The organism is Actinopolyspora biskrensis (genome assembly GCF_013408175.1).
Lineage (GTDB): Bacteria > Actinomycetota > Actinomycetes > Mycobacteriales > Pseudonocardiaceae > Actinopolyspora > Actinopolyspora biskrensis.
In genome coordinates, this window is record NZ_JACBYW010000004.1 from 1 (window position 1) to 57,671 (window position 57,671).

The following is a 57,671-nucleotide window of genomic DNA, read 5'->3' on the forward strand; positions in this document are numbered from 1 at the left end:
GCGCCCAAGGTACTGCACCCCCACGGGTGTGGGAGACTCGGACACCGCCGACCCAACCCCCCCAAGCCCGGCCCCCACCACAAGGGGGCCGGGCCTATTACTCACACCACCACCCCCACGGATTCCGCGGTCCTTCCCGAAACGCTGGTAATCCACTACGGTTCCCCGCAATTCGCAGTGACGACCTCACCATCGTTGTCGGTGAGAACGATACGTCGATCGGGGTGGCGGAAGCATTGGTCGCTGACAATGACGAGGAGCACGGTTCGACGGAGACGCCGGAAATAGGTGAAACCGTGGAACCGGCCAGGGTTTCCCGCAGAGCCTGGATCGGTAGGTTCCTCGGACCGGTACTGGCCGTAGCCGTCTACTTCCTGCTGCCCGGTGGCGAGGACGGAGTCACTCACGCGGGGCGCGGAGTCGCGGCGGTCGGTGTGCTGATGGCGGTCTGGTGGGTCACCGAGGCTCTGCCACTGGCGGCCACCGCGTTGCTGCCGATCGTGTTGTTCCCGCTGCTCGGGGTCGGCGACGTCGAGGAAGCGACCTCCCCGTACGCCAACGACATCGTCTTCCTGTTCATGGGTGGTTTCATGCTGGCCCTGGCGATGCAGCGCTGGGGTCTGCATCGCCGGATCGCGCTGCGGACCGTGCTCGCGGTCGGCACCCGTCCGGTACGGATCGTCGGTGGTTTCATGCTGGCCACCGCGTTCCTGTCGATGTGGGTCAGCAACACCGCCACGACGGTGGTCATGCTGCCGATCGGCATGTCGGTGCTGACCCTCGTCTTCGAACGCCTGCGTGGCGACTCCGACGAGGAAACCGTGGAACACGTCATGCGGGATCGGGAGGACACCGGAGCGGGCCGTTTCGCCGTCTGCCTGATGCTGGCCATCGCCTATGCCGCCAGCATCGGCTCCCTGGCCACGCTGATCGGGACCCCGCCGAACCTCTTCATGGCGGGTTTCCTGTCGGAGACCTACGGCATCCAAATAGGGTTCGGGCAGTGGATGTTGTTCGGCCTGCCGCTGGCGGCAGTGCTGCTGCTGATCGCGTGGGTGCTGTTGACCAGGGTGATCTACCCGACGAGCATCACCGACATTCCCGGCGGGCGTGAGCTCTTCAAGGGCGAGCTGGCCAAGCTCGGCCCCATGAACAGGGGGGAGCGGGTCGTGCTCGTCGTGTTCACGTTGACCGCTCTGCTGTGGATCCTGCGTGAACCGCTCTCGAACCTGCTGCCGGGACTCAACCTTTCCGACGCGGGAATAGCGATCGCCGCGGCTCTGGTGCTGTTCGCGATTCCGGTCCGTGCGGGGGAAGGGATTTTCACGCTCGATTGGTCGGCCGCCGCGAAGCTGCCGTGGGGCGTGCTGCTGCTTTTCGGGGGTGGACTCTCACTGGCCTCGGCCGTCGGGTCCAGCGGGCTCGACACGTTCATCGGCAACAAGGTCGGCACGCTCGGTGGGGTACCGGTGCTGCTGCTGATCGTGGTGGCCGTGGCCGCGGTGATCTTCCTCACCGAGATGACCAGCAACACCGCCACGGCGGCCACCTTCCTGCCGATCCTCGCCGGTGTGGCGCTCGGACTGGACATGGATCTGCTGCTGCTGGTGGTTCCCGCGGCCGTGGCGGCCAGCTGCGCCTTCATGCTGCCGGTGGCGACTCCGCCGAACGCGATCGTCTTCGGCTCCGGCTACGTGACCATCCCGCAGATGGTGAAAGCGGGTTGGTGGCTCAACCTCACCGCGCTCGTGCTGATCCCCGCCGCGCTGTACGGGCTGGGGAGCTGGGCCCTGGGACTCGCGCTCTGAGCGAGCTTTTCTGTTCGGGGGTGCGTGGGTTCGCTGGAGCGGAACCTCCCCGCGGGTTCTCGGGAGCGGGGGATCCGAATTACGTTCTGTTTCCCGGTCGATCACTTCGTCGGGTGGGTAGGAGCCGGGATCGCCGGACTGCGGAGAACTTCGATGAAAGGCTGCTCGGGGCCACCATGTCGGTGGGCCCCGAGCAGCCTCGAGTGGCCGTCACCGGTGGGTCAGCTCGGTGAGCAGTAGGCGCTGTCGCCGAAGTTCCAGCAATCGAGCGCCCGTGTGGTGGAATCCGAATTGTCCTTGCTGTCGGTCACGGTGAGTTCGACGGTGTAGCTGCCCTGCTTCGCAGGATAGGAGTGGTTTACCGTCACCCCGTTGCCCGTCTTGCCGTCCCCGAAGTCCCAGTGGTACTGGGAGATGTCGCCGTCAGGGTCGGTGCTGTCACCTGCATCGAAGGCGCATCCGTCGAATCCGCAACTCGAGGTGAACGAGGCGGACGGGTCGTGATTGCCCGGGTCCGGATCCGGGTTTCCGCCACCGTCACCCAAATAGGAGACGTTGAGCAGCTTGTTCGGCGATCCCCGCTTGATGCCGGTGAGCTCGTCACTGGAAGCGTTGTTCACCAGCGCGTCGTGAACCCGCTGTGGGCCGGCGTTCGGGTTCTCCGCGAGATGCAGCGCCGCGGCACCGGCCACGTGCGGCGAGGCCATCGACGTGCCGTTCTTCGATACCGACGCCGAATCACTCGAATCGGACGCCGAGGTCACGTTGGTGCCCGGTGCGAAGACATCCAGGCAGCGACCGTAGTTGGATTCGGACCCCGGGATGCTCGGCCAGGTCGAACGCTCGTCACTCGCGTTGGAAGCGCCGACGGTGATCGCGTTCTCGACGCTCGCGGGGCTGCTGTTGCAGGCGTTCTCCCCCGAGTTTCCCGCCGCCACGGCGAACGTGACGCCGGACTCGATGGCGCCCTTCACCGCGTCGTTCACCGAGGTGTTGGTGCTACCGCCGATACTCATATTGGCCACGGCGGGGCCCTGAGCGTTCTCGGCCACCCAGTCCACACCGGAAATGATCTGCGACCACGCTCCCGTGCCGTCACAGCCGAGCACGCGGACACCGACCAGTGTGGTTTCCTTGGCCATCCCGTAGGTCTTGCCACCGATGGTGCCCGCGACGTGCGTGCCGTGTCCTTGGCAATCGCTCGCGTCGGGGTCGTCGTCGACGAAGTCGTACCCGCTTTCGGCTCGTCCTTCGAACTCGTTGTGGCTCATCCGGACGCCGGTATCGATGACATAGCTGGTCACCCCGCTGCCCGCGCTGTCCGGGTAGGAATAGGTGTCGTCCAGCGGGAGCTCCGGCTGGTCACTGCGATCGAGTCCCCACGTGGGGGAATTCTGCGTGTCCAGCTCGTGTGCCATCGCGTCCTGCTCCACGTAGGCAATACCGGGCTCGGTGGCGAGCTCACGTGCCTGTTGCTCGCTCATTCGCGCCGAGAACCCGCGTAACGCCGTGTCGTAGGTGGACCGGATACTCGCGTCGTACTGCGCCGCCAAGGACCGCGCCGTCGTGCCGACGGACTGTGCGCTTACCGCGCTGTCCTCGAATACGACGACATAGCTGTCCGAAATCGCTCCCGGCCCGCCGAATCCGCGGATCTTACCGGTATCGGACTGCTGCCCGACCGCGGTACCCCCCATGGCGAACGTGGCCAAGGCGGTGGCCCCGGCCAACGTACACGCCCCGACGACACGTCGCCGGGACCGCTGATGTCCCTGCATCGGAGACTCCAATCGCAACCGATCTGGTGAGAGAAACGACGTGGCATTCGAGCAACGATCACTCATTGCCACGCGATGATTCACTCTCGGAGGCGACCGGAACGGGAGCAATCCGTGAATCGCTACGTAGCGATACCCATATATCCGTGGTTCCTTTCTCGATCTTCAGCCTTAAGTGGGTTAACGTCCTTCTTCCGTGGTTCTATAGTTGATCGAGAACTGCGACACCGTTCGGGCGTTGGCGGAGGCCGTATGGGGCACGAAAGTCGTTCCGCTTCGGAACCCGCCGCGAGCCGTGCGCCGATGCGCACGAGCTCGCCTGTGCTGATCGGGAGAGACCAGGAGCTGCGCACCCTCGTCGAGTGCGCCGAGCGCCCCCCTTCCACGATCTTCGTGGCGGGTGAGGCGGGGATCGGAAAGACCCGCATCGTGCACGAGGTGATCGAACGACCCCGGCTGTCGGGCAAACGTATTCTGCTCGCCCACTGCCAGGCCATGCGCGAACCTTTTCCGTACGGTGCCATTCTGGACGCGCTTCGTGAGGTGGGTGCGAGCCTGCCGCACACTCGCGAGCTGAGTCCTGTTGCCGGAGCGCTGCGCGCGCACCTGCCGGAGCTGACGAACCTGCTTCCGCCGCCTCCTGAACGTCTCGACGATGCGCACGCGGAACGCCACCGGCTGTTCCGCGCCGTCCGTGAGCTGCTCGACGCGCTCGGGCACACCGTGCTGATCGTCGAGGATCTGCATTGTGCAGACGAAGGATCTCGTGACCTGCTGCGCTTTCTGATGTCCGATATGCCCCGCGACCTCACGCTGCTGGTCACCTACCGGCGGGAAGAGACCCCGGGGGGAATCCCCCTCGGCTCGGCGTATCGCCCCCCGTTCAACGACAACGGTGTCACCGTCGAAGTCGGCCCGCTCGACGTTACCGGTGTACAACAGCTGACCGGTGCCATCCTCGGCGATCGCTTCGTCGCCCCGGATTTCGCCGCCCGGCTGCACGAACGCACCGGAGGCATTCCCTTCGTGCTGGAAGAAACCCTGCGCGCGCTGCGCAATTCGGCGGGAGTCGTGCAGACCGACGGTCTCCAGGCCCGCCGCCTGCTGGACGAGGTCGAGGTCCCGGCCCTGCTGCGGGAGGCCTGTCTGGACCGGCTATCCAGGTTGTCGAATACCGCCAGGAGCGTTACCCGGGCCGCCGCCGTCCTGGGAGCACCGGCTTCGACCAAGCTGCTCGGCGAGCTGACCGAGCTGTCCACCCCGGATGCGCGTGCCGCGTTGTCCGAGGCACTGGAGGCAGGTGTCCTGCTGGAGACCGGCGAATCCCGGTACGGTTTCCGACACGCCCTCGCGCGCCAAGCCGTGTACTGGACACTGTCGGGGCCGGATCGCGAGCGGCTCCATGCGCGCACGGCGAGCGAGCTGGCCCGCGTCGAACCACAGCCCTTGGTGCGGTTGGCCGAGCACAGCCGTAAAGCGGGAGCACATGACGACTGGCTGCGCTACGCGGAAGCGGCTTCGGATCGTGCGGCCGAGCTGGGCGATGCCAATACGGCAACATCCACCTTGCAAGAACTGCTCAAAGAGGCGGAACTGGCTCCGACGGACGTGGGCAGACTGGCCGTCAAGTTGAGCCGAGTGGCGTACACCGGGCTCAACCAGCATGAAGTTACGGCGGCGCTGGAACGCCTGCTGGCGGACCAGCGTCTGCCCGACTCGGTACGCGGTGAGGTGAGACTGGCTCTCGGTCTGTTGCTCAACAGGCAGACGGGCGGGGTCGAATCCGGTCGTGCCGCGCTCATCACCGCGATCGACGAACTCGACGAACGTCCGCAATTGCGGATCAAGGCGATGTCGGTGCTCGCGCTGCCCTATATCGGCGACGTCTCGCTCGTTGAGCATCGATCCTGGATGAGCAAGGTGGACGAGGCGGTCGGCAACACCACCGATGCCGCGTTTCGGGTAAGCATGCTCGCCAACAACGCTCCCGCACAGCTCATGATCGGTGTGCCCACAGCATGGCGGGTGATCGAACGGCTTCCGTCGGGAGCGGACACCCACCCGGAACAACGGGACCTCACCAGAGCGCACTGCAACATCGCCGATTCCTGTTCGTGGATCGGTTACTACGAGACGGCCCGCGATTATTTGAGCAGAGGAATTCGGCTGGCCGACGACTGCGGTGCGCCCTTCATCGTCAGTACGGCGCGCGCGACACGAGCACACCTCGACTGGATCACCGGACATTGGCAGGGTCTCGCCGAACGTGTGCGGAGACTCCGCGACGAGTACCGGGATCTGCTGCCGGTCGCGAGTGAACTGTCGTTGATCCTGGGTTGCCTGGCGGTGGCGGGTGGGCAATGGCAGCGAGCCGCCCAGTACCTCGATGACACCGGTATGGCGGAGCCGAACAACGCCTATGCCCCGGTGGTGGTCAACGCCCACGCGGCCAAGGTGAGAATGCTGATGGCCCAGGGGGAGCACTACAGGGCCACGGAGGTCGCCGAACGCGGCATGCGGTTGGTCCGGCGCAAGGAAGCCTGGGTGTGGGCGGCCGAATTGATGCCCGCGGCGGTCGCGGCCCACCTCCGCGTGGGCGGAGAGTCGGACGCGGTCGAGCTCACCGAGACGTTCGGTACGGCCATCGCCGAGCTCGACGTTCCCGCAGCCGCGGCAGCTCTGCCGATGTGCTACGGTCTGCTCGCGGCCCGGCGGGGGGACGATCGGGCGGAGGAGCACTTCGACCGAGCGAGGTCACGCGCCGCTGCACTGCCCGCACCGTACTTCGCCGCCCTGGCGGCGGAACGACTGACCCGCTGGCGGTTGGAGCACGCCCGGGCGGGTTGTGACGGAGCGGACCCCGCGAGTACGTTCGGCGAGCTCGCCGAGGAGTTCGACGCGCTCGGTGCTACTCACGACGCTGCCCGCTGCCGGTACGTGCTTCGTGAGCACGGTTTAGCGCGTGCCACCCGATGCGGCCGGCACGGGTACGGTGAGAAGCTCTCGCCGCGCGAACACGAGGTGTGTCGTCTCGTGGCCGACGGGCACCGCAACCGCGAGATCGCGCGCATCCTGTTCCTGTCGTCGCGAACCGTTGAGCAGCACGTCGCCAACGTGCTGCGCAAGCTCAAACTCGACTCCCGTGAGCAGATCCGGAAACACACCCTCGACGGCTGATCGTAGTTCCCGGCAGGGCTGGTCAGCGGGCTTCCGAGTCTCGCTGGGGACCGGGGCCGCCTCCACCACGCCACCGACGATGTCACGCGGCCGCGGGGAGCATCCTGCGATCCAGCGGTGGAAGTCGTCGGTCTCGTCACCGCTGGTGGCCGCGGGTAGGCACTCCACGCGGTGCACGTGGCCGCTGTGCTCGGTCCCTCAGGGGGGCGACACACCATCGGCAGGAACGATCCGGCATAGTTCGAGCACTAAATGTATCTGATGTGCTGACCACCAGTCCCCTGTCCGCGGACGTGAGGTGCGGGCGCTGCCGTGTTCACACGGAGATCACCGCTCGATGTGACGTCGTCGCGCCGAGAGTATGGAAACGGACGGTCCAGTATCCATCGGGCGGTGCGCTGGATCGGTTCGTCGAGCTGGTCTGGATGGTCGGTGGCCTGGTGCCAGTCGTCGTAGCTGCGTCTCGCCCGGTGCCTCGCTTCGGGGCCGGTGTGTAGGTGAGCCAGGATGGCGGCCACCTGCCCTTCACCGCAGCTGCCAGTTTCTCGGCGCGGTCGTAGTTGGTGACGATCGTGACCGCGCACTCCTGCTCCGGTGTCCGCGCCACGGCCGCCACCTGCGTAGCCCGAGATATAAAACCACCTCACCGTGCGGGGAATACGATTCCCCGCACGGTGAGGTGGGAGCAACGTACGGTAAGTCACTTACAACCTGTGGATAACATTCCGCACCGCACAGGTACGGCGTCTCTGTCCACGAGTCAGCGGCGGGTCGTGTCCGGGCCAGTGTGAGTGACGGAAACGAACAGGGTCTGTTCGATGCCGGTGGCGGTGGCCGCGTGGGTGGCCACCTCGGTGGCGAAAGCGGCCATGTCCACCGACCACTCCGGTCCCCGACAGCGCAGGTGCAGCGCGGAGAGGTTCTGCCCCAACAGCCAGCTTCCCTCCAACTCCCCGGGGGCGAGCACCCCGACGGGGGGTCGGTCGAGCAGCTCCACATCCAGCACGTGCGCCGCACGAGCCCGAACGGCGGTCAGCAACGCGGCCGGGTCCAGCACCTCCTGCCCGTCGGAGATGTGCAGCGAGAGCACGAACTCCCACCGGGGGTCGAGCCCTTCGTCCATCTGGAACCACTCGCAGGAGCCGGGAAGCTCGGGAACACGCGCAACATCCAGGTGCAACGGCAGCACCATGTGGGTGCCAGCCGGTTCGACCGTGCCGACCTTGGCCAGCCCATCACCCAAACACGTGAGCACCGGCCGCACCGGTAGCCGCTGGTGGTCCAGGTTCAGAGGGGCGGCCTGCATCCAGCCCAGCTGGTGCACCCGTCCGTCCTGGGCCCAGTCCCCGCCGGTCTCTTCCAGACGCCACCGGGCCAACGGGTTCACCGACGGAAGGACGTCATCGAGACCCAACACCTGGGCACGCCAGTACATCAGTGCCGCGACGCCCTCTTCCTCGTCGTCGACAGCGAACGTGCCCCGACGCCGCGCCTCCAGCACCCACGGGTGCAACCACAGCACCCCGTGCATCCCGGCGACGAACGACGGCGGAGCACTCGGACCAGTCACCGCGGGTATCACGGAGTGCAGGATACATATTGAGGATCTTGGACCAGTTTGCGCGAGTCATCAACCACCCAGTGAACATCCACATCGACCACAGCGCGCCACTGGCCTAGCGTTCGTGACGAGCACGGCGTACGCGCGTTAGCGCGCTTACCAGTTTTGCCTTCTTTCAGAGCTCGCTGCCCAGCATTCTTTGTTTCCCACCCATTCGGGGTTAAGTACTGAAGTTCCACGGTCACCGTGGCCTTATGCGTCGCCAGCTCGGGGTCTTGTGTGCTCCACCAGACGTGGACACTGGCCTCACCTCTAGTGACATGGACACCGTCGGCATGCGCGTAAAAGACCTTCGCCTTTTTGGTCGAGTTCTCCGTCTCCGCGGCAAGGCCGAGCGCTCCTCCCACGTCCCGCCCAGCGAGTGGGCCTGCCGCGTGACCTTCGACAGCTCCCCGGAACAGACGCAGGGCCCTACCGGCCTATCCGCACCACTACAACCACCACAGAACCCACGGCTCCCTCAACCGAGCAGCCGGATCCCGGCTCAAACCCTGCTGCGGTAGGCCCAGAGCGCCAGCGGGAAGAACACCGCGACCAGCGCGACCATCCAGACCAGCGTGGCCGACAGCGGTCCGGCCACCGGCCCGCCGATCATCAGCCCCCTGGCGGTGTCGGCCAGCTTGCTCACCGGGTTCACGCTCACCCACGCCTGCAGCCAGCCGGGCATCGTCTCCGTCGGGGCGAACACGTTGCTGCCCATGGTCAGCGGGAACATGAACGACATCGCCACCCCCGGCAGCGCCTGCTGGCTCTTGACCAGCATCCCCAGCATCACCGAGATCCAGCACACGCACAGCGCGAACGCGATGACCAGCACGATCGCCGCTGCCGCCGAGACCACGTCGGTCTCGATGCGGAAGCCCATCAGCGTGGCCACGATCAGCAGCACCGCTATGGAGACCGCGTAGCGGACCACGTCGCCGAGCACGGCCCCGATCAGCGGCGCCGACCGCGCCACCGGCAGGCTCCGGAACCGGTCGAACACCCCCTTGGTGATGTCGTTGTTGAGCTGCATCCCGGTGCCGAGGCTGCCGAAGACCATGTTCATGGCCATCACGCCCGGCAGGGTCTGCTGTAAGTACGCCCCGGTGTCCCCCGCGATGGCGCCACCGAGCAGGTAGACGAACATCGCCAGGAAGAGGATCGGCTGCAGGGTGACGTCCAGCAGCCCCTCCGGCGACTTGCGGATCTTGAGGACGCTGCGTCCCGCCAGCGTCAAGCCGTGCTTGAGCGTGCGCAGCGGCCCGACACGACGCGGCGCGCCGCGCGACTGCTGGTCGGAGTGCTCGGGCCGCTCGACGGTCGTCGTGCTCATGCCGCGTCGTCCTCCTCTTCGTTGTCCCGTGCCGGCTCCGCGGCATCGGCCGGTTGCCCGGTGATCGACAGGAACGCCTCGTCGAGGCTGGGCAGCCGCAGCGACAGTTCGTCGGCGGTGATCCCCGCCTCGTCCAGCCCGCGCACCAGCGCCGACATCAGCACCGGATCGTTCGCGGGGGTGGTGAGCAGCCCCGTCTCGTGGTTCGCGGTGGGGGGCCGGCCGGTGAGTTCCCGCAGGATGGTCTCGGTGGCGGCGACGTCGTCGGGGTCGCTGAGCCGCACCTGCAGGGTCTGGCCCCCGCTGTGGCGTTTCAGCTCGTCGGCGCGACCCTCGGCGACCACCCTGCCGTGGTCGATCACGCTGATGCGGTCGGCCAGCTGGTCGGCCTCCTCCAGGTACTGCGTGGTCAGCAGCACCGTCACTCCCTCCGAGGTCAGCGCGCCGATCATGTCCCAGACCTGGTTGCGGCTGCGCGGGTCCAACCCGGTCGTCGGCTCGTCCAGGTACAGCACCTCCGGGCGTCCCACCAGGCTCGCTGCCAGGTCCAGCCGCCTGCGCATCCCGCCCGAGTAGGTCTTGACCGCCCGGTTGCCCGCTTCGGTGAGCCCGAAGCGTTCCAGCAGTTCCTTCGCCCGCGCCTTGGCGCTCGAACGCGGCATCTCCAGCAGCCGCCCGATCAGCACCAGGTTCTCGGTCCCGGTGAGCTCCTCGTCCACCGAGGCGTACTGCCCGGTCAGCCCGATCCTGCCCCGCACCCCCACCGGATCCCGCAGCACGTCGTGTCCGGCCACGGTGGCGTGACCACCGTCCGGGCGTAACAGGGTCGCCAGGATGCGTACGCTGGTCGTTTTCCCCGCGCCGTTGGGCCCCAGCACCCCCAGGATCGAACCGGCCGGGGCGGCGAGGTCCACCCCGTCCAGTGCCTTGGTCGTTCCGAATCGCTTGACCAGGCCCTCGGCCCGGACCGCCAGTGTCATGCGCCCTCCTGATCCTTCTGCTTCCCCAGCACGAGTCGGCTCCCCGACAAAGACGCACAATCGTCGCACAACTCCGGTGAGGTGCGACACAGGTTTAGTCGAGGTTGGATGTTTTCCGGTAGGTGTGGCCGTATGGGGCGTGAGGCGGCGGATATGCACAGTGATGACCTGGTCGAGGACGACACGATGGCCGAACAGCGGAAGCCGCCGCGTGATCGCCGCCGCGCTCCCGGCGGTCGTGTCGTCACCCTGCTGTTGTTGCTGCTCGCGGCGTTCCTCTGCGCGGTGGCCCTGGGGCGCTTCGGCGGACTGGAGCGCGGCCAGATCTCCTCGGCGCTGATCGCGCTCACCCCGTACGTCACGGCGGGCGGCGGGGTGCTGCTACTGCTCGCGCTGTCGTTGCGGCGCTGGCTGACCGCGCTGGTCGTGGCCATGGTGACCGCCGTGCTCGCCGTCAGCGTCGTCCCTCGCGTGCTCGCCGACGAGCCGAGCGGGGTGCAGGGGCGCTCGCTGAACGTGCTCAGCGCGAACGTGTACTTCGGCGAGGCCGATGCGGACCGGCTGGTTCGGCTGGTGCGGCGCAACGATGTGGACGTGCTGAGCATGCCGGAGCTGAACTCCGGGATGGTGGGTGAGCTGCGCGAGGCCGGCTTGTTCGACACCTTGCCGTACAGCGTGCTCGCGCCGGAGGCCAACGGGGACGGCTCGGGGATCGTCTCGCGCTATCCGCTGCGCGAACTCTCGCTGGCTTCGAACACCACCATGCAACAGCCCTCCGCGCGGATCGACCTGCCCGGTGAGCGGGACGTCCAGTACGTCGCGGCGCATCCCGTGGTGCCGGTCGGGGGAGACACCACGGCCGGGTGGAAGCGCGAGATAACCTCGCTGCCCGCGCCGGCCACCGACCGTTCCCAACCGGCGCGGATACTGGCCGGGGATTTCAACGCGACGCTGGACCACGCCCCGCTCCGGAAGCTGCTGGGACGCGGCTACTCGGACGCGGCCGAGGTGACCGGTGACGGGCTGACCCCGACCTGGCCCGAGCTGGGGCGTCCCTGGGCGCCTCCGGTCACCCTCGATCACGTGCTGGTCAGCGGGGGCACCGCCGTCCGCGACTACCGCACGTTCAAGGTGGACGGCACCGATCACCGGGCCGTGCTGGCCAAGCTCGTCGTGCCGTCGTGACCACGCGGCTCAGCGGGGCGACGGCCCGGTCCGCTCGGCGGCGCGGGCGGGGAGGGACTCGGCAGCCGCTCCGTTCCGTGCGGGGATCCGGTCACCGCTCGGGGTGCGACTCGGTGACCAGTTCGAACTCGAGCAGGCTGGCACCAGTGGCCACGGGCTCCTCGCTGTCGGCGGCGTGGGCTCGTTTCGCGGGGCCTTCCGCCCAGTTCCGGAAGTCCTGCTCCGATTCCCACTTGGTGCACACGAAGTAGCGGTTGTCGCCCTTGACGGGGCGCAGCAGCTCGAACCCGAGGAACCCGGGCGCCTGGTCCACCTCGCCCTGGCGCTGGGCGAAGCGCCGTTCGAGTTCGGGGCCCTTGCCTTCGGGCACTTCCAGAGCGTTGATCTTCACCACTGTCATGTCGTCAGCCTAGGTGGTTCGCGCGTCCCGCCGCACTTCGTCGGTGCGGTGGGCGTGGCGCCGCGCGACGTCCTGCGGGAGCGGGACCGGCCTCACAGCTCGATCCGGGGGTGCAGCCGCCCGATGGTCCACACCCGCTGTCTGGCGATCACGAGCGTGGTCAGCACCAGCGAGGCGACCAGGAAACCTCCGAGCACGATCAGGTCGCGGACCAGGTGCTCGGTGAGACCGCCGGAGATGGTCACCCGGAGCCCGTCCACCAAGTAGGTCATCGGCAGGTAGGGGTGGATCGCCTGGAAGGGGGCGGGGGTGGTTTCCATCGGGTACAGACCGCCCGATGCGGTGAGCTGCACGATCAGCAGCACGAGGGACACCGCGTCTCCGATGGCGCCGAACGCGGTGCGCAGCAGGTGGTCGATGGCGACGAAGGCGGTCGCGGCCAGTGCGAGCAACCCGACCGTCGGCCACAGGTGGATCGGGTCCAGCCCCAGGCCGAAGCTGACGACCGCCAGCAGCACCCCGGCCCCGAGCGTTCCCAGCACGGCTGCGGGCAGCCATCCGGCGAGGGCGATGGTGGCGGCCAGGTTCCTCCCGGCCGCGGCTCTCGTGTTCACCGGTTTCAACAGCAGGTAGGCGAACAGTCCGAACACCCACAGGGCGATGGCGAAGAAGAACGGGGCCAACCCGCGTCCATAGACGTGTGCCGGGTTCAAGTTCTGCTGGGTGATCGCGGTGGGGGAACCGAGGACGTCGGCCGCCCGCGACACCTGGGCCGGATCGGTGGGCGGGATGCGGGACAGCCCCTGGTCCACCAGGGACTTCAGCTCCTCGGCCCCGCTGTTGAGCTGCTGCGCGCCCGCGTTGAGGGTCCGGCTGTTGGAGGACAGGTTGTTCAGGCTGTTGGTCAGCGTCTCGGATCCACTGCTCAGCGCCGATGTTCCCGCGGTGACCCGGTCGGCGGGTTCGGTGACCGCGGTGATCCGCTGCTGCACGGTGGAGACGTTCCGCCGCAACGTGGCCAGTTCGGAGTTGGCCCTGCGGGCCTCGGACAGCACTTCGGATGCCCGGTTGTCCGCTTTCGCGGTGGTTCCCGCGAGTTGCCGCGCGTTTCGCAGCACCCGACGGTACGTGGGGTCCTCGCCCAGTTCCGGGTGGTTTCGTCCGAGCTGTTCGAGCCCGGCCACGTCGTTGGAGGCCCTGTCGGCGATGAAGGAGGTCGCGGTGGCCACCGTGCCCAGCCCCTGGACCACCGTCCCCCCGGCGTCGACGGCGTCGTCCATCCGCGCGGGCAGTCTGTCCGCCGTCAGGTTCGTCAGAGCCGTCAACCGGCGGTCCAGCTGGGACGCGGCGGTGGAGATGTCGTCGACTCCCGTCGAGATGTCGCGCGCACCGTCCACCGCTCCGGACAGACCGCTGCTGAGCCCCTCGGTACCTCGCACGCTGAGCGAAGTCCCCTCGACGAGTTGGTCGGCGGCCTTGGAGGCGTTCAGCAGCTTCTGCCGCATCGTGTCCATCTCGTCGTAGAGCGTTCGCGCGTAGGCGCTGTGCGCCGCGGCGTTGATCTGGTTCTGCAGTTCGGCCTCGACCGTGTCGGCCATGATGCCGGCTATGTAGCCGTTCGCGTCGTTCTTGGTGATCTCGAGTTCGGCACGCTGCGGGAGGCGGCGCGTCGCGGTCCCCAGCTTGGCGCTGAAGTCCTCCGGAACGGTGATGGTGAAGTAGTAGTCGCCCTGACGCAGCCCGCGCCGCGCTTCCCGCGCGCCGACGAAGTTCCAGTCGAACAGCTGCCGGGAACGCAGCTGCTCGGTGAACTGCTGCCCCGCGTCGATGAACTGACCGGAGGCGCGCACCGGCTGGTCGTCGTTGACCACGGCCACGGGGACACGTTCCATCCTCCCGTAGGGGTTCCAGTTGGACCACAGGTACAGCGAGCCGTACAGCAGTGGAACGAGTACCAGCGCGACCAGTACCAGCGGGCGGAGTTTGCCACCCCGGAACCTGCGCAGTTCGAGCAGTGCGAGCTTGACGACCCTCATCGCGCACGTCCGTCTTCATCGGAGTCCGAATCGGACTGATCCGGTTCGGGTATTTCCGCGGTGTCCCCGGCGTCGGGACCGGGTTCGTCCTCCTCGCCGGGGTAGTCCTCCACGAGGGAGAAAAGGTCTGGCTGTTCGGGGCCGTTGCCCGGGACCGGGGTGACCGGGGAGACGAGCCCGGTTCCCCTGAGCTGTTCCATCTCGAACGGCGTCGCGATGTCCGGGCGAGTGCCGTGCCGGGTTTCGTCGTCGGGCTCGTCGTCCGGACGGGGCAACCGGATCACCGGTCCGGCCTCGAAACGCGGTGGGTCGGTCGTACTGGCGATCACCGTGGTGCCGGTTCCGCTCACCGCCTTCAGGGCCGTCCACACCCTGACCCGCGCGGCGGCGGGAAGTCCGAGCTCCACGTCGTCGACCAGCAGCCCGGCGGGCGAGGCGGCCATGCCGAGCGCGACGGCGAGCAGCAGCCGCTCACCCGGGTGCAGTGAACCGATCAGCGCTTCGGGCTCCGGATCGACCCCGACCAGGGCGAAGGACTCGGACACGTCCGTGTTGTCGATTTTGCTGGTGACGCGGCGTTCGCGCACCGCCTCGCGGACTCTCCAGCACCGCTCCAGTTCGAATCCGGGGCGCAGCAGTGCGGGAGCGAGCAGCTTTCTGGCCCTTTTGGAGTGTTTGGGCAGCTCGTGGCCGTCGACCTCGATCCGTCCGGCTACCGTGCGGAGCCTGCCCGACAGGGCCAGCAGCAGCGAGGTCCTCCCCGTCCCGGAGGGGCCGATCACCGTGGCCAGTTCGCCGGGGCGGATGGTGGCGTCCACGTTTTCGAACACGGGCCCCAGCGGCCCACGCGCGGTGATCCCGCGAGCGGTGACGCCCACTCCGTCGGAGCTCATGGACCCCCCTGGCAACGGATCGGTTGTTGATCCAACCTGGACCCTCAGCCGGGGCTCGGCAACTCGAGATCGACCCGGGCGTGTCTGTGGAGCTTCTCCGGTCGAGTTGCCGGTCGGCCCGGGGGTTTCCTTCGGCGCTCCCGGCGCCGGAACAAGCCACCCGAGCGGTCGGCACGACCGCGGGAGGTGCAGCCCGACGACCGTCCACGACAGGGGACGGAAGACGTCCGCCTACTGCTCGCCGGGGAGTCCGAACCTGCCGTCCTCGGTCTGTTCCACCAGACCGTCCACCAGCAGGGAGTCGAGCGCCCGGTCACGCTGGGCGGCCTCGCTCCACACCGCGTCCAGGCTCGCCCTGGGAACGGGCCCCTCGGAGCCGCGCAGCACGTCCAGCAGCAGCCCGCGTACCTGGCGGTCGGTGCCCGCGAAGCGCTGGACCTTCTTCGGCGGGCCGTCGTAGGCGGGTTTGCCCGCCGCGCGCCAGGCGCAGCCGTGGTGGAGCGGGCAGCTCTCGCAGGCCGGGGAACGCACGGTGCAGACGGTCTGACCGAGTTCCATCAGGGCCGCCGACATCCCGGAGGCCCTGTGGTCGTCGGCGGGCAGCAGCGCGTCGACGTCGGCGAGATCGCGCTTGGGGGAGGGGTTGCCCGCGTCGCCCGCGCCGTGGACCGCGCGCGCGACCACGCGGCGCACGTTCGTGTCCACGACGGGGGCCCGTTCGCCGTAGGCGAAGGCGGCCACAGCTCTCGCCGTGTAGGTGCCCACCCCGGGCAGCGCGAGCAAGGTGTCCACATCGGAGGGAACACGGTCCCCGTGCTCCGACGCGATCACCCCGGCGGCCTCGTGCAGTCGCACGGCCCTGCGCGGGTAGCCGAGCTTGCCCCAGGCCCGCAGGACCTCGCCCTGGGGCGCGGCGGCGAGATCGGAGGGACGTGGCCAGCGCTCCAGCCACTCCCGCCAGATCGGCAGCACCCGGTTCACCGGGGTCTGCTGCAACATCGTCTCGCTGACCAGCACCCCCCAGCCGTCGACGTCCGGTCCGCGCCACGGCAGGTCGCGTCCCTCGGCGGTGAACCACTCGATCAGTTCGTCGGGGTCGAGCGCGGCTTCCCGCTGCTCTCCCCCGACCGTGTTCGGCTCCGGATTCCTCATGGCACACCGATCGTGCCATGCGCGCCGGACCCGGAGGCGTTCGGCTCACCGATGTTTTCCGGCCGGGTTGTCGGCTGGCCCGGGGGTTTCTTCGGCGCGGGGAGCGCCGAAACACGCCACCCGAGCAACTCGCACCCCGGATCGGAACTCCCGACAGAAGGACACCGCTCAGTCCAGGCGCTCTGAGCCAGAGCAATCGGCACCGTCGCGGGTTCTCAGTCACGGGTCTCGCGAGGACGGCCTCGACGTGGTGTAGGTGGCTACTCGATGTCGAGGATCCCGCAGCGAGACCCCGACCGAGGTTCCGCCACCCGCACCACTCGAGCAACTCGACCCGTCGAACCTCGTGCTCGATCAGTCCAGGGGGACCTCGGTCAGCTCGTCGGAGTCGATGTCGTGCACGAAAGCACGCACGCTCGTGGTCTCCGTCAGGAACGGGCTCCGCCGGACACGTCGCGCGGACTGCCGCAGGTCCTGCTCGGTGTCGGCGAAGGTCTCCACCGACCAGGTGGGGCGCTGCCCGGTCGCCTCCTCCAGCTCCTGCTTGAACTCGGCCTCGGCGAAGGTGCCCATGCCGCAGCGGGTGTGGTGCATCAGCACGATCTCGGTGGTGCCGAGCTTGCGCTGGCTGACCGACAGGGAGCGGAGCACGTCCTCGGTGACCGCGCCGCCCGCGTTGCGGATCACGTGCGCCTCACCGGAGCCCAGCTCCAGGGTCCGTACCGGGTCGATGCGGCAGTCCATGCACGTGACCACAGCTGTCCGCAGGCTGGGAGAACCGGGCACCTGCCCGTCCCAGGCCTCACGTTGCCGACGGTTACGGGCGAGCAGGTCGTCAGTCGCGGTCACGGTGAACCTCCTAAGGAGTTCGCTCGGCTCGGTTCGCTCGGGTGGTTGCTCGGCGGAACCTCTCGCGGAATCCCGCTCCGGCGAGGCCCGACATCGGGTGGCCACCTGCACCCCGTCGGGCCTTCCTCGCGAGAGCACCACGGGAGAACCCGCGGCGGTGCCGGGGGGACAGGTGTGGTTGGTTCGGCGCCGACGGTGTCGGACCGTCCTTTTTGTCCGAGAGTACCGTGGTCGGGATCCGGGTGATCACGCGGTGTGCCGAACACCACGCCCGAGTCACTGCCGCCGCAACGCGCGCAGCGCGGAGCGGAGATCGGCCACCTCGGTGACGCGGAGCCCCTGGGGCGGGGTTCCGGTGTCCGGAGGCACCAGTGCGTGCTCGAAGCCGAGCCGTGCTGCTTCGGCCAGCCTGCGTCCCACGGAGTTGACCCGGCGAATCTCCCCCGCGAGCCCCACCTCGCCCACGGCTATCGTGGCCGCGGGAAGGGGGACGTCGAGTTTCGCGGAGGCCACAGCCAGGGCGGTCGGCAGGTCGACGGCCGGTTCCGTGATCCTCATGCCCCCGACGGTCGCCGCGTAGACGTCCTGGTCGCCGGTCTTGACGTTTCCCCGCTTGTCGAGGACGGCGAGCATCATCGACACGCGCGCCGAGTCCAGCCCGCTGGCCGCTCTGCGGGGCATGCTCAACTGCGTCGGGCTGACCAGTGCCTGGACTTCGGCGAGCAGGGGCCTCTTGCCCTCCACGATCACCGTGACCGCTGTGCCGGGAACCGGTGCCTGCTGGCCGTTGACGAACAGGCCGGAGGGGTCGGGAACCTCCGCGATGCCGTCGTCGCCCTGCTCGAAACAGCCGACCTCGTCGGCGGGGCCGAAGCGGTTCTTCACACCACGGAGCATGCGCAGCGTCGAGTGCCGGTCGCCCTCGAACTGCAGGACCACGTCGACGAGGTGCTCCAGGGACCGCGGTCCGGCGACAGCCCCGTCCTTGGTGACGTGCCCCACCAGGATCACCGGAAGCCCGCGTTCCTTGGCGAGCGCGACCAGGGCGCTGGTGACGGCGCGGACCTGGGTCACTCCGCCGGGGGTTCCCTCGGTGTCTCCGGACTGCACCGTCTGGACGGAGTCGACGATGAGCAGCCCGGGCCGGAGCTTTTCCACGTGGGAGACGGCCGAGGGGAGATCGCTCTCCGCTCCGAGGTAGAGCTCGGGGTGCAACGAGCCGGTGCGCTCCGCGCGCAACCGAACCTGCCCGGCCGACTCCTCACCGGTGACGTACAGGGAACGTCCGCCCGAGCCGCCTGCCGCCCAGCGGTGGGCGGCCTCGAGCAGGAGTGTGGACTTTCCCACTCCCGGCTCTCCAGCCAGCAGCACGACCGCACCGGGAACGATACCTCCGCCGAGCACCCTGTCGAGTTCGTCGATGCCGGTGGCCACGGCACGTGCCGAGTCGAGATCGACCTCGGCGATGGGCTTGGCCGGGGTGGAGGGGGCCGCGGCACCGACTCTGGACGGGCTCGCGGGTTGGACCGCGGCTTCCTCCACGGTTCCCCACTGGCCGCAGTCCGGACACTGACCCACCCATTTGGCGACCGTGCGCCCGCAGTCGGCGCAGCGGTAACCGGGCTTGCCGGTTCGCGCGTTCTTGGTAGCCACGGGCAAAGGCTATCCGGCTCACCCGACAGGACGGCCGCCGGTGAGCCGGCCCGCCCGGGGTTCGCGCCGGACGGGTGAGATCAGTTCTCGCCGGAGCCGTTCTCCCCGGCCGATCCTCCGGACCCGTCGTTCTGCTCGGAGCCGTTGTGCTCACCGGACGGGGTGTCCTGCTCCGCCTGCGACCCGCTGTGTCCCTCGGAGTTCCCGGAGCCGTGCCGGCTTCCGTGCTCGGGGCGGGGTTCGGGGCTGGCCCCGATCGGGACGTGCAGGGTCACCGAGCCCGCCTCGGCGAAGGTGAACCGCACCGGGATGGTGGTGCCGGGGTAGATGTCCTGGGAGAGCCCGTTCAACGAGATCCGAACGCGTTCGCGTTCGTCGTCGGAGGCCTCCGCTGCGGTCAGCTCGTCGCTCGAGCCCCCCTGCTCCTCCACGGCGTAGAGCCGTTGCTCAGCGGGGATGGTCTTGGTGCCGGTGATCTCGGTGGACTGCGCGTAGCTGCTGCTCACCCGCACCAGCTGGTCCGACTGCTTGGACTCGTTGACCAGCACCGCCTCGACCGGGGCGCTCGAGCCCTTCTCGTACACGGCCCTCCCGTCGGTTCCCTCGGGGAAACCGAGGGTCGCGTTCCGGACCGCCATGGTCTTCGCGTTGGCGCTCGCGCCGGAGGCGGAGGCGACTTGCTGAGAGGTTTCCGCCTGCTGGCCGGTGGCGCAGCCGGAGAGTGCGACAACGGCACCGAGCCCGACAACTGCGGGCACCAACCGCGGGCGAACTGCCTTGCTGTGCTGTGAGCGGCTCACGGATGCAGCGTCCTTCCTGCTTGCCGGACAACCGGGTATGAGCCTAAACCGTTGTCGTCGGCGATGTCGGCCGCACCCCTCGGCACGGTGTGCGTGCGGGGCGTGGTGCTTCGCGTGTCGGTGATCGAGGTTACGTGCGTTGCATGAAACAAGCCTTTTTGTCAACCCCTGTTCGCCCGCTGACCTGCAACGAAGATGTTGAGCCCGTCGAAGTGGCGTTGCTGACCATGCTAGACTGAGCACAGCGAAAGGGGCAGAGGACACATGGTTTTCAAGGTCGGAGAGACCGTCGTCTACCCGCATCACGGCGCTGCGCTGATTGAAGCAATCGAGACACGTGTGATCAAGGGCGAGGAAAAGCAGTACCTCGTGCTCAAGGTCGCACAGGGCGATTTGACCGTTCGAGTTCCGGCGGAGAACGCCGAGCACGTCGGCGTGCGGGACGTCGTCGGTCAGGAGGGTCTCGATCACGTTTTCGACGTGCTGCGTTCGGATCACACCGAGGAGCCGACCAACTGGTCCCGTCGGTACAAGGCCAACCTCGAGAAACTCGCCTCCGGCGATGTGAACAAGGTGGCCGAAGTGGTGCGCGACCTCTGGCGACGCGAACAGGACCGCGGACTGTCCGCGGGGGAGAAGCGAATGTTGACCAAGGCGCGGCAGATTCTGGTCAGTGAACTCGCGCTGGCGGAGGGCACGGACGAAGGCAAGGCCGAGAGCCTGCTGGACGAAGTGCTGGCGACGACGGCCTGACCGACGGTCCGAGTAGTGTGGACGTCGTAGCTCTGGTTCCGGCCGCCGGACGTGGAACCCGTCTCGGCGCCGGCGTGCCCAAGGCCCTGGTTCCGGTGCTCGGTGAGTCCCTGTTGCTGCGTGCCGTCCGTGGCCTGCTGGACTCGGGGAGTGTGCACCACGTCGTGGTGGCGGCCCCTCCCGACCAGCTCGGTCGCATGGGGCGCGAGCTCGCGGAACTGGGCGATCGGGTGCAGGTTGTCCCCGGCGGGGACGAGCGGACGGATTCGGTGCGGGCCGCTTTGGACGCGGCCGAGCGGTTCGTTCCCACCGCCGAGGTCGTCCTCGTGCACGACGCCGCGCGTGCCTTCACCCCGGCCGAAGTGGTCCGTGCGGTGGTGGCCGAGGTCGCGGCCGGTGCGTGTGCCGTGGTGCCGGTGCTGCCGGTGGCCGACACCGTCAAGCGGGTCGACGAGGACGGCACCGTGCTGTCCACCGTCGATCGCTCGCCGCTGCGCGCGGTTCAGACCCCGCAGGCCTTCACTCCCGAGGTGCTGCGGGATGCCTACGCCTGTTCGCGGGACGTGGCCACCGATGACGCCGGTCTGGTCGAGCGAGCGGGGCATCCGGTTCGGACGGTACCGGGGCACAGTCATGCCCTGAAGATCACGACCTCTTTCGACCTGGCGGTGGCGGAGACGGTGTTGGCGCCGGCTCACGATTCGGAATCCGAAGTGTACGCGGAAAGTGGTCCTCCGAGCGCGTAGCGTGCTCGCTCGTTCGTGTGTTGCTCCCCGAGCGCGCGGCTGACGGAGGACTCCCGGGAAAGACGGCGGGTGAACGGCTGTGAGTGAACTCCCCCGAGTCGGGCAAGGTGTGGACGTTCATCCGATAGTCCGAGGAAGACCCTGCTGGATCGCGGGGATCCACTGGCCCGAGCTGGACGGATGCTCCGGGCACTCCGACGGTGACGTCGCCGCTCACGCGCTGTGCGACGCGGTGCTCTCGGCCGCGGGGCTCGGCGACGTCGGCGCGATCTTCGGGACCGGCGACGATCGCTGGTCCGGGGCGCGCGGGGTGGACTTCCTCGCTCACGTGCGGGAGCTGGTGACCGGCGAGGGATTCCGCGTCGGAAACGCGACCGTGCAGGTGATCGGGAACTTTCCCCGGATCGGTCCCCGTCGCGCGGAAGCCGGTGCGGCGCTCGGCGGTGCCCTCGGCGCGGAGGTCTCCGTCTCGGGGACCACCAGCGACGGGCTCGGGCTGACCGGGCGCGGCGAGGGGATCGCGGCGATGGCCACGGCACTGATCCTCGGTTAGGTGGGGGGCGACGGCTCGGTTCGCGTGGCGGTGCCGGTGGGGGAACCTCGGCCCTCGCGAGACCCCGCACCTGAGCCCCCGGCGTCGCCGACTGCGTAGGTGGTTGCGAGCGGCTCCGCCGCTTGCACGACGACCGGGCCAACCGAGCGGGCACTCGTCCGGTCCGCGCGGATACCAGGCCCTTGCGGACGCGCGGTGATTTTCACCGCATTCGCGGGGTCGCCGGTGGAGTGATCCACGTAGAGTGGATCCGTGACCGTGCGCGCAGTACTCTTCGACTTCTCCGGCACGCTGTTCCGACTGGAGCAGGACGAGTCCTGGCTTTCCGGGCTCGTCGACTCGGCGGGACGCGAGTGGGACCTCGAGGCCCAGACCGAGCTGATGCGTCGCATGACCGCTCCGATGGGGCAGGTGGCCGCGCTCCCGGAGGAGTACCAGCAGGCCTGGGAACAGCGGGACCTCGATCCCGATCTGCACCGCAAGGTGTACCTCGAAGTGCTGCGCAGCTCGGGGGTCGAGGACCCGGAGCAGGCGCGGGCCCTGTACTCCAGCCTGGTCGACCCGGACTGCTGGACGCCGTACCCGGACACCGGACCCGTGGTGCGTGGCCTGCACGAGACGGGGGTCCGCACGGCGGTCATCAGCAACATCGCCTTCGACATCCGTCCGGCTCTCGACCGGATCGGCATCGGGGAACTCTTCGACTCGGTGTTGATGTCCTACGTCGAAGGTGTGATAAAGCCGGATCCGAAACTGTTCCTGCGGGCCTGCGAGCGACTCGGGGTGGCCCCCGAGGAGGCGCTCATGATCGGCGACAGTACCGAGGCGGACGGTGCGGCGACCGAGGTCGGTTGCCGGTTCGAGCTGGTCGAGCCGCTGCCCACCTCGGAACGGCCGGACGCCCTCTCGCGGGCCGTGGCCGAGCACGGCCTCGCGATGTGACGGGCGACCTGCAACTCCGGAGGAGTCGCCCCGTACCATCGCGGTGTGAGCCTGTACCTGCATGACACCGCGACCCGCAGCACACGCGAGTTCCGGCCGCGCCGCGAGGGAGTGGCCTCGTTGTACCTGTGCGGGGCGACGGTTCAGGGGATGCCGCATGTGGGGCACGTGCGTAGTGGTCTCGAATTCGACGTGTTGCGGCGTTGGCTTACCCACAGCGGCTACGACGTGCGCCTGGTGCGCAACGTCACCGACATAGACGACAAGATCCTCGCCAAGGCGGCCGAGGCCGGACGTCCCTGGTGGGAATGGGCGGCCACCCACGAGCGGGCCTTCGAGAGCGCCTACGACCAGCTCGGTTGCCTGCCGCCTTCGGCGACTCCGCGCGCCACCGGCCACATCACCCAGATGATCGAGCTGGTCGAGCGCCTCGTCGAGGCCGGGCACGCCTACGCTTCGGGCGGGGACGTGTACTTCTCGGTGCCGTCCTACTCCGAGTCCTACGGAAGGCTTTCCGGACAGCGCCCCGAGGAGATGCAGCCGGCCGAGGACGCGAGCGGATCGGGTAAGCGCGACCCGCGGGACTTCACGTTGTGGAAGGCGGCCAAGCCGGGGGAGCCGAGCTGGCCGAGTCCCTGGGGGGCGGGCCGTCCCGGGTGGCATCTGGAATGCTCCGCCATGTCGACCCACTACCTCGGCAGCGAGTTCGACGTCCACGGTGGCGGTCTGGACCTCGTGTTCCCGCACCACGAGAACGAGCTGGCGCAGTCCAACGCGGCCGGGGACGGTTTCGCCGCGTACTGGATGCACAACGCCTGGGTCACCGCCTCCGGGGAGAAGATGTCGAAATCCCTGGGCAACACCTTGACCATCTCGGCGCTGCTGCAGCGGGTGCGTCCCGTGGAGCTGCGCTACTACCTCGTCGTTCCGCACTACCGGTCCACGGTGGAGTTCTCCGACGAGGGGCTGGACGAGGCGGTGGCCACCTTCGGCCGGATGGAGTCCTTCCTGCACCGTGTCGTCCAGCGCGCGGGGAACGTGGCCCACGGCGGGATGCATCCCGAATTCGTCGCGGCCATGGACGACGACCTCGGCACTCCGCAGGCCATCGCCGTGGTGCACAACGTGATCCGCGAGGGCAACGCCGCCCTGGACTCCGGAGACGAGGAGGGGGCTCGCGCGGCCGCCGCTTCGGTGCGCTCGATGCTCGACATTCTCGGGTTGGATCCGCTGGCGCCGCACTGGGCTCGGGACAACGCCGGCTCCGATGCCGCTTACAACGCGCTGTCCGAGCTGGTCGAAGGGCTGCTCGAACAGCGCAGCGAGGCCCGAGCACGCCGGGACTTCGCGACGGCCGACGAGGTGCGGGACCGGCTGCAGGCGTGTGGCATAGCCGTCGAGGACACCCCCGACGGGCCGATGTGGACTTTGAAGGACGGATAGTTCGTGGCGGGTAACGACAAACGCAGGGGTGCGGTACGCAAATCCAGCACCAAGAAGGGCATGGTCGTCGGCTCGGGCGGTCAGCGCAAGAAGGGGCTGGAGGGCAAGGGCCCCACCCCCAAGGCGGAGAACAGGTACAACCACCCGGCCAAGCGCAAGGCCGACGCGCGTAAGCAGGCCCAGCAGCAGCGGGAGAAGCAGCGCAAGGTCTCCGAGAGCACGGGCGAGCTGGTGGCAGGCCGCAACCCGGTTCTCGAGTGCATCCGCAGCGGGGTACCCGCCAGCGTGCTCTACGCGGCGCACGGGATCGACACCGACGACCGTGTCAGCGAGTCCGTCCGGCTCGCGGCCGACCAGGGCATCTCCGTGGTGGAGGTGGCTCGTACCGAGCTCGACCGCATGACGTCGAACGCGGTGCACCAGGGACTCGCGCTGCGGATACCGCCCTACGAGTACTCCGACCCGGCCGATCTGCTCACCGCGGCGTGGAACTCCGGGATGCCGCCGCTGATCGTGGCCCTGGACGGGGTCACCGACCCGCGCAACCTCGGTGCCGTCGTCCGTTCCGCGGCCGCCTTCGGGGCGCACGGGGTGTTGCTGCCGCAGCGGCGCAGCGCGGGGATGACAGCGGTCGCGTGGCGTTCCAGCGCGGGAACCGCGGCCCGGATCCCGGTCGCGAAGACGAACAACCTGAACCGCACGCTGAAGGATTTCAAGTCGGACGGGTTGATGGCCGTCGGGCTGGACGCCGACGCGGACATCACCTCGGACGAGCTGGAACTGGCCACCGACCCGATCGTCGTCGTGGTCGGTTCCGAGGGACGCGGGCTGGCCAGGTTGACCAGAGAGCACTGCGATCAGACGGTTTCGATTCCGATGGCCTCCGGGGTGGAGTCGTTGAACGCCTCGGTCGCCGCCGGTGTGGTGATGGCCGAGGTCGCGCGGCGGCGCAGGCTGAGCTGATCGGGGTTTCCGCCGGCCCCTCCCGGGGCGGTTGGCGGAACCTCCTCCACCTGCTCGTGAGCGGGTGTTCCTCCTCGAGCGGCGGCGATCGTCCCCGCGCGGCGGCGCCGCACCGCGGGGGCCGCGGTGTGGAACTCGCCTCACCGCGGAATCCACGCATTCGGTACCGGCGGAAAGTGGCGCTCGGTTAGAGTTCTCGCGATAACCGACCGGGAGCCTTCGTTCCACGCCGACCCGAGCCCGGACACCGATGTCGTTCGCAACTCCGCTTTTCCTGTGGTACTTCCTGCCCGCGGTACTGCTCGCCGTGCTGCTCGCTCCGCGCGGGGGCCGCAACGCGGTGGTTGCCGTGGGCAGTCTGGTCTTCTACGCCAGCGGTGCGGGCGGCACCACGGCACTGCTGCTCGGCTGCGTCGTGGTGAACTTCCTCGTCGGCAGGAATCTGGAGCCGGACGAGTGGGGGTTCGACAGGAGCCGTCGCCGCTACCTGCTCTTCGGTGCGGTGCTGGTCAACCTGACCGTGCTCGGGGTGTGGAAGTACGCGGGGTTCGCCTCCGAGCAGGCCGCGGTGCTGGCGAGCTGGTTCGGCGGGCACCTGCCCGAGATCGAGTTCGTGCTGCCGATCGGCATCTCCTTCTACACCTTCCACCACATCTCCTACGTGGTCGACATCTACCGCGGGGAACGGCCCGCCCTGCGGGACCCGATCGCGTTCGTCGCCTACATAGCGATGTTCCCGCAGCTCGTCGCCGGGCCGATAGTGCGCTACCGGGAGATAGCCGACCAGTTGCCGCAGCGGCGCACCCACCGGCTCGACGACATAGCCGCGGGTTTTCCCCGGTTCGCCTGGGGGTTGAGCAAGAAGGTGGTGGTGGCCGACAGCCTGGCCCCCGTCTCCGATGCGGCCTTTTCCACCTCGGCCGGGGACATGACCTTCGCGGTCGCCTGGATCGGTGCGATTTCCTACACGGTGCAGCTCTACTTCGACTTCTCCGGCTACTCGGACATGGCGATCGGTCTGGGGCGGATGCTGGGTTTCCGGCTGCCGGAGAACTTCGCGCGACCGTACTCCTCGGTGACGGTCACCGAGTTCTGGCAGCGGTGGCACATGTCGTTGTCGCGCTGGTTCCGCGACTACGTCTACATCCCGCTCGGGGGCAACCGGAACGGCACGGTACGCACCTACCGCAACCTCACGATCGTGTTCGTGCTGACCGGTTTCTGGCACGGTGCGGCGTGGACCTACCTCGTGTGGGGGTTGTTCCACGGGGTGCTGCTGGTGATCGAGCGGGCGTGTGGCCTCGACCGGCGTCCGTCCGGCTTTCCGGAGCGGGTGGGCCGCCGGGTGGCGACCGTGCTGCTGGTGACGGTGGGCTGGGTGTTCTTCCGCGCCCCCGATCTGGGCAGCGCGGTGACGATGCTGGGCAGCATGCTGGTCCCCGATCTCGCCGGGGTGAGCGCGGTGGTCGACGCGGCGGTGACCAACCAGCGCACGCTGATCCTGCTGGCAGCCCTGGTGGTCCTGCTGCTGCCCACCGGCGCGGGGACGGGAACCTACCTGGAGGTGGCCCGCGGCCGTGCCGCCGCGGGAGTCCGGTTCGGCGTCATGACGCTGGGGACGTTCTACTCCGGTCTGCTCGTCGCCAGCGGCTCGTTCAGCCCGTTCCTCTACTACCAGTTCTGAACGCGCGGGTGGTCGTCAGTCGCGTGTTCCCCGTGGTTTCGCGAATCAGTCCGTGACGGCGCGGCGTTGTCGGTACTGTGTGGACGTGTCCGGCGAACGGGGTGGTGCCACCGGTGTGGCCGACGACGAGAAAGCTACCGCTGCCGCGGAACTCCCTCCCGTGCACGAGGCCTGGCTGCCGCGGGAGCATCCGCTGCACCGGCCCCGGCACGGGGCCAGGCAGTACCTCGCTCTCGCGTGCGCGTTCCTGTTCTTCGCCGCGCCCGTGCTCGCGTGGACCCTCGGCGCACGGGCGGTTCCGGTGGAGAACCGGGCGCTGACCCCTTTCCCGAGTGTCACCGAGGGGTGGGGGTTTTTCACCGGGATGAACGACTGGGCCTCCGACCACCTGACGTTTCGCGCCGAGGCCGTCACCGCGATGGAGGGGATCAGTCAGGGCGTGTTCGGCGAACCGGCCCCGCACGACACCGAATCGGGCGGAGCACCCGTCGGCGGTGGCGGCGGGGGAGAGGGCGGGAGGAGCGACTCCAAACCCGATCCTGCTGTTTTCCCCGATGTGGTCAGGGGCGAGCAGGGGTGGCTGTTCCTCGGGCACGACGTTTCGTACAAGTGTCTTCCGGAGATGGAGCTGGATCGGATAATCGAGGGGCTGCGCCGCTGGCGTTCGGTGGTCGAGGAGTCCGGCCGGGAGTTCCGGCTGGTCGTCGCCCCGGACAAGTCCACGGTGTATTCGCGGTACATGCCGGACGACTACGTCGGCAGGCAGTGCATGCGGGAGCTGCGTTCGGAGTTCTGGGACCGGTTGCCCGCGGCCACCGGCGCCCTCGACATGAGGGAACCGCTGCGTGCGGTGGCCCGTGAGCAGGGCGGTCCGATCTACACCAAGCGGGACACCCACTGGCGGCACGCGGGCGGGCTGGAGATGACCAGGCAGCTGGCGGAGTCGTTGCAGCCGGGGGTCAGTGACTCGTGGCGGGTCCGGCAGGGGAGAACCTATCGGCACCGTGCCGACATTCCGGGGATGCTCGGCGAGGACGAGGAGTGGACGGTGCGGTCGTACTCGCTGGCCCCGGACGGTGGGAGCGACAACACGAGGTTCGTCGGCAGTGACTTCCACGAACCGCTGCACCTGGAGTCGGCACCGCGCGAGGGGATGATCGACGAGCCCACGAGGATGATCGCGGACTCGTTCACCCAGTTCGCGAGTCCCTACCTCGGTGCCGCGTTCTCCGACCTGACCATCTCGCACCCCGAGAACGTGCGGAAGAACCCGCAGCGGACGGGCGGAATGCTGGCTGAGGGCGATGTCGTGATGTTCGAGCTCTCCGAGCGCTTCCTGGCGGGAGGACGTTACTCGATGCTCACGCCCCAGCTGGCGGACGAAGTGGGTGCGGTCCTCAAGAAGCACCCGGTCGAGTGAGCTCTCGTCCCGCTGCTCGGAACGTTCCGCGCGAAACGCTCCGAGCAACCGGCACCGCGGCCCGAGGCTCCGCCGAGTGAGCACCCACGCGAACCGGGCCGACAGGCTCCCTAGGCCGTGGCCGCGGTGGCGCTTCGGGCGCTCCGGCTGATCCGCATCCTGCCGACCAAGCGGCACACCAGGTAGATCCCGAACGAGATGGCCGTGACGAAGGCGCTGACCGGAACGCCGGGAGCCAGCGACAGCAGTATCCCTCCGATCGCCGCGGCCTCGGCGAACACCACCGAGAGCAGGGTCGCCCGGGCGGGACTCGAGGTCACCCTGATGGCGGCCGCGCCCGGGGTGACCATCAGCGCCATGACCAGCAGGGCGCCCACCACGTGCACGCCGAGCGCGGTGGCTGTCCCCACCAGCAGCGAGAACACCGGTGTCAGGACCCTGGTCGGCACTCCGCGCGCGGCGGCCACGTGCGGGTCCACGCTGGCGAACAGCAGCGGGCGGTACAGCACGGTGGTGACGACGAGCACCAGCAGGGCGGCCCCGCCGAGGAGCGTGACGTCGGAGGAACTCACCCCCACGATCTGCCCGACCAGCAGAGTGAACTTGTTGGCGGTGCGCTCGGGGTTCATCCACAGCAGCAGCACCCCGACCCCGAGACCGAAGGAGAGCACCGCCCCGATCACGGAGTCCCGTTCGTTGTCCCGCTGTCCGAGCAGGCCGAGCAGCAGGGCGGCCAGCACGGCACCGGCCAGGGCGCCCACCCCGACGCTGAAGCCGATCAGCAGCGCGGCGGCCGCTCCGGTGAAGGCGAGCTCGGCGGTTCCGTGCACGGCGAAGGACATGCGCCGGGTGACCACCAGGGGAGCGAGGACCCCGGAGACCAGCCCGAGGGCCGCGGCGGCCAGCAGCGCCTGCTGCACGAAGGGGTAACCGAGCAGCTCACCCGTGAGTTCGAACTCGAACAGCCTGCTCAGGGCATCCGTCAGCCGGTTCATTCCTGCCCTCCCTCCGGCACGTGGTGGTGCTGCTCCCCCTCGGCTCCGGCGACGACGAGCCGCCCGCCGACCCGGGCCACCTCGACCTCGGTGCCGTAGAGCTCGGACAGCGTTTCCGAGTTCATGACCTCGTCCGGGGTGCCTATCCGGAACTGCCCGTTCACCAGGTAGAGCACCCTGTCGACCACGGGCAGAACCGGGTTGATCTCGTGCGTCACGAACAGGACCGCGGCTTCGGTCCGCCTGGCCTGACGTGCGATCAGGCCGCTCACCCTGTGCTGGTGCGAGGGGTCCAGCGAAAGCAGCGGTTCGTCGCACAGCAGTACCCGCGGGTCCGCGACCAGCGCCTGGGCGATCCGCAGGCGCTGCTGTTCCCCTCCGGAGAGCAGCCCGACCGGCTTCTTGCCGTAGTCCTCCGCGTTCACGGACCGCAGTGCTCGACGCACCCGTTCGGCCCGGAGACGGCGCCCGCGCAGCCCCGTCCCCCAGCGGTGTCCGTCCAGACCGAGGCCGACCAGGTCGTTGCCGCGCAGCGCGAGGCTGTCCTGAAGGGAGCGCTGCTGCGGGATGTAGCCGATCTTGTCGTTGCCGCGGTGGGCGGGTTCGCCCGCGATCCGGACGCTGCCCCCGGTGAGATCGGTGAGTCCGAGCAGCACGCGGAGCAGACTCGTCTTGCCCGAGCCGTTGGGGCCCAGCACGGCGAGGAACTCGCCGGGGTTCACGTCCAGGTCCAGCCCGTGCCAGAGGGAACGCGTTCCGTAGGAGAGCTGGGCGTCGCGTAGCCGCACAGCGGGAGTGTCCGGTGCGGACGTGTTCTCGTCACCGGCCTCGACGGCCGGTTCCGTTTCGGTGGTGGGGGGGTCGTAACGCACGATCTCGTCCTGACGGTTCGTGGCGGGTCAGCGCTGCGGGGTGGAGCTCGGTGCGTCGTCCAGCGCCGTTTTCAGGGCCGAGACTCGTTCCGAGATCCACTGCGGGTACGTCTTGTCCGACGGGAGTGTTTCCGGCGTGGCGACGACCGGTATGTCGTTCTGCTCGGCGCGGTCGCGGATCCGCTCGGTCAGCGGGGAGGCCGTCTGGGGGTTGTAGATCAGGGCCGCGGGGCGCTTGGAGTCCACCAGGTCCTGGAGCTCGGCGACGGTGGACGCGGCGGGGTCGTTGCCCGACTCGACGGACCGGACGAAGGACCGGGGGGTGATGTCGTTCAGCCCGGCCTCGTCCAGCAGCAGATCGGCGATCGGGGCGGTGGTCAGTACTTCGGTGCCCTGGTGCTGCTGCTCGATTCCCGCGATGTCCCCGTCGACCTCGTCGAGTCGCCGGCCGAACTCCTCGGCGGACCGCTCGAAGTCCTCGGAGTGGTCGGGGCTGAGCTCGCTCAGCTGCTCGGCGATCCGTTCGGCCACGTGTCGCACGGAGCGCGGCTGGTACCAGACGTGCTCGTTACCGGAGTGCGCGTGGTCGTGACCGCCGGGGTTCTCGGAGGTCTCCTCGTGCTCGTGTGCTTCGTGGGAGCCCTCGGTGGACTGTTCCGCGGACTCGTGGGAGCCGTGCCCCCCGTCGGTTTCGGCTGCCGCGACGGCTTCGACGGAGGGGGTGTTCGCGCTGTTCCCGGACAGTACTTGGCTCACGAAGGAGTCGTATCCGCCGCCGTTGTAGACCACCAGGTCGGCCTGGTTGATCTTGGCCGCGTCGCGCGGGGTGCTTTCGTAGGAGTGCGGGTCGGCCTCGTTGTCGCTGATGATCGATTCGACCTCGGCGTGCTCACCTGCCACTGCTTCGGCGACCTTGGCCCACGTGTCGGTGGAGGCGACGACGGTCGGTTCACCGCCCGATCCACCGGTTCCGGTTCCGCAGGAAGTGAGTAGCAGAGTGGTTGTCAGCCCGAGCAGCGTGGCGGGCACTCCCGCTCCGCGGCGAACGCCGCTCCGAACATGGCGACTACGTAATGTGCTCACGAGGACTCCTGTTTAGGGGGTCGTGTCACGCGATCCGACCGCTAATGGAAATCATTATCAATTGGAGTCTACGCGTCGCCACTGGACGAGTTCCACCCAGTCGCCCTTCCGAGGGAGTGATGCTCGTGACCTCGTCTCAGACGGGCTGATGACCGCCGGGGCGCCCCGGCGGTCGGCCGCTCCCCGACGCCGGTGCCCCGGGGCGAGCGCACCGCGAGAGGTTCCGCCGGGCGGCCACCCGCGGCAGGGGAGAGCGGAGCACACCGGTCAGCGGGACAGCCTGCTTCCTGTGCGCGGGTCGAACAGGTGCAGTTCCTCCGGGTCGCGCGCCGTGACCGAGATCCTTTCCCCCAGGGCGGGCGGTCTGCGTCCGTCGGTCCGTATCACCAGCCGTTCCGCGCTCCCCGCCGACTCCGGCTTGGCGTGCACCAGCGCGTCGGCGCCCAGTTCCTCGACCAGCTCGACGGTCAGCGCGACCCCCTCCTGCTCGGAGGTGTTCAGGTTCAGCGACTCCGGGCGCAGCCCCAGCGTCACCTCGTCGAGCCCGTGGGCGGAGGCCGCCGACAGCGCCGTCCGGGGCAGCGGGATCGGGCTGCCGTCGAGCAGCGCGCCCTCCGCGGTCAGGGGTGCTGTTCGCAGGTTCATCGCGGGGGAGCCGATGAACCCGGCAACGAAGGAGTTCACCGGCCGCTCGTACAGCTCGCGCGGGGTGTCGACCTGCTGCAGCTTGCCGTCGGCCAGGACGGCGACCCGGTGCCCCATGGTCATCGCCTCGACCTGGTCGTGGGTCACGTAGAGCGTGGTGGTTCCGAGCTGCCGCTGCAGGCTCGCGATGTTGGCCCTGGTCTCGACGCGCAGCTTGGCATCCAGATTGGACAAGGGTTCGTCCATGAGGAACACGCTCGGATCGCGCACGATCGCCCGTCCCATGGCGACCCGCTGGCGTTGACCTCCGGACAGCTCCCTGGGCTTGCGGTCCAGGTGGGGGCCGAGATCGAGCATCTCGGCGGCCCGCTCGACCTTCTCCCTGATCGCGCTCCTGCTCATCCTGCGCAGTTTCAGCGCGAATCCCATGTTCTCCGCCACCGTCATGTGCGGGTAGAGCGCGTAGGACTGGAACACCATAGCGATGTCGCGCGATTTCGGCGAGACCGAAGTGACGTCCCCGCCCCCGATGTGAATGGAGCCACGGTCCGTGTCCTCCAGTCCCGCGACCATTCGTAGGGCCGTGGATTTCCCCGAACCGGAAGGGCCGACCAGGACGAGGAACTCGCCGTCGGCTATCTCCAGATTCAATTCGTCCACGGCGTGCACGGGCGGTGTTCCGGGGAAAATGCGGGAGGCGTCGATGTAGGCGACCTCGGCCATGTGTGATTCACCTTTCATCGAAGTATTGGTCTGGACAAATTAGCCTCCCGGGCGTGTCGTCGATACCCCCGAACAGCCGGAATTTCCGAACGCGGCTCCCTTTTCGCCGCGGTTCACGGACGGGTGAGTACGCGGCTACCCGCTGCCGGGGTGCCCGGCGGGGGCGTGGGAGGTGGCGCCGGGCGAGCACCCGATCGGGGGCGAGCGGAAAACCCCGAACGGGAGTCGGCTCTCGTTCACGTGCGCGATCTCGTTCGGTACACTTCGAAACGTGTGACTTGAATCCGGGTCGTCAAAACTTCACCCAGGCCTACTGAACCGTTACGGTTCCTGCATGGTGCGGTCTACGAACTCGAGGCGACCCGCGACGCTGGCCTCTCTCGCCGCGGAACTCGGCGTTTCCCGGACTACGGTGTCCAACGCCTACAATCGCCCCGACCAGCTTTCTCCCGAATTGCGCAAACGTGTACTCGACACCGCCCGCAGACTCGGGTATCCGGGCCCCGATCCGGTGGCACGCTCACTGCGCACCCGCAAGGCGGGAGCAGTCGGTCTGCTGCTGACCGAGAACCTGTCCTACGCGTTCCGCGACCCCGCCGCCGTCGGATTCCTCGAAGGGCTCGCGCTGGCCTGCGAGGACGCGGGGCACGGCTTGCTGCTGATACCGGCGAATCCGGAGCACGAGGATGTGGCCGCCGTGCACAGTGCGGGAGTGGACGGGTTCGTCGTCTACTCGGTACCCGATGACGACCCCCATCTGGCCGCCGTGATGGAACGCCCCGTCCCCACCGTGATCTGCGATCAGCCGAGCATCTCCGAGCTCGACCGGGTCGGCATAGACGACGCCACGGCCATCAAGGGACTGGCCAGGCACCTCATCGAACTCGGGCACCGCAAGATCGGCGTGGTCTGCATGCGGTTGGCTCGCAACCGCAACGACGGTCCCGCGTCCCCGGAACGCCAGGCGAACGCGCACTTCCACGTGCAGCGGGCCCGGCTTGCCGCGCTCTCCGAGGTGTTCTCCGAGGTCGGCGTCGAGTGGGACCAGGTCCCGGTGATCGAGCGCTTCGACCACACGCAGGAATCGGGCGGTTCGGCCGCGGCCCAGCTGATGGAGATGGACCCGGAGGTCACCGCCGTCATCTGCACCTCGGACATACTGGCTCTGGGAGCGCTGGCCGAGATGCGCAGGCAGGGCCGCAGGGTCCCGCAGGATCTCACCATAACCGGGTTCGACGGCATCGTCGACGCGGAGCGGGCCGAGCTGACCACGGTCCGGCAGCCGGTGCTGGAGAAGGGCAGGGCCGCGGGCAGGCTGCTGCTCGACGCGAGCGAATCCACGGGACAGCCGCGAGAGGTCGTGCTGGACACGCAACTGATCACCGGTTCGACGGCCGGATCGCCCCGTTCGGTCGAGGAGCGTTGGTTCGGCCCGTGAGCGCAGGTTCCCCCGCGAGTCCGAGTCCGGACTCGCGTTCCCGGGAGAACTCGGAGGGTCGGCGGCGCGAGTCGTCCGGGTGGTCACAAGCGGCCTCGCCGCTTGCCCGACGACCGGCCCGGCCGAACGGGTGCTCGCCTGATCGGCGTGAGCACTCAGCCGTCGATCACCCGCTCTCGCCGGGAGTTCCGGCGGCCCGGCCCCACCCGGGCGGGGCCGGAGCGGGATAGTCCCTGGAGTCCAGCAGCCGGTAGGCCCTGCGCGAGACGGCGAGCAGTTCCTCGGTGGGCAGCAGGGTGTCCGGCACTTCCCCCGCGGCGGTCTCGTACGCGTCGTGCAGCTCGATCAGGCTCGCGCGGAGCCGATCCGGGGGAACCACCCCGCGCAGCTCGGTCAGTTCTCCGACCAGGCGCAGCGATTCGTGAACCCGGGCCAGCCAGGCTCCGTGCGGAGCGAGTCGCGCCACGAGCACGGCCACGGCGGCTCCCAGCAGGGTCGCCCACAGCCTGCTCGCGACGAGCTGTTCAGGGGGTGCCGAGCTCATGAGCCCGCTGACCAGCAGTGCCACCGGGGTCGCGAACAGCAGTCCGAACGCGTAGTTGATCGTCACCGTCGCCTCGGCCGCCCACTGCAGCACGGCCAGCAGCAGGAGCAGCGCCCATACGGGCGGGTGCTCGGAAAGCAGCGCGAGGCCGATCAACACCCCGCCCAGGGTTCCGGCGACGCGCTGGAGCATGCGGGGGACCGAGCGTGAGGTGCTGGTCGCCTGCAGTACCGAAACGGCCGAGACCGCCGCCCAGTACGTGTGCCCGAGCCCGAGCAGTTCGGCCAGCACTCCCGCGAGCAGGGCAGCCGAGCCGACCCGCAGCGCGAACGGGAGCAGCCAGTTCCCGGAAGCGCGTCGCGGGCGCACCGCGGCCAGCAGCACCCCGCGGACCGCCCGCCAGCGCGACGGGGGCAGCGGCGGCGCGAGCGGGGTCTCACTGCGGGCATAACCGGGTGGGTGCGGTGTTCCGCCCGCGCGGATCCGCTCCGCCGTCGAACGCAGCGAGCGGACGGTCTCGGAGGCGACCCGGCCGGAGCCCAGCAGCACCTCGCAGATCTCGATGGCCTGGATCAGCTCCCCGTACTCCGCCGTCTCGTGCTTCCGCCGGCCGACCAGGGGCAGCCGCGTCCAGGCCGTCTCGATGGCGACGGCGGCCCGGTGCCTGGTCATCAGATCGGTGCGGTTCGCGAGGTGGGCCGCCGTGGCCTCCAGTGCGGCGGCCACGGCCCTGCGCTGCGGACGCAGCCCGGCCCACGCCGCGCCGAGGGCGCACAGCCCCCAGGCGAAGGCCCCGCTGATGGAGCAGGCGACGAGGTGGGCGGGAACTTCGGCGGGTTCCAGGGTCGTGTTCGCGCACGCCCCGGTCGCGAAGGAGAAGATCAGGCCTCCCGGGGCGCCCAGCTTCGCCGCGGTGGTGGCCGCTGTGGCCAGTGCGCCGACCACGGCGGTGCCGAGGACCGCCGCCAGGTGCTGTTGCCGGGGTTCCAGGCCTGCCACGGCGATCAGGTCGCCGATCCCCACGGCCAGCACCATCCCGGTCGCCACGGCGACCAGCGCCCTGATCTGGTTGCGGTACGGCTCGCTGCGGCAGTAGACGCTGGTCAGAGCACCGAAGACCGCTCCGCCGACCAGGTCGACCCGGCCGAGCTGGAGCAGCAGGGCCAGGGGGACCAGTACCGAGAGAAAAGCTCTGAGGGCGGGCCACAGAATCGGGCCACGCCGGTTCAGATGGAGAGTCTCCCCTAAGTGACGTGCCAGTATCGTCGAGGACACATTCCCCAATGTTACACAAGTATTTTACTAGTGAATTGATGGTGCCATGAAACGTCCTCCCGACCTGATCGAGACCGCACGTGCGCAGTGGCAGGACGTCCACCCCGAGCTGGACACCTCCAGCATCGATGTGGTCGGAAGAGTGCTCCGCGCGGCGGCGGTGCTGCGGCAACGCCTGGACACGATCCTGCTCGACGAGGGACTGAACCGCTCCGAATTCGACCTGCTCTGCGCGCTGCGCCGCAGCGCGGAACCCGTCACCCCGGGGCGGCTCAACAGCCTGATGGTCTCCTCCGGCGCCGCCACGACCAAGCGGGTCCAGCAACTGGCCGAGCGCGAGCTGCTGGAACGCACCCCGGACGAGTACGACAGGCGCAGCGCCAGGGTCCGGCTCACCGAGCAGGGAGCCGAGACGATCGATCGCGCGTTCACCAGGAACCTCGAGGCCGAACGCCACCTGCTCTCCGCGCTGGGGGCGAAGCAGCGCGAGACGCTCGCGGGCGGCCTGGCCGAACTGCTGCGTTCCCTGGAGGGGGCGGCCGGTCCGACACTGACGGGTACGAGCGCGAACGAGCACCGCAAGGGCGGTTGACCGACGTTTTCCGTTCCGGTTGCCGTAGTTCGCCGGAGCGGAACCGCCGCTGGTCGAGGAGGAGGCCGCGGCGAGGTCCGCTGGGAGAATCGCCGGGGGAGCGCCCCGGAGACCCGGTCCGGGGCCCACCTAGTAGTTCTGCCAGGCGCCCCGCTCGTACTCGATGATCTTCGGATGCATCAGGGTCGACGGCTCCACGCCCGGGATCCGGTCCCGGTCGGGCGGGAAGACGCTCGCGGCCCGCAGCGTCTCCTCGTCGAGGGTCCGCAACGGGGGAGCCCGGTCCGGGAGGCTCAGCGAAGGCGCGGAACCGTCCGCTTCGCCCAGCTGGAACCCCCACTGGCCGAAACTGGGGATCGGACGCGAGTAGGGCACCGTGGACAGGCCGGCCTTCCGCATCGACGCCTCGACACACCAGTAGGCCTCCGCGGCGAAGTACGGCGATCCCGCTTGGACGTTGACCCGGGCGCCTTCGGCCATGGCCTGCTGGACCAGGGTGTAGAACTCCGTGGAGTACAGCTTCGCGGTCTCGGTGGAATCCGGGTCCGGCATGTCCACCAGGACCACGTCGTAGCGGTTCCTGTTGTCCCGCAGCCAGCTGAAAGCGTCCGCGGTGACCGTGTTCACCCGGGGGTCGTCGAAAGCGTGGTCGTTCAGCGAGGTCAGCCGTGGATCGGTGCGTCCGAGCCGCAGCACGGCCGGATCCATCTCGACGAGAGTGGCCTGCTCCACGTCCGGGTAGCGCAGCACCTCCCGGAGCGCGAGCCCGTCACCACCACCGAGAATCAGCACGTTCGAGTGCTCCCCGGTCATGGCGGGGTGCACCAGCGCCTCGTGATACCTGTGCTCGTCGATCGAGCTGAACTGCAGATCGCCGTTGAGGTACAGCCGCGTGTCCGCGGGGCCCGTCAACGGGCGCGACCGGGTGAGCACCACTTCCTGGTACTTGGTGCGTTCGGCGAAGACCACGGGGTCGGAGTACAGGGCCTGCCGCGCCGTCGTCTCGAAGTGGCTGGACAGCGCGAACGCGCCACCGAGCACACCGCCGACCAGGAGGGCGAGGACCGTCATCAGCGTGACCAGGCGCTTGCCCAGTACCCTGCGGTAGACGGTGAGCACCAGCCCCAGCCCGGCCGCGGCGTTGAGCATGCCGACGAGCAGTGCCCCCTTGATCTGCCCCAGCAGCGGGAGCAGCAGGAACGGGAAAGCCAGACCGCCGATCAGCGCGCCCACGTAGTCGGCGGCGAACATGTCCGCCACCGCGGAGCCGGCCTCCTGCCGCCTTATGCGCTGCAGCAGAACCATCAGCAGCGGGATCTCCGCTCCGATCAGCGCACCCAGCACCAGAGAGGTGGCGATCAGCATCGGCATGTACAGGCTCAGCCAGGCGAACGCCGCGTACAGCCCGAGCACGCTGAGTCCGCCCAGCAGCGCGAGGACCAGCTCCACGGCCACGAAGGAAACCGCGGCCCAGCGTTGCAGGGGCTTGGCCAGCAGCGCGCCCACGCCCATGGCGAACACCATCAACGACAGCACGATGGAAGCCTGGCCGACGCTGTTGCCGACCAGGTAACTGCCGAGAGCGACCAGGGCCAGCTCGTAGACGAGCCCGCAGGCCGAACAGACGAACACGGCCACCAGCACCGCGAAACGAGCGAAGCTTTTCCCGCGGAAGCCGTCCGCGGTGTCCTCCGAACTCGTCGCGGTCCCGGTGGTGCTGCCGTGTTCGTGCTGTTCGGTTTCGGTCGACATGGTGCTCACTCTCGCTTCGCGCGGGTGGCCGGGCGCCCGGTCACCAGATCGCGGCCGCGATGATCGTCGCGATCACCACGTGTGCCACGGCTGAGACCCACGTGCCCGGGTGGATGGTCGGCGTGGAAAGCTCATCGCCGAGTTTGCCCGGGGTGAGCGCATCGATGAGCAGGAACGACAGCCCCATCAGGATCAGTCCGAGCACACCGTAGGACAGGGTGCCGACCAGGCCGAGAACCAGCTGGTCGGAGCTGGCCGCGATCGCCGTGGTGAGGATGATCCCGACTCCGAGCAGACCGGACACCAGCAGGATCGCCGCGTTGGCGTTGCGGTGTACCCAGATCAGGTCCCGGAGCTTGCCCGGTGTGGCCAGGTCCACGAGCACATAACCGAGGGCCATGAGAACCGCGCCGACCACGCCGTAGGCGACCGCCGCGGACAGACCGGAGATCAGTTGCTGGAACACCAGTAGTGCCTTTCGGATCGGAGACGAACGGATTGCCGATCATCGCTGTTGTGGTCCCCGGCCGGGCGGGCCGGACTCGGGATGCCACTGTGGATTGTCGGGTGGTTGCTGCGGTGGCTGTCCCCACTGCTGAGGCGGAGCCTGCGGTGGTTGCTGCGGAGGCCCCTGTGGCGGTGGTCCCCACTGCTGCGGAGGTTGCTGCCCCGGCCACTGGTTCTGCGGTGGCTGCTGCGGTCGCTGGACCTGCTCGCCGCCCGGTTGAGGTGGCTGCGCAGCGTTGTCCGCGGGCGGGGGTGGAGGGTTCTGACCGGACTGCGCGGCTCGTTCACGGCGCACCCCGCGTATACCGAACCCCACGGCCAGCGCGGTGACCAGCCCCAGCAGGCCCATCCAGATCCACGTGCCCACGCCCTGAGCGCCGCCGTCGGCGGGAGGGAGGCTCTGCTGCGGGGGAGTTCCCTCGCTGCTCTCCGCCTGCTTGGTCTCGAAGTCCTCGTTGTTCTCGGCCAGCAGCAACGGCAGGGACAGCGCCGCGTGACCGGTGGCGTCGACCGGGGATTCTATGAACGTTTCCGCGTCCATGCCGAGCTCGGCGAAGTCCGAGGTGCCGGGGGTGGTGAGCGACAGGCCGGGGGATTCGGCCACGTCGAGCCCCACACCGCTCCACCGGTCGCTGACGCTGGAGGTGTAGGCGACGGTGACTCGCAGTTCGACCCACTCGTCACAGATGTCGGCCGGAGTGTTGGGGCCGCGGCTGGACCCCCGGTCGTAGCTGCTCTCCGGATCCGAGGTGGACCGTTCGGAATCGTTGCTCCCGTCGGTGAGCTTCCAGCCGAAGCAGATCCCGTACTGCTGCTCGTACTCGCTCAGACCCTGCGAGAGGTCCTCCGAATCCGTAGGGGTGAAACGCGGGATCGGCTGTCCGGTATAGGTGTCCTGGCGGGAGTAGCGACTGCTCTCGTCGTCCCAGAACAGGGGCGACTCGTCGTCCGAGTCCAGTCCGGTGGCCACGTTGACGACGATCATGGCGAGCACCCCGAACCCGAACAGCGCCGCGCAGCCGACCTTGTACTTCTGCTGTTGTTCGCTCATTTACCGGCTCCAGGACCTCGTCCCCTGAAGGTCTGTCCGTGCGGGCTGGTCCAGCCCCACACCCCACCGACCACGTGGTGGTAGTGCCCGTACGCCTGGTCTATGTCCATCACGTGGATGACCGTGCCCCTGTTGTTCCGCGGCTGCGCTACGACGGCGTCCTCCCGGTAGCGCAGGTAGATGCCGGAGTCGTCCGTGTACTGCGAGATCGGTGTCCACGCCCGGGACACCGAGTTGGCCACCTCGCTGGGCTTCCGCGCGCTGGTGTAGGCCTTGTTGTCGTCGTCGCCGGGTTTGTCCAGCTGTGCCGCTCTGGTGTAGTGATTCGCCACGTAGCCGCGCGGTCCGGTTCCGGTGGAGAAAATCGTCACCAGGGCGATGATCAACGCCAGTACGGCCGTCATTCCCGCGATGACGAACCAGAATTTCGGTTTCATCGACGCCGCCGGATCCTCTCGTCAGGTCGAAGCCGGGTAGATGCGCACGTCGTAGCGGTTGAGTTCCTCACCGCGAGTGGCCTCCCACCCGGCGCCGTCGAAGGACTCGAACCCGAGCATCGCTCCGTCCGCGGCCTCGTAGTCGTGATAGCGGACACTGCCCTGCTCATTGAGACCGGTGGTGGCTTCGCTGCGAAAACTCGCCGACCCGGATTCCTCGGAGCGGAAGGCCCGGCCGCCCAGTTCGATCTCGGAGGCCCCGGGGGAGGGGATCTCCTCCTCGTCGGTCAGGTCGGTCCACTGGGCGAGAACCAGATCGGGGTCCTCCTCCACGGACAGCCACACCTGGTTTCCCCGCGCGTCGTCCAGCAGGTGCTCGGCCCAGTTCCAGCCGCCCTCGGACAGACGCAGCGTCCCCCGGACCGTGTAGGACATCCCGCGGATCTCCACGATGTCGCCCGCGGTCAACTTGCGCGGATCACCGCGCAACGCGTCCTGGTCCCCCGTGGCGAACGGGTCCTTCGGTGACTGTTCGCTCCGCTTCGCCTCCTGCGCACGGGAACGTCGACCGCGCAGCGCCACGATCACGATCGCCGCGACCACGACGACGACCAGCACGATGATCGGGAGGATCACGAATATGTTCACTACCGCCCCTTGCTGTGGAATTCCCCGGTGTCACCGGTCGCGCGGTAGCGTATCCGCGGTGAAGCCGAGTTGTCCGCCATTCGGGCGAAATGATGCCGTACGCCCGGTGCGACGTTACCGGCAGGGACACCTGAGCGACGACAGTCCTCGCCGCGCGGCGGGCCAGCTCCTCCCGGCACGCGGAGCCCGGGACTCGCGGGGCGAGGTCCCGGGCTCCGGTGGTTCACCGCGTGATCGCGCCGGCCCCGGTGCTCCGGTGCGGATCACCGCCGAGCCGGCGGGGGAACGCGGGGCGGTTCACTCGGCGAGCAACTGCGCGCAGCGGATCAGGCCGAGATGCGAATAGGCCTGTGGGTGGTTGCCGAGCGAGCGCTCGGCTATCGGGTCGTACTCCTCGGGAAGCAGTCCGGTCGGGCCCGCGTTGTCCACGATCTGCTGGAACAGTTCCTCGGCCTCGGTGCGCCTGTCGGTGAGCAGGTAGGCCTCGATGAGCCAGGTCGCGCACAGGTGGAAACCACCCTCGGTTCCGGGGAGCCCGTCGTCCCTGCGGTACCGGTACACGGTGGAACCGCTGCGCAGTTCGGACTCGATGGCGGTAACCGTGGCGCGGAAACGCTCGTCCGAGGGATCGATCAGCCCCGAAAGCCCCACGTGCAGCGAGGCCGCGTCCAGGTCGGACCCCTCGTAGGCGGTGGTGAAGGCCTGCACATCGGGGTGCCAACCGTTCTTGAGGACGTCCTCGGCGATCTGCTCGCGCAGCTGCTCCCAGCTCGGGTCGGCCGGACGGTCGTACCTGGTGGCCAGCTTGATCGCGCGGTCGATGGTCACCCAGCACATCACCTTGGAGTAGACGTGGTGGCGGGGAACGTCGCGTTCCTCCCAGATGCCGTGATCCGGTTCGAACCAGCGCCGGGAAACGGCCTCGGCCATGCCCTTGACCAGCTCCCAGTCGGCGTCCCGCAGCTTTCCGTTAGCCAGGGCGAGGTCGGTGGCGAGCTCGACGACCGGGCCGAACACGTCCAGCTGGACCTGCTGGTCGGCCAGGTTGCCCACGCGCACCGGCCGGGACCCGGCGTATCCGGGCAGGGTGTCGATCACGGCTTCCGGGCCGAGCGTGCCACCGGTCAGCGAGTACAACGGGTGCAACCGCTCCGGCCCCGGCAGGGTGTCCATCACCCGGTGCAGCCAGTCCAGAAAGGCCTCGGCCTCCGCGGTGGACCCGAGGGACACCAGCGCACGGGCGCTCATCGCTCCGTCGCGGAGCCAGCAGTAGCGGTAGTCCCAGTTGCGCACACCGCCGATCTCCTCGGGAAGCGAGGTGGTGGCCGCGGCCATGATCCCGCCGGTGTCGGTGTTGCACAGCCCGCGCAGGGTGAGCGCGGAACGCACGACCAGGTCCGTCTCCACATCGGGAAGCCGTAGCTGGTCGACCCATTTGGACCAGTAGTTGTTCGCCGCGGCGCGCCGCTGCGGCTCGGAGGACTCGGAAGCGGCGAGTTCCTCGGTACCGCAGCGCAGCTCCAGCACCGTCGGGGAGTCCTCGGAGAGGTCCAGCTCGGCGTGGGCGCTCTCGTGCATCCCGTCCGAGGTGATCCGCCACTGCACTCCCGGCGAGTACAGCACCATCGGTTCCGAGGTGCCGTGCACCCGCAGGCCGCTCGCTTCCGCGGTGAGCCGCACCGGAACCTGCCCGAACTCGGGGCGCGGAGCGAACTCGACCACGGCGCGGGTGCTGCCGCTGATGACGCGGATCAGATCGGTTCGGTGCGAGTTCCCGCCGTGCTCCAGGTAGTCGGTGACCAGCAACCGGGACCAGCGGGTCTCCACCGTCATGGTGCCCGGTATGTAGCGCTGACCGAGCGGGAGCGTGCTGCGCGGGGCCCCGTTGCTCGTCTCGCTCTGCGGAAGGTCGGGCAGGACGGAGAAGTGCCCCGCGGCGGGGCCGCCGAGCAGATCGGCGAACACGGCGGCCGAGTCCGGGCCCGGGTGGCACATCCAGGTGAGCCGCGCGTCCGGGGTCAGCAGCGCGACGGTTCGCTCGTTGGCGAGCATGGACAGGCGCTCGATGGCGGGGGCCTGCTCTCCGTAGAGCCAGGTGCGGCGCTCCTCCATCAGCAGCGCCAGCGCCGTGGCGACGCCCGTGGTGTCGGTCACGCGGTACTCGGCGAGGGTCTCCCCCTCGCCGACCTTGATGCCGATGTCGGGGCCGGACAGCACGCTGAACACCTTCTCGTCGGTGACGTCGTCACCGAGGAAGATCGCCCCGGTGGAGCCGACCTGGTGCCGCAGCGCCTCGAAGGCGTTGCCCTTGTCGGTTTCGACCACGGCCAGTTCCATCACCGATTTGCCCTCGGTGACCTGCACGCCTTCCCAGGTGGCAGGCCCGGAGCGGAGTTCGTCCAGCGCGGACTCGGCCTCCTCCGGGTCGGCTCGGCGCAGGTGCACCGCGACACTGGCCGGTTTCGCCTCGAGAGTGATCCCGGGGCGGCTGGCGGTGATCTCCTGCACACTGCGCTGGAGCTGGGTGCGCAGCTGGGTCGTGTCCGGGTCGAGCTCGTGAACGAAGCCCACGTCGAACTCGGAGCCGTGGCTACCGACCAGGTGGACTTCGGCGGGCAGCCTGGACAGGGTGGCCAGGTCACGCAGTGCCCGGCCGGATATGACGGCGGTGGTCGTGGTCGGCAGCGCTGCCAGGGAGCGCATCGCGTGGACCGATTCCGGTAGTGGTTTGGCCTGACTCGGGTCCCCCACTATCGGGGCCAGCGTGCCGTCGTAGTCGCAGGCGACCAGCAGCCGAGGTGTGCGCGCGAGCTGCACGATCATGCGACGAAGCTCGGCGGGGAGGGCTTCGGCGGTCAACGCCACACTCCTGTTGAGGTCGTCGGGTTGTCTGGAAAAGGATCGACCGGCGCGGGTCGTGCGGTTGTCGGCCCCTTTGCCGTGGTGGCCGCTCACACGAGTGCCCCGGGTCGATCGGTGCGTCGCTATCGACGTGGTCGTGTCGCCGGTTCTAAGAGTCTGTGCCGAAACCGGCTCGAATGCTCGGTGGGAGTTCCGCCGAGCGAGCGCCCTGCCGCTCGTACCGGCTGGTCGAAGGCCCGCACGAGCGGCACGTCCCCCGGTTCGCGGGTGGATGCCGAGGGCGGGGAAGAAGCTCGGTGCGCAGGGTGCGGTCCGGCCACGGCAACCACGGCGATCGACGGTGGTTTCCGGTGCGTACGGGCTGCCGGTGCCGTGGCGGGGCGGTTCCCGGGATGGGCCCGAGTCGCCCCGTGAACCGTTCCACAGCTCGTCCGATCCACCCGGTTCACCGTGGTGGGGTCGGGGAGTCCCGCAGGGGGGAGCGGTTCGGCCGCCCGGGCCTCGGGGTGGAGGACGGGTGCGTGCCGTGCACGCGGAGACCGTGGGCACTCGCCCGCTTCGCGTGCTCCTTTCCGTGACACGTCCGTCTCACGCACCGGAGCTCCTTGCCGAGCGCAGGATGAGCGTCCTGACCGAAAACATCCCTGAAGGGCCCCTTAAGCCTGCCGTCGATCACTCTAGCTCGTGGGCGAAGCCCCCAGCGCTTCGAGGAACGATCGCGCCCAGCGATCGACATCGTGCGTGAGCACTTGCCTACGCAATGCGCGCATCCTACGGCGGCCTTCCGCTTGATCGATATTCAGGGCCGCCAGCATCGAGTCCTTGACCCCGTCCAGATCGTGCGGATTGACCAGGAGCGCGCTGGTGAGTTCGGCGGCGGCTCCCGCGAACTCACTCAGTACGAGACTACCCCCGAGGTCGCTGCGGCATGCCACGTACTCCTTGCACACGAGGTTCATCCCGTCACGTACCGGGGTGACGATCATGGCGTCGGCGGCGCAGTAGAAGGCGACCAGGTCCTTGCGGTCCACCGAAGTGTGCAGGTAGTGGACGGCAGGGTGGCCGACACGCCCGAACTCGCCGTTGATGCTGCCGACCTTGCGCTCGATGTCCTCGCGCATCTGCTTGTAGTGCTCCACGCGTTCCCGGCTCGGGGTGGCCACCTGGATCATCGCCACGTCCTCGACCGTGGCGTGTCCTTCGGACAGCAGCTCGTACATCGCGTTGAGGCGGACGTCGATCCCCTTGGTGTAGTCCAGGCGGTCGACACCGAGCATGATCTTGCGTGGATTGCCCAGCTCGGATCGGATGGCCTTGGCGCGCTGCTGCACCTCCTTGCTCCTGGCGAGCTGGTCCAGCTCGCCGGAGGCGATGGATATGGGGAAGGCGCCGACCCGCACCGCCCGGTCGCCGACCTGCACCACGCCGGGGCGGGAACGTACTCCCACCTGCGCGCGGCTGGGTTCGAAACCGGCCAGTCTGCGTGCCAGCCACATGAAGTTCTGGGCACCGCCGGGGCGGTGGAAGCCGACCAGGTCGGCCCCGAGCAGGCCGCGCACGATCTCGGTGCGCCACGGCAGCTGCATGAACAGCTCCACGGGCGGGAACGGGATGTGCAGGAAGAACCCGATCCGCAGGTCCGGGCGCAGCTCACGGAGCAGCGCGGGGACCAGCTGCAGTTGGTAGTCCTGAATCCAGACGGTCGCCCCTTCCGCGCTCACGTCCGCCGCGGCCTCGGCGAACCTTTGGTTCACCCGCCGGTAGGCCTCCCACCAGGAGCGGTCGAAGACCGGCGGTACCACCACATCGTGGTACAGGGGCCACAGCGTGGCGTTGGAGAAGCCCTCGTAGTACTGCCTGAACTCGGCCGACGAGAGCCGTACCGGGTACAGCTGCATCTCCCCGTCGGTGAACGGTTCGACGTCGACGTCGGGGACCCCGGGCCAGCCGACCCACGCTCCCTGCCGGGCGCGGAGGAAAGGCTCGAGGGCGGTGACCAGTCCTCCAGGACTGTGTTTCCACCGCTGTGTCCCGTCCTCCAGGCGTTCCAGGTCGACCGGCAGTCGGTTGGCGACGACGACGAAGTCAGCTTTCGTGGGCGCGTTGCCCTTGGTCACCGGTCTGCCTCCTAGGTCGGTTCCTGAAATCGGTTACCCGTTGTCGAGGTTAGTCAATCGTGATCGACTACGCGTGGTTCACGCGTCGCAACGCCACTGCTCGACTACGCTCACCCCCTCGGGGACGTACGGGGCAGAAACGGAATATTCCGACAGGGCTTTTTCGTGTTTTTCCCGCTGGGTGGAAGGAAGTCGGTGGCGACCGGAGCCTCGGCGGGGCGGCCGGGCCGGGGCCGTGGAGCCTCCCGTGGAGTCGTGGTCAGTCCAGCCTACGTTCGGTGGGGCGTATGGGGCCGGACATGCGGGGGCCGGACATGCGGCGCTCCAGCCTGCCGAGACCGGTACGTACGGGTTGGGAGAGGAACTCGCCGAGGACCACTCCGGCGCCGAGTGCCAGCCCGGTGGCTGCAGCCAGCATCAGCGTGGAAAGTCCGGTGGGGTTCCCCTGCACGGACAACTCGTAGAGGGCGCGGTAGGTGGACAGACCGGGAAGCAGCGGGGCGACACCGGAGACCGCGACGACCAGCGCGGGGATGCGCAGTCTGCGCGCGATGACGCCGCCGATGAAGCCGACCACGGTGGTGGCCATGGCGGAGGCCAGGATCGCGTCCACCCGTATGAGGGTCATGAACTGGAAGACGGTGGCTGCCACGGCCCCGCCCGCTCCGGCCACGATCAACGGGCGGGGCGGGGAGTAGCTGGCCAGGGCGAAGCAGGCCGAGGTGGCGGCGCCCGCCATCGCCTGGAGTGGCAGTTTGAGCAGGCCGGGCAGCAGCACGACCCCGCCTCCGACGTTGAGGCCGCCTCCGAGGGAGTCGGCCCCGAGGATGCGTTCGGCCCCGTACAGCGCGAGGACCACGCCGGAGATGAGTCCGGCCGAGGTGAGCGCGAGCTCGGCTATTCGGCCTGCCGCGGTGACGTTGTAGCCGGTGATGGCGTCCTGCATGGAGCCGACCACGGTCATGCCGGACAGCAGCACGATGATGTTCGCGGCCACGGCCAGCGCGGCGTTGGGCAGTATGTTCGTGGCGTAGCAGGCCAGCGCCACGCTGGTGGCGATGGCCCCGCCGACGGTCTGCTGGAAGAAGATCGGCAGGCCGCGTTGGTTGAGGAAGCGGCCCACCCTGTCGACGAGCGCGGTGGCGGCGGCGGCCACCAGCGGCAGCTGCGGGATGGTGCCACCGCTGAGCAGCACCGCGAGCGCCGCGGCCATGCCGGCCCAGGCGAGGGTGGCGACCCAGCGGGGGAAGGGGTGCGGTGCTCTGGCGATGGTTTCCAGCTCGGCGTAGGCGTCCGAGGTGGTTATCTCACCGCCGACGATGCGGCGGATCAGACGTTCGACCTCGGCCAGGCGCGTGTAGTCCAGCGAGCGATTCCGCACGACCCGCAGGGAGGTGATCGGGAGGTTCTCGGTTCCCCGGTAACACGAAACGGTGATCGACGTGTAGATCACGTCCACTTCGCAGTGCGGGAGGCCGTAGGCATCGGTGACGCTGGTGATCGTGGCGCTGACGTCGGAGGCGCCGACGCCGCTGGCCATCTGGATCTCCCCGACGCGCAGGGCCAGTTCGAGTACGAGGTGGACCGTCGAGTCGTCCGGCAGGGAAGGGCCGTAAACGACGTTGCGAGTCCCGACGGTTTCGGAAGGTTCGCGCCGCCGCAGCACACCACGTGCGCGCTGCGTGATTCCCACTGCCGTTCTGCCTCCTTGCCTGGACTTGCGCGTGCCGCGCTGATCGTGCTCTTCTCCCCTGGCATCGGCATCCACGTGCGCACCGTTGCACCCGTGAATGGTGGCGTCCATCACTGAACTTCTTGTTCACCGACTGTGTCGTACGGGAGAAAGGTGCGTGATCTTCGAGCAGCGCGGTCGGCTGCGCTGCGAGTTGCGGGATCTGCCCCGTGTCGATTCCCGTGTGTTGCCTGGATCCGAGGAGGGGGACCGAGGAGTGCGGTGTTCCGGCACCCGAGCTTACGCGTCCTCGTGCGTGGCGGGTGTCGATTCACCGCATCGTGGGAAAGCGCACGGAGGACGCGGCTCCACCGGGGCCGGGGGTACGAGCGCGGACGGTGAGGGACTACGATGAACACGCGTGCTTTCCGGCACGCGTGCCGCTGTAGCTCAGTTGGCAGAGCGCCCGCCTTGTAAGCGGAAGGTCAGGGGTTCGAGTCCCCTCAGCGGCTCCGGTTCTCACCTGGGGTTCCGTGCCCGGGTTTCCCGCGTCGGCGGGCTTTATGACCCAGTTCGTGACCCAGAACCCCTTATTCTGGGTCCATGACTGGGCGTTCGAAGGGTCGTCGCCGTCAACGGGGCGCGATCGATCAACTGCCGAACGGTGCGCTACGCGTCCGGGTCTCGGCCGGTCTTGATCCGGTGACCAAGCAGCGGCATCGACTCGTCGAAGTCGTGCCTCCTGGTCCCGCTGCAGAGCTCGAAGCCGAGCGTGTCCGGACCCGGCTGCTCAACGAGGTCGACGAGCGGCGGAATCCGCGGACGCAGGCGACGGTCGAGCAGTTGCTGGAGCGGTACCTGGAGCAGCACTTCGACGGGCAGCCCTCGACGAAGGCGAATTACCGTCGGTACGCCCGATTGCACGTGCTGCCCTTCATAGGTCAGGTCAAGGTCGGTCAGCTCGACGCGGATGCGCTGGACTCGTTGTACGCGGAATTGCGGCGGTGCCGGGCTCACTGCTCGGGTAGGGGGAAGAGGACTGATCACCGCACGGCCGGTCGTCACGAGTGCGACCATCGGTGTCGCCGGCACGAGTGCCGCCCGTTGGGGGCGACGACGATCCGCCATGTCCACTTCCTGCTGTCCGGGGCGTTCAAGCGGGCGGTGCGCTGGAAGTGGGTGGCGAGCAGCCCGGTGAGCCAGGCGGAGCCGCCGGCGGCTCCGCCGCCACGTCCCAGTCCGCCGACAGCCGAGGAGGCCGTGCGGATTCTCAACGAGGCGTGGCGGCGTGACGAGGACTGGGGCGCGCTGGTCTGGACGGTGATGACCACCGGCATTCGGCGTGGTGAGCTGTGCGCGGTGCGGTGGCAGCACGTGGATCTGGAGTCGGGTGTGTTGCGGCTGGAGCAGGCCGTGGCCTATGACGACGAGCTCGGGGAGTGGTTCGTCAAGGACACCAAGACGCATCAGCAGCGGCGGATCGCGCTGGATTCCGAGACCACCGCTGTGCTGTCCGCCCTGAAGGCGCGCCAAGAGCGGCGCGCGGCCGAGCTCGGATGTCACTCGGGGCCTGATGCGTTCGTGTTCTCACCCCACTCGGACGGTGGCAGGTTCGCCAAGCCGGATTCGGTGACCCAGCGCTACGACCGGATGGTGCGGCGGCTGGAGGTCGTCACGACGTTGCACAAGCTGCGGCACTACTCGGCCACCGAGCTGATCTCGGCCGGGGTGGATCCGCGGACCGTGGCCGGACGGCTCGGGCACGGTGGTGGAGGAGTGACCACGCTGCGGGTGTACTCGGCGTGGGTTTCCGAAGCCGATCAGCGTGCTTCGCGGGCGCTGTTCGAACGGGTGCCGGAGCGTCCGGAGGGGCCGCAGGCTGCCGAGGAACGTGCGAAGACCGCGCCCGAGAACCCGTACGAGCGGATCGCCTCCGAGATCCGTGCCCGCATCGTGCGGGGCGAGCTCGTCGAGAGTGCCGCGATTCCGAGCTTGAAGAAACTCATGGCCGAATACGGGGTCGCCTCGGCCACCGCCAGCCGCGCCGTGTCGCTGCTCAAGACGTGGGGGCTCGTCGAAACCACCGGATCCGGGCAGCCGAACACGGTAGCCGTCGGAGCACGCGAATTTCTGGCGGCGGAAGACGAGGAGTCGAACGAAGTACCCCAGGACTCTCCCGAGAAATCTCCCCACACCGGGGAATTACCGACCGGTCCTGGTGCCACCTCGGCCGAGGAAGCTCCGCGGATGTTGCGCTTCGAGCTCCGCTACCTCGGCGAAACGGTCCGCACCTTCACCGCCGAAGCCGATCCCGACAATCCCGACCATCTCAAGCGTCTACTCGCCGCCGCCGTCCGCCGCGACGGTCGCACCGACGCCGAGCTCCTCGACTACGAACTCGACGTTCGCGGTTCTGACGGTGAGCTCATAACCACCTTCGTCAAGATGGCGGTGTAAGTCGACGAGCTCTGCTCCTTTCCTGTGATCACGGCTGACCGTTGTGGGGTGGTAGCCGTACGAATCATCCCCGCATAGGTGCGGGGAGTACAAGAAAGAACGGGACATTGCCAAGACGGTGAACGGATCATCCCCGCCTGCGCGGGGAGCACACGTTTTCCGGCACGTGCACAGCGGGCAGTGCGGATCATCCCCGCTTGCGCGGGGAGCACCGCTGGTCACGGTGGTTCGGCCGGGTGGCGGACGGATCACCCCCGCAGGTGCGGGGAGCACAACATCGCGCCCCAACGTGTCCGCAACAACGTCGGATCACCCCCCGCAGGCGCGGGGAGCACAGACTCCGTGGAAAACACAGTGCAGTGGGTGGAGGATCACCCCCGCAGGCGCGGGGAGCACCGGTTCGACCTCGCCACGATCGCTCCTCACCCATGGATCACCCCCGCAGGCGCGGGGAACACTCTGCGGTAGGGGCGTTCGCATCCGATGCGAGAGGATCACCCCCGCAGGCGCGGGGAGCACGGGGGACGTTTTACGGCGTAAAACACGCAGGTGGGATCACCCCCGCAGGCGCGGGGAGTACGGCGTGCTGGACGGATTCAGCATCGAAGCCGACGGATCACCCCCGCAGGCGCGGGGAGCACACCACCCGCTCGGGTGTCCACGACGACGTCGCCGGATCACCCCCGCAGGCGCGGGGAGCACTCGTTCGTGATGAAGCCGCGGCGACGCGCCTCCGGATCACCCCCGCAGGCGCGGGGAGCACCGCGGCAATGGCTGGCCACCCCCACCGAGGAACGGATCACCCCCGCAGGCGCGGGGAGCACCTCTCGATGACCAGGCATTATGTAGCGGCTATCGGCAAAATAGCTTCAGTTTGCATCAGCTAGCCACCACCCCAGTTTGCATCCATCTAGTGCCACGAAGACGATAACCGCTCGCCCCTTCCTGACGTCCACTCGATGACCGTCGTTCCCATACGGACTTCGCGGGAAGAAACCCCCGCATACGTGGGGAGTACCGCAGCATGGGGCGAACTGGTCGAAATCGGCGGGATCACCCTCCGGTCTGCGGGGAGCACCTGCGCAGGGCGCTCTACGGTGTCGATGACGACGGATCATCCCCTCCCCTGCGAGGAGTACTTCAGCGGCGACGTCAACATCATCGATGAGGCGGGATCATCCCCGCTTGCGCGGGGAGCACGGAGGACGTGCGCGAGTCGTGGGACATCATGATCGGATCATCCCCGCGCCTGCGGGGAGTACCCCGGAAGTCCGGCGACCCAGTCGACCGCGTTGGGATCATCCCCGCGCCTGCGGGGAGCACTCGGGGTTCACCGACGCGGTGCGAACCGCCGAGGGATCATCCCCGCGCCTGCGGGGAGCACCAACTCTGGACGGTCGGAATCGAGCTCGAATACGGATCATCCCCGCGCCTGCGGGGAGCACCTTGGCAGGCCTTCCCGGTGAGGCGAGGAACAGAGGATCATCCCCGCGCCTGCGGGGAGCACGCGTGTGTGCCGCTGGCCCCGATTCCGGTAGGCGGATCATCCCCGCGCCTGCGGGGAGCACTCGAGCGCGTCTTCCCACTCGGCGAGGACGTCCGGATCATCCCCGCGCCTGCGGGGAGCACGAACTCGATCGGCAGCTCAACCGACGTGACGTAGGATCATCCCCGCGCCTGCGGGGAGCACCTCCCGCTCGGCTCGCGCGCGGTCCCGGCGGCGGGATCATCCCCGCGCCTGCGGGGAGCACACACGAGCTACCTACCAACGGTACGAAAGTGGCGGATCATCCCCGCGCCTGCGGGGAGCACTCGAGCGCGTCTTCCCACTCGGCGAGGACGTCCGGATCATCCCCGCGCCTGCGGGGAGCACGGATAGGTAAAGGCGCTCACACGGACCACATTGGGATCATCCCCGCGCCTGCGGGGAGCACGCCGGATCGCGCTCCGAGCAGGACCACACGCTGGGATCATCCCCGCGCCTGCGGGGAGCACCGCGGTGTTGTCGGGCTGCGGGTCGGCCAAGCCGGATCATCCCCGCGCCTGCGGGGAGCACGCCCGCGAGCAGCGGGACGAGCTGGAACAGCAACGGATCATCCCCGCGCCTGCGGGGAGCACTTCGTCAGCAGTACCGACGGTGTTCCGGACTTCGGATCATCCCCGCGCCTGCGGGGAGCACGTGTCGCCACCATCGTATCCGAATTCAGGGAGTGGATCATCCCCGCGCCTGCGGGGAGCACGATCCAGTCTCCGGGGCACACCGTGTGCCCGCCGGATCATCCCCGCGCCTGCGGGGAGCACGTCTACGCCAGCGACCACGCGCAGGAATGCCGCGGATCATCCCCGCGCCTGCGGGGAGCACGGGTGCCTGATGTAGATAGGCGGGCATATCCGCTGGATCATCCCCGCGCCTGCGGGGAGCACACTTGATGACCAGGCACTACACAGCCCGAAGCAGCAAAATAGCTTCAGTTTGTGTCAAACAACCACCGACCAAACCTACCTCCACACCACACAACCGATAATCAGCCGCTCCTTAACACCACTTACATCCTCCACGGAACCGGAGGACAACCATATTCCGGTCGAGAGTAGTCAGTGGTTCGTTGGTCAAGCTGAGCGTCAGGACAGTCCCTGTGGAGTTGCGCTGGTACTCCGACCCGCTGGTCTATGGAAACGGGTGCTGTACGACATTATCTGCGAGGTGGAGTTTACGCCTGCGACCAGCCATTACAAGTGACAACTATCGGTGTGGAGTACTAGACAGTAAGGATGAGTTGCCCCTGTGGCCAGGCATCACAGAAGCATCACCTCAGGGGAAACTGTAAGCAAGGCAGCCTGGTGAGCTGCATGGATTTCACGCTTTCCGCTGAGGCTTGGCGCCGGTATTAGCTGCCACGTCGGTAATGTCCTTCTCGCTGTAGAACGTGCGGGCGCTGCTGTGCGAGCCGAGGCCAGCGGCTGAAGCGAGCATGGCCAGTGGGTACGGCCGTGGGCTCACGAACTCCCTTCCGTACGCCACCAGCTGCCGAAGAAGGCGATCGTAGTGTTCACGTTGACGTCGAACTTTTTCGATCTCTATGAGCAGCGGATCGATGTCTTCCGCGTCAGAGGCGGCTCTCAGGTTTGCCGCGTAGTCCTCACGTTGCTCAAGTACTCCGTCAGTGGCGTCGTCGAAGGCGTCGGGAGGGGGCACTTGCTCGGGCGAGCTGGGCAACGGGTGAGCGAACGCCGCCATGTCGTCGAAGATGTCTCGCTTTGCCATAGTCGACACTATACATCATTAATGACGATTTCCGTCAATAGTTTGACCGAGATGGCATCTATGCTGGACAGAACTTCGGGGCTCGTTCGGTAGTCGAACTGGAGTGCTTCTCCGCAGGCGCAGCGATGTGCCAGCCGTGCTCCGTTGCCCTCTTCCATGCATCGTCCTTCCCGGCTGTGATGCTCGGATGGCCGTCTCAGCGTCGCGCGTGGACCGTTCCGGTGTTGTCTACCCGCTGCGGTTGCGGGGTTTTCGGTGGTTGTTCGTCGGGCGGGTGTTGTCGTCGTTCGGGGACAGTGTGGTGCCGTTGACGGTGGCGTTCGCGGCGTTGGAGCTGACCGGTTCGGCGGTCGGACTGGGCGGGGTGCTGCTGGCGAACCGGTTGCCGGTGGTGGTGGCGACGCTGGCCGGTGGAGTACTGGGGGATGTGTTCGACCGGCGGTGGGTGATGGTGGCCGCCGATGTATGGCGCATGGCCTCCCAGGCGGTGTGCGGAGCCCTGCTGCTGGCCGGTCAACTTCCGCTGTGGGCGCTGATCGTGCTGCAGGGCTGCGCGGGTGTGGGCACGGCGCTGTTCACCCCGGCTTCCGCGGGGCTGGTTCCCGCGCTGGTGCCGGAGAACCTTCTGCGGCAGGCCAACGCGCTGCTGGGGCTGGCGGCCAATGTGAACAAGGTGGCCGCGATCAGCGTGGCCGGCCTGCTGGTGGCCGGGCTCGGCTCGGGCTGGGCGTTGCTGGTCGATGCGGCCACGTTCGCGGCCAGCGCGCTCTCGCTGCTGCTGATCGGCCCGGTGACCGCGCTCGCCGGGAAGCGGGAACGCCGGGGCGTGCTGGCCGAGGTGTGGGGCGGCTGGCGGCACGTGGCGGTCACGCCGTGGCTGCGGACCCTGCTGGGCTACACCGCGCTGCTGCAGGCGCTGGTGCTCGGCCCGCACATGCTGCTGGGGCCGTTGCTGGCGCGGCAGCACTACCACGGTGCCGCCTCGTGGGCGGTGATCGGAGCCATCCAGGCGCTCGGTTCGATCGCAGGCAGCGCGCTGGCGCTGCGGCTGCGCCCATCACGCCCGCTCGTGGCGGCCGTGGCTGCCTCGATGCTGATGCTGCCGTACCTGGCGCTGTTCGCCGCGGCCGCGCCGCTGTGGCTGGTGAGTCTGGCCGCGCTCGGGTTCGGGCTGCAGGGTTCGTACTACCTGGCCACCCAGGCCTGGCTGCTGCAGCGGCACGTGCCCGACCAGCAGCTCGCCCGGGTGGCGTCCTGCTTCCAGCTCGGCAACCTGGTGCTCGTGCCGCTGAGCCTGGCCGCCGCCGGCCCGCTGGCCGAGCAGCTCGACCCCCGCCTGCTGCTGGCCGCGGCGGCGGTGTGGGCGCTGGCCAGCACCCTGGTGGTGCTGGCCGCCCCCAGCATTCGGGCACGTCCGGACGCGGTTCAGCCGGGCTCGGGGGCCATGTCGACGAAGCGGCTGTAGTGCAGCTGGTGGGCCACGGTGACCACCCCGGTCGGCCCGGAACGCTGCTTGGCCAGGATCAGGTCGGCCTCGCCCATGCGGGCGGTGTCGCGGTCGAAGGCGTCCGGTCGGTGCAGCAGCACCACCAGGTCGGCGTCCTGCTCGATCGAGCCGCTCTCCCGCAGGTCCCCGAGCTCGGGCTTCTTGTCCAGGCGCTGCTCCGGCCCGCGGTTGAGCTGGGACAGCGCCACCACCGGCACTTCGAGCTCCTTGGCCAGCAGCTTCAGGTTCCGGGAGAACTCGGAGACCTCCTGCTGTCGGGACTCGACCCGCCTGCCCGAGGTCATCAGTTGCAGGTAGTCCACGATCACCAGGTCGAGCTGTCCGCGCTGCTTCAGCCTGCGCGCCCTGGCCCGGATCTCCATCATGGTCACGTTCGGCGCGTCCGAGATGACCAGCGGTGCGTCCTGAACGTCGCCGGTGCGCCGCGCGGTCGCACTCCAGTCCGACTCGGACATGTAGCCGCCCCGCATGCGGTCCAGCCGCACCTTCGCCTCGGCCGAGACCAGCCGCATCATCAGCTCGCCGTGGCCCATCTCCAGGCTGAACAGCGCCGTCCCACGGCGGTGCCGGATGGCGGCCGAGCGGGCGATGTCCAGCGCCAGCGCGGATTTCCCGAGCCCCGGCCTGGCAGCCACGACGACGAGCTGACCCGGCTGCAGCCCGTTGGTGAGCCGGTCGAGCTCGGTGAACCCGGTGGGGATGCCGGCCCGGCCGTCGTTGCGCTGGATCCGCTCCAGGTCGGACATCAACGGCTCGGCCAGGTCCTGCAGGAAGTACATGTCCTCGCTGCGGCTGCGTCCGATCGAGGAGAACCGCTCCTGCGCCCGGTCGAGCAGCTCGGCGGCCTCGCCCTGGCCGCTGTAGCCCTGCTGCAGGATGCCGCCGGCCTCCTCGACGATGCGGCGCCGCTGCGCCCGGTCGGCCACGATCTCGGCGTAGAACGTCGCGTTCGCCGCGGTCGGAACCGCTTCCAGGAGGGTGTGCAGGTAGGCCCCCGCGTCGGAGTGGCGGGTGATCTGCTTGAGCTCCCCGGACTGCTCGAGCGCGTCGCGCACGGTGACCGGATCGGCCGGTTCGCCACGGCCGAACAGCTCCACGACGTGACGGAAGATCACACCGTGGTCGGGGCGGTAGAACTCCTCGGCCCGCACGATCTCGACCACGTCGGCGATCGCGTTCCTGCTCAGCAGCATCGCCCCGAGCACGGACTGCTCGGCCTCGACGTCCTGCGGCGGCATCGGTCCGTGCGGCCGGTGGTTTCCTTCTTCGACGGTGTTCGCGGTGACGGACAAGGCGGCTCCTTCGGAAGGGGACGCCCGGCCGAGGGCACCGCCCCGGCCGGGCTCGGACTGCGGGCGGGGTGAGCTCAGGTGTGGCGGATGGGCAGGTCCCGCAGCCCCACCTCGTGACCGCACCGGCGCAGGTAGTCCACCGAGCAGCGCGCCGCACGGCGCTTGATCGTGCCGTTGTCGTAGCTGGACAGCGCCGCGTGGAACCCGTCGGAGATGTAGCGCATCCCGTGGTTCCACAGGTCCCGGTGGTTGCTGTCGAGCTGCTCGACCGTGTAGTTGCGCTTGATGTTGGGCACCACGGCGACGCCGTTCTCGTCGAGTTCGGCGATGCCGTCGAGCATCTCGGCGTAGGAGTCGGCGCCGAGCACGTAGTCGGTCTCGACGATGTCGAAGCCGACCCGCCGGGCGCGGCGGTACTTCTCCAGGTGCTGCTCGAAGGTGATCGAGCCCTTCTTGCGCCCCCACTGCCGGATTCGCTCGGCGTCGTTGATGGTCTCGATCGTGCCGATGAATCCGATCGCGCCGTGCTCGCGCAGCAGCTCCATCGCCTTCGCCGAGTCGATGGCGTAGGTGAAGGCGTGGAAGGCCGCGTTGGAGAAGCCGTACCTGCGGTAGGTCCGCATCAGGTTCAGCATCATCTCCAGCTCGCGGGCCTCGTCGGGCTGACAGCCGGTGGTGATGTTGACGCTGACCAGTTCGGCCCGGTCCCAGCCGCGGTGGTCGTAGTCGGCGGCCAGCTGCTGGACGTGCCGCTCGACGTAGTCCTTCGGCGGTGGGGTGAAGCTCTTGACCGCGCCGCGCGAGCAGCCCAGGCACCCTCCCGCGCACGTGGAGTACGGGGAGACGATCGCCGCGGTGGGCAGTTCGGAGAAGTCCGGTCCCACCCGGCTGTAGTAGTGGTTGCTGGCCGCGAAGATCCCCGCGTGCACCAGCACCTCGGCCAGGGGCTGTCCGGTGGAGCGCAGCACGAGCCGTGCCCGGTTGCCCCGGTCGCGGGTGAACAGCACCGGGGAGGCCTGCCGGTAGTCGGGCACGCAGATCGTCTGGTAGTTCGACTTGCCCTGCTCCGGGTCGGTGTAGACGAGGGTGTAGGTGCGGTTGTCCAGCGGTTCCGTGGTGTCGCAGCCGAGGAAGCCGATCAGCAGCGACAGCAGCTGGGTCCGGCTGAGCGCGGTGTCCGGGTCCTCCCGGTCGCTGTCGTCGACCGGGGTGAACCCGGCGATGTGGTCCAGCCCCGCGGTGAGGAACCGGTTCAACTGCTCGTGCAGCTCACTCGGGGTGTCGGTGCGGGTCGCCCCGCTCGGTCCGGGGCGGTTGAGGTCGACGAGCGGCAGATTCCTGTCCAGAGACAATGGGGTCTCCACTTCCTTCGGGTTGTGGGAACCCGGCCGGGACGCCACGCTTGCCAGGCCGATGCGTCCCGGTCGGGTCTTTCGGTCCGAGTGGACCCGGCGCCGCACCTCGTCCAGAAGGTTGCGCGGATCGGTTTGCTCAAGCGGTGCGGGTGGCGGAACCTCTCGCGGGCTCTCGCTCCGGGGAGGCCCGACATCGGGTAGCCACCTACACAACGTCGGGCCTTCCTCGCGAGAGCACCACGAGAGAACCCGCAGCGGTGCCGACTGCGTGGGTGGCGGAAGCGGCTTCGCCGCTTACCCGTTCACCGACCGAGCGAATACTTGCCCAATCCGCGCGGGAACTGAGGAGGTGCGACTCCGTGCTCACTCGGCGGGCCCACTCGCGTAGGCGCCGCTCGTCTCCCGTCTGCTTGTCCTGCGGCGGTCCGAGC

At 68.6% G+C, this 57,671-nt stretch carries 43 protein-coding genes, 1 tRNA gene and 1 CRISPR repeat array (1 of these 45 running past the window's edge); of the genes, 16 read left to right on the forward strand and 28 right to left on the reverse strand.

Translation table 11 applies throughout. The features are described 5' to 3' along the window. The first annotated feature begins 236 nt into the window (after positions 1-236). Positions 237-1,808, forward strand: coding sequence for an SLC13 family permease (locus FHR84_RS11170; RefSeq protein WP_218862754.1), 1,572 nt, complete (start codon positions 237-239; stop codon positions 1,806-1,808). A gap of 221 nt (positions 1,809-2,029) precedes the next feature. Here FHR84_RS11170 and FHR84_RS11175 read toward each other — a convergent pair whose 3' ends face one another. Beyond that, positions 2,030-3,586: a S8 family serine peptidase gene (locus FHR84_RS11175; protein WP_246300489.1), complete on the reverse strand. Its 1,557-nt coding sequence runs from the start codon at positions 3,584-3,586 to the stop codon at positions 2,030-2,032. A gap of 321 nt (positions 3,587-3,907) precedes the next feature. Between FHR84_RS11175 and FHR84_RS11180 the strand changes: the two genes are divergently transcribed. Then, positions 3,908-6,763, forward strand: a complete 2,856-nt coding sequence (locus FHR84_RS11180; RefSeq protein ID WP_343075237.1) for a helix-turn-helix transcriptional regulator — start codon at positions 3,908-3,910, stop codon at positions 6,761-6,763. Between the two features lie 760 nt (positions 6,764-7,523). On the opposite strand, the gene FHR84_RS11185 is transcribed toward FHR84_RS11180, so the two are convergent. From FHR84_RS11185 to FHR84_RS11195, 3 genes are all read right to left on the reverse strand, one after another. Beyond that, on the reverse strand, positions 7,524-8,333 hold the full coding sequence (locus tag FHR84_RS11185) for a hypothetical protein (protein ID WP_179535442.1): 810 nt from the start codon (positions 8,331-8,333) through the stop codon (positions 7,524-7,526). A 535-nt stretch (positions 8,334-8,868) separates the two neighbouring features. Then, positions 8,869-9,699 carry an ABC transporter permease gene (locus tag FHR84_RS11190; RefSeq protein ID WP_179535443.1) on the reverse strand — a complete coding sequence of 277 codons (831 nt, stop codon included), beginning with the start codon at positions 9,697-9,699 and terminating at the stop codon, positions 8,869-8,871. Further along, complete coding sequence (locus tag FHR84_RS11195) at positions 9,696-10,679, reverse strand: ATP-binding cassette domain-containing protein (protein WP_179535444.1); 984 nt, start codon at positions 10,677-10,679, stop codon at positions 9,696-9,698. The genes FHR84_RS11190 and FHR84_RS11195 overlap by 4 nt, the downstream gene beginning before the upstream one ends. Positions 10,680-10,832: 153 nt before the next feature. Here FHR84_RS11195 and FHR84_RS11200 point away from each other — a divergent pair, with 153 nt between their 5' ends. Then, positions 10,833-11,864 (forward strand): endonuclease/exonuclease/phosphatase family protein, encoded by a 1,032-nt coding sequence (locus FHR84_RS11200; protein WP_246300490.1) that lies wholly within the window; start codon positions 10,833-10,835, stop codon positions 11,862-11,864. Positions 11,865-11,955: 91 nt separating this feature from the next. Here the strand turns inward: FHR84_RS11200 and FHR84_RS11205 are convergent, their stop codons facing one another. From FHR84_RS11205 to FHR84_RS11235, 7 genes are all read right to left on the reverse strand, one after another. After that, entirely contained in the window at positions 11,956-12,264 is a 309-nt protein-coding gene (locus FHR84_RS11205) for an antibiotic biosynthesis monooxygenase family protein (RefSeq protein WP_179535446.1), read from the reverse strand. Between the two features lie 92 nt (positions 12,265-12,356). Continuing rightward, positions 12,357-14,300, reverse strand: coding sequence for a YhgE/Pip family protein (locus tag FHR84_RS11210; protein ID WP_179535447.1), 1,944 nt, complete (start codon positions 14,298-14,300; stop codon positions 12,357-12,359). Next, on the reverse strand, positions 14,297-15,193 hold the full coding sequence (locus tag FHR84_RS11215) for an ATP-binding cassette domain-containing protein (RefSeq protein ID WP_179535448.1): 897 nt from the start codon (positions 15,191-15,193) through the stop codon (positions 14,297-14,299). The genes FHR84_RS11210 and FHR84_RS11215 overlap by 4 nt, the downstream gene beginning before the upstream one ends. A 231-nt stretch (positions 15,194-15,424) precedes the next feature. Then, positions 15,425-16,345, reverse strand: a complete 921-nt coding sequence (locus FHR84_RS11220; protein ID WP_179535449.1) for an HhH-GPD family protein — start codon at positions 16,343-16,345, stop codon at positions 15,425-15,427. A gap of 354 nt (positions 16,346-16,699) precedes the next feature. After that, a complete protein-coding gene (locus FHR84_RS11225; protein WP_179535450.1) occupies positions 16,700-17,194 on the reverse strand; it encodes a carbonic anhydrase in 495 nt (164 codons plus the stop codon). Between the two features lie 276 nt (positions 17,195-17,470). Then, complete coding sequence (radA, locus tag FHR84_RS11230) at positions 17,471-18,847, reverse strand: DNA repair protein RadA (RefSeq protein WP_179535451.1); 1,377 nt, start codon at positions 18,845-18,847, stop codon at positions 17,471-17,473. Between the two features lie 80 nt (positions 18,848-18,927). Next, on the reverse strand, positions 18,928-19,647 hold the full coding sequence (locus FHR84_RS11235; RefSeq protein ID WP_179535452.1) for a copper chaperone PCu(A)C domain-containing protein: 720 nt from the start codon (positions 19,645-19,647) through the stop codon (positions 18,928-18,930). Between the two features lie 264 nt (positions 19,648-19,911). On the opposite strand from FHR84_RS11235, the gene FHR84_RS11240 reads away from it, so the two are divergent. The 8 genes from FHR84_RS11240 to FHR84_RS11275 all read left to right on the forward strand — a co-directional run bounded on the left by FHR84_RS11240 (position 19,912) and on the right by FHR84_RS11275 (position 28,151). Next, positions 19,912-20,400 carry a CarD family transcriptional regulator gene (locus FHR84_RS11240; protein ID WP_017972969.1) on the forward strand — a complete coding sequence of 163 codons (489 nt, stop codon included), beginning with the start codon at positions 19,912-19,914 and terminating at the stop codon, positions 20,398-20,400. A gap of 17 nt (positions 20,401-20,417) precedes the next feature. Further along, entirely contained in the window at positions 20,418-21,146 is a 729-nt protein-coding gene (gene ispD, locus FHR84_RS11245; RefSeq protein ID WP_179535453.1) for a 2-C-methyl-D-erythritol 4-phosphate cytidylyltransferase, read from the forward strand. A gap of 79 nt (positions 21,147-21,225) precedes the next feature. Then, a complete protein-coding gene (gene ispF / locus FHR84_RS11250; RefSeq protein ID WP_179535454.1) occupies positions 21,226-21,699 on the forward strand; it encodes a 2-C-methyl-D-erythritol 2,4-cyclodiphosphate synthase in 474 nt (157 codons plus the stop codon). 252 nt (positions 21,700-21,951) lie between these two features. Next, on the forward strand, positions 21,952-22,641 hold the full coding sequence (locus FHR84_RS11255) for an HAD-IA family hydrolase (RefSeq protein ID WP_179535455.1): 690 nt from the start codon (positions 21,952-21,954) through the stop codon (positions 22,639-22,641). Positions 22,642-22,686: 45 nt separating this feature from the next. Further along, positions 22,687-24,084: a cysteine--tRNA ligase gene (gene cysS, locus FHR84_RS11260; protein ID WP_179535456.1), complete on the forward strand. Its 1,398-nt coding sequence runs from the start codon at positions 22,687-22,689 to the stop codon at positions 24,082-24,084. A gap of 3 nt (positions 24,085-24,087) precedes the next feature. Beyond that, complete coding sequence (rlmB, locus tag FHR84_RS11265; RefSeq protein ID WP_179535457.1) at positions 24,088-25,047, forward strand: 23S rRNA (guanosine(2251)-2'-O)-methyltransferase RlmB; 960 nt, start codon at positions 24,088-24,090, stop codon at positions 25,045-25,047. A gap of 250 nt (positions 25,048-25,297) precedes the next feature. Continuing rightward, positions 25,298-26,731 carry an MBOAT family O-acyltransferase gene (locus tag FHR84_RS11270; RefSeq protein WP_179535458.1) on the forward strand — a complete coding sequence of 478 codons (1,434 nt, stop codon included), beginning with the start codon at positions 25,298-25,300 and terminating at the stop codon, positions 26,729-26,731. An 85-nt stretch (positions 26,732-26,816) separates the two neighbouring features. Then, entirely contained in the window at positions 26,817-28,151 is a 1,335-nt protein-coding gene (locus FHR84_RS11275; RefSeq protein ID WP_343075238.1) for an alginate O-acetyltransferase AlgX-related protein, read from the forward strand. Between the two features lie 110 nt (positions 28,152-28,261). Here FHR84_RS11275 and FHR84_RS11280 read toward each other — a convergent pair whose 3' ends face one another. The 4 genes from FHR84_RS11280 to FHR84_RS11295 all read right to left on the reverse strand — a co-directional run bounded on the left by FHR84_RS11280 (position 28,262) and on the right by FHR84_RS11295 (position 32,469). Further along, the gene (locus FHR84_RS11280; protein WP_179535459.1) at positions 28,262-29,146 is read right to left on the reverse strand and encodes a metal ABC transporter permease; all 885 of its coding nucleotides are present in this window, start codon (positions 29,144-29,146) and stop codon (positions 28,262-28,264) included. Further along, positions 29,143-30,018 carry a metal ABC transporter ATP-binding protein gene (locus FHR84_RS11285; RefSeq protein WP_425489892.1) on the reverse strand — a complete coding sequence of 292 codons (876 nt, stop codon included), beginning with the start codon at positions 30,016-30,018 and terminating at the stop codon, positions 29,143-29,145. The genes FHR84_RS11280 and FHR84_RS11285 overlap by 4 nt, the downstream gene beginning before the upstream one ends. Before the next feature lie 27 nt (positions 30,019-30,045). Further along, a complete protein-coding gene (locus FHR84_RS11290; RefSeq protein ID WP_343075239.1) occupies positions 30,046-31,101 on the reverse strand; it encodes a metal ABC transporter solute-binding protein, Zn/Mn family in 1,056 nt (351 codons plus the stop codon). 267 nt (positions 31,102-31,368) lie between these two features. Beyond that, a complete protein-coding gene (locus FHR84_RS11295) occupies positions 31,369-32,469 on the reverse strand; it encodes an ABC transporter ATP-binding protein (RefSeq protein ID WP_179535828.1) in 1,101 nt (366 codons plus the stop codon). 334 nt (positions 32,470-32,803) lie between these two features. Between FHR84_RS11295 and FHR84_RS11300 the strand changes: the two genes are divergently transcribed. Further along, complete coding sequence (locus FHR84_RS11300) at positions 32,804-33,907, forward strand: LacI family DNA-binding transcriptional regulator (RefSeq protein WP_179535460.1); 1,104 nt, start codon at positions 32,804-32,806, stop codon at positions 33,905-33,907. A gap of 166 nt (positions 33,908-34,073) precedes the next feature. Here FHR84_RS11300 and FHR84_RS11305 read toward each other — a convergent pair whose 3' ends face one another. After that, complete coding sequence (locus FHR84_RS11305) at positions 34,074-35,726, reverse strand: FUSC family protein (protein WP_343075240.1); 1,653 nt, start codon at positions 35,724-35,726, stop codon at positions 34,074-34,076. 46 nt (positions 35,727-35,772) lie between these two features. Here FHR84_RS11305 and FHR84_RS11310 point away from each other — a divergent pair, with 46 nt between their 5' ends. Further along, on the forward strand, positions 35,773-36,318 hold the full coding sequence (locus FHR84_RS11310; protein WP_179535461.1) for a MarR family winged helix-turn-helix transcriptional regulator: 546 nt from the start codon (positions 35,773-35,775) through the stop codon (positions 36,316-36,318). Between the two features lie 129 nt (positions 36,319-36,447). On the opposite strand, the gene FHR84_RS11315 is transcribed toward FHR84_RS11310, so the two are convergent. From FHR84_RS11315 to FHR84_RS11350, 8 genes are all read right to left on the reverse strand, one after another. Further along, on the reverse strand, positions 36,448-38,070 hold the full coding sequence (locus FHR84_RS11315) for a polyamine aminopropyltransferase (RefSeq protein ID WP_179535462.1): 1,623 nt from the start codon (positions 38,068-38,070) through the stop codon (positions 36,448-36,450). A gap of 40 nt (positions 38,071-38,110) precedes the next feature. After that, entirely contained in the window at positions 38,111-38,536 is a 426-nt protein-coding gene (locus tag FHR84_RS11320) for a DUF350 domain-containing protein (RefSeq protein WP_179535463.1), read from the reverse strand. Between the two features lie 39 nt (positions 38,537-38,575). After that, positions 38,576-39,628, reverse strand: coding sequence for a hypothetical protein (locus FHR84_RS11325; RefSeq protein ID WP_179535464.1), 1,053 nt, complete (start codon positions 39,626-39,628; stop codon positions 38,576-38,578). Next, positions 39,625-40,065 (reverse strand): DUF4247 domain-containing protein, encoded by a 441-nt coding sequence (locus tag FHR84_RS11330; RefSeq protein WP_179535465.1) that lies wholly within the window; start codon positions 40,063-40,065, stop codon positions 39,625-39,627. The genes FHR84_RS11325 and FHR84_RS11330 overlap by 4 nt, the downstream gene beginning before the upstream one ends. Before the next feature lie 21 nt (positions 40,066-40,086). Continuing rightward, positions 40,087-40,713: a DUF4178 domain-containing protein gene (locus tag FHR84_RS11335; RefSeq protein ID WP_179535466.1), complete on the reverse strand. Its 627-nt coding sequence runs from the start codon at positions 40,711-40,713 to the stop codon at positions 40,087-40,089. Between the two features lie 297 nt (positions 40,714-41,010). After that, entirely contained in the window at positions 41,011-43,572 is a 2,562-nt protein-coding gene (otsB, locus tag FHR84_RS11340) for a trehalose-phosphatase (protein ID WP_179535467.1), read from the reverse strand. Positions 43,573-44,252: 680 nt separating this feature from the next. Beyond that, positions 44,253-45,692: a trehalose-6-phosphate synthase gene (locus FHR84_RS11345; RefSeq protein WP_179535468.1), complete on the reverse strand. Its 1,440-nt coding sequence runs from the start codon at positions 45,690-45,692 to the stop codon at positions 44,253-44,255. A gap of 259 nt (positions 45,693-45,951) precedes the next feature. Then, positions 45,952-47,385: a threonine/serine exporter family protein gene (locus FHR84_RS11350; RefSeq protein ID WP_179535830.1), complete on the reverse strand. Its 1,434-nt coding sequence runs from the start codon at positions 47,383-47,385 to the stop codon at positions 45,952-45,954. Between the two features lie 418 nt (positions 47,386-47,803). Here FHR84_RS11350 and FHR84_RS11355 point away from each other — a divergent pair. Together FHR84_RS11355 and FHR84_RS11360 are read left to right on the forward strand one after the other, a co-directional pair. Continuing rightward, a tRNA-Thr gene (locus tag FHR84_RS11355) sits at positions 47,804-47,876 on the forward strand. 91 nt (positions 47,877-47,967) lie between these two features. Beyond that, a complete protein-coding gene (locus FHR84_RS11360) occupies positions 47,968-49,821 on the forward strand; it encodes a tyrosine-type recombinase/integrase (RefSeq protein ID WP_179535469.1) in 1,854 nt (617 codons plus the stop codon). 1,050 nt (positions 49,822-50,871) lie between these two features. Beyond that, positions 50,872-52,245: a CRISPR direct-repeat array (repeat unit 28 nt; unit sequence GGATCATCCCCGCGCCTGCGGGGAGCAC). 433 nt (positions 52,246-52,678) lie between these two features. Here the strand turns inward: FHR84_RS11360 and FHR84_RS11365 are convergent. Beyond that, positions 52,679-53,086 (reverse strand): hypothetical protein, encoded by a 408-nt coding sequence (locus tag FHR84_RS11365; RefSeq protein WP_179535470.1) that lies wholly within the window; start codon positions 53,084-53,086, stop codon positions 52,679-52,681. A 187-nt stretch (positions 53,087-53,273) separates the two neighbouring features. Here FHR84_RS11365 and FHR84_RS11370 point away from each other — a divergent pair, with 187 nt between their 5' ends. Then, positions 53,274-54,551: an MFS transporter gene (locus FHR84_RS11370; RefSeq protein ID WP_179535471.1), complete on the forward strand. Its 1,278-nt coding sequence runs from the start codon at positions 53,274-53,276 to the stop codon at positions 54,549-54,551. Here FHR84_RS11370 and dnaB read toward each other — a convergent pair. The 3 genes from dnaB to FHR84_RS11385 all read right to left on the reverse strand — a co-directional run. After that, the gene (gene dnaB, locus FHR84_RS11375) at positions 54,512-55,831 is read right to left on the reverse strand and encodes a replicative DNA helicase (protein ID WP_343075272.1); all 1,320 of its coding nucleotides are present in this window, start codon (positions 55,829-55,831) and stop codon (positions 54,512-54,514) included. The two genes, FHR84_RS11370 and dnaB, sit on opposite strands and share 40 nt — an antisense overlap. 128 nt (positions 55,832-55,959) lie before the next feature. After that, positions 55,960-57,237: a radical SAM family protein gene (locus FHR84_RS11380; RefSeq protein WP_179535473.1), complete on the reverse strand. Its 1,278-nt coding sequence runs from the start codon at positions 57,235-57,237 to the stop codon at positions 55,960-55,962. A 366-nt stretch (positions 57,238-57,603) separates the two neighbouring features. Beyond that, on the reverse strand, positions 57,604-57,671 hold the end of the coding sequence (locus FHR84_RS11385; protein ID WP_218862757.1) for a diguanylate cyclase domain-containing protein. Its footprint extends 586 nt past the window's final position; 68 of the gene's 654 nt are visible here — the last part of the coding sequence; its start codon lies beyond the right edge, outside the window — the gene reads right to left on this strand; it ends in the stop codon at positions 57,604-57,606.

Coding starts and splice junctions, on each gene's coding strand:
- FHR84_RS11310 (WP_179535461.1), top strand. CDS start 35,773: ATGAAACGTCCTCCCGACCTGATCGAGACCGCACGTGCGCAGTGGCAG.
- FHR84_RS11195 (WP_179535444.1), bottom strand. CDS start 10,679: ATGACACTGGCGGTCCGGGCCGAGGGCCTGGTCAAGCGATTCGGAACG.
- FHR84_RS11325 (WP_179535464.1), bottom strand. CDS start 39,628: ATGAGCGAACAACAGCAGAAGTACAAGGTCGGCTGCGCGGCGCTGTTC.
- FHR84_RS11210 (WP_179535447.1), bottom strand. CDS start 14,300: ATGAGGGTCGTCAAGCTCGCACTGCTCGAACTGCGCAGGTTCCGGGGT.
- dnaB (WP_343075272.1), bottom strand. CDS start 55,831: ATGCCGCCGCAGGACGTCGAGGCCGAGCAGTCCGTGCTCGGGGCGATG.
- FHR84_RS11300 (WP_179535460.1), top strand. CDS start 32,804: ATGGTGCGGTCTACGAACTCGAGGCGACCCGCGACGCTGGCCTCTCTC.
- FHR84_RS11330 (WP_179535465.1), bottom strand. CDS start 40,065: ATGAAACCGAAATTCTGGTTCGTCATCGCGGGAATGACGGCCGTACTG.
- FHR84_RS11270 (WP_179535458.1), top strand. CDS start 25,298: ATGTCGTTCGCAACTCCGCTTTTCCTGTGGTACTTCCTGCCCGCGGTA.
- FHR84_RS11360 (WP_179535469.1), top strand. CDS start 47,968: ATGACTGGGCGTTCGAAGGGTCGTCGCCGTCAACGGGGCGCGATCGAT.
- FHR84_RS11205 (WP_179535446.1), bottom strand. CDS start 12,264: ATGACAGTGGTGAAGATCAACGCTCTGGAAGTGCCCGAAGGCAAGGGC.
- FHR84_RS11200 (WP_246300490.1), top strand. CDS start 10,833: ATGCACAGTGATGACCTGGTCGAGGACGACACGATGGCCGAACAGCGG.
- FHR84_RS11190 (WP_179535443.1), bottom strand. CDS start 9,699: ATGAGCACGACGACCGTCGAGCGGCCCGAGCACTCCGACCAGCAGTCG.
- FHR84_RS11370 (WP_179535471.1), top strand. CDS start 53,274: ATGGCCGTCTCAGCGTCGCGCGTGGACCGTTCCGGTGTTGTCTACCCG.
- FHR84_RS11240 (WP_017972969.1), top strand. CDS start 19,912: ATGGTTTTCAAGGTCGGAGAGACCGTCGTCTACCCGCATCACGGCGCT.
- FHR84_RS11365 (WP_179535470.1), bottom strand. CDS start 53,086: ATGGCAAAGCGAGACATCTTCGACGACATGGCGGCGTTCGCTCACCCG.
- FHR84_RS11215 (WP_179535448.1), bottom strand. CDS start 15,193: ATGAGCTCCGACGGAGTGGGCGTCACCGCTCGCGGGATCACCGCGCGT.
- FHR84_RS11175 (WP_246300489.1), bottom strand. CDS start 3,586: ATGCAGGGACATCAGCGGTCCCGGCGACGTGTCGTCGGGGCGTGTACG.
- FHR84_RS11315 (WP_179535462.1), bottom strand. CDS start 38,070: ATGTCGACCGAAACCGAACAGCACGAACACGGCAGCACCACCGGGACC.
- FHR84_RS11220 (WP_179535449.1), bottom strand. CDS start 16,345: ATGAGGAATCCGGAGCCGAACACGGTCGGGGGAGAGCAGCGGGAAGCC.
- FHR84_RS11295 (WP_179535828.1), bottom strand. CDS start 32,469: ATGGCCGAGGTCGCCTACATCGACGCCTCCCGCATTTTCCCCGGAACA.
- FHR84_RS11280 (WP_179535459.1), bottom strand. CDS start 29,146: ATGAACCGGCTGACGGATGCCCTGAGCAGGCTGTTCGAGTTCGAACTC.